We start from the raw sequence: 56,389 nt of genomic DNA on the forward strand, positions 1-56,389 counted from the left end.
TTGAACGGCCCGATGTCACGCGCCGGGATGAAGGCGCCGATCAGCAGCGCGTAGACCGGCAGGCGCGCCGAACACGTCATCAAGGGCGCGACCATGATGGTCGCGAGCCGGTCGCGCCAGTTCGCGATGGTGCGCGTGGCCATGATGCCGGGAATGGCGCACGCGAAGCTCGACAGCAGCGGGATGAAGGCGCGGCCCGACAGTCCCACCTTGCCCATCACCGTGTCCAGCAGGAAGGCGGCGCGCGGCAGGTAGCCCGAATCCTCGAGCAGCAGGATGAAGAAGAACAGGATCAGGATCTGCGGCAGGAACACCAGCACGCCGCCCACGCCGGCGATCACGCCGTCGACCAGCAGGCTGCGCAGCGGCCCCTGGGCCATGCGGGCGGTGGTCTGCTCGGCGAGCCAGGCCATGCCGTCCTTGATGGCATCCATGGGCAGGTTGGCCCACGAGAACACCGCCTGGAAGATCAGGAACAGCAGCGTGGCCAACAGCACCAGGCCCCACACCGGGTGCATCACCACGGCGTCGATGCGGTGGTCGAAGCGCTCGAAATGCAAGGCCCCGGGCGCCGCCACCGCCAGGATGCGGCGCACCTCGCGCTGCAGCTCGGCGGTCCCCGGCGCCGCCGTGGCCACGGTCGGCCGCAGCTCCGCCGGAGATGCGGCCGTGCCGAACTGCAGCGCCTGCCGTTCGATCTCGGCCAGCAGCGCCGCATGCCCGTTGTGCCGCACCGCCACCGTCTCGACCACCGGCAGGCCCAGTTCGGCAGCCAGCCGCACCACGTCGATCTGCAGGCCGCGCGAACGCGCCACGTCGGCCATGTTCAGCGACACGATCATCGGCCGGCCCAGCGCCTTCAGTTCCAGCACCAGCCGCAGGTTCATGCGCAGGTTGGTCGCGTCGACCACGGCGACGATGGCGTCCGGCGCCGACTCGCCGGCGCGCCGGCCGAACACCACGTCGCGCGTCACCTCCTCGTCGGGCGTCAGCGGCGTGAGGCTGTAGGTGCCGGGCAGGTCGAACACCGCCACGCTGCGGCCGTCGGCCAGCGGCACGAGGCCGACCTTGCGTTCGACCGTGACGCCGGCGTAGTTGGCGACCTTCTGGCGCGCCCCGGTCAGCAGGTTGAACAGCGCCGTCTTGCCGCAGTTCGGGTTGCCGACCAGCGCCACCTGCAGCAGCCGGGCCTCGGCCGTCGCCGCCCCGCTCACGACCGCACCTCCCCGATCGGCGTCACCTCGATGCAGGCGGCCTCGGCCAGACGCAGCGCGAACAGCGTGTCGCCGATCTGCACCGCCAGCGGCTCGCGGCCTCCGGGCCCGCGCCGCAACAGCCGCACCGGCTCGCCGGGGAGGAAACCGAGTTCGCCCAGGCGCTGCAGCACGGCCGCGTCGACCGCCGCGCCGGCCAGCCGCAGGGCCGACACCGTGGCGTGCTGGCCGGGTTTCAGGTCATTGAGGATCAGGGAACGCTCCGGTGTCAGGCGACATGCAAATGATAATTGGTCGCATCTTACAAACCGGCCATGCGGGGCTTCGTCGGGCCCGGCACGCGGTCGCCGCACGGATACCGACAATGGACCCATGCTGACCTGGCTCGCCAGTCCCGATGACCCCTTGCCGGACACGCGCCACGCGCTGCCGGCCGGCAGCGAGGCGCCCGGCCTGGTGGCGGCCGGCGAAGACCTGTCGCCGCGGCGGCTGGCCGAGGCCTACGCGCGTGGCATCTTCCCCTGGTACAGCCAAGGCCAGCCGGTGCTGTGGTGGAGCCCCGATCCGCGCATGGTGCTGCCGGTGGCCGAGTTCAAGCTGTCGCACTCGCTGCGCAAGACGTTGCGCCGCTTCATCGCCGCCCCCCAGTGCCAGGTGCGCATCGACCACGACTTCCCCGCCGTGATCCACGCCTGCGCGACGACCCCGCGCGACGGCCAGGACGGCACCTGGATCCAGCCCGAGCTGCAGGCGGCCTACGGCGAGTGGCACCGGCTCGGCGCCGTGCACTCCTTCGAGACCTGGGTCGACGGCCGGCTGGTCGGCGGCCTGTACGGCGTGAACCTGGGGCGCATGTTCTTCGGCGAGTCGATGTTCTCGCACGCCACCGATGCGTCGAAGATCGCGCTGGCCGCGCTGGTGGCGTTCTGCCGCGCGCACGGCATCGCGCTGATCGATTGCCAGCAGCGCACCGCGCACCTCGGCTCGCTGGGCGCACGCGAGATCGATCGCCCCACGTTCGAGGGGCACCTGGCGCGCACGGTCGCTCAGCAGCCGCCGGAAGATTGGACCTATGATGAATCGCACTGGACACAACTCGGGCTCGAGACCGGCCCGGTTCCTGCATCGTCCAGCGTGACCGAGACTTCGCCCCGCCCGGCCGCACCGTGACCCATCCGAAAGAACTTCCGCTCGCGTCGCTGCAGTTCTATGCGACGGCGCCCTACCCCTGCAGCTACCTCGCGGGCCGGTCGGCACGCTCGCAGGTCGCCACGCCCAGCCACCTGATCCACGCCGACACCTACTCGGGCCTGGTGGCCAACGGCTTCCGGCGCAGCGGCATGTTCACCTACCGGCCCTATTGCGACGGTTGCCGCGCCTGCGTGCCCCTGCGCGTGCCGGTGGCCGGCTTCCAGCCCACGCGCAGCCAGCGCCGCGCCTGGAAGGCGCACCAGGGCCTGCAGTCGCGCGTGCTGCGGCTGTGCTTCGTGCCCGAGCACTACCAGCTCTACCTGCGCTACCAGGCCGGGCGCCATGCCGGTGGCGGCATGGACCACGACTCGATCGACCAGTACACCCAGTTCCTGCTGCAGAGCCGCGTCAACTCTCGCCTCGTGGAGTTCCGCGAGCCGGCGCCCGAAGGCCAGCTCGGCGCGCTGAAGATGGTGTCGATCCTCGACATCCTGAACGACGGCCTGAGCGCCGTGTACACCTTCTACGAACCCGAGCCCGACACCAGCTACGGCACCTACAACGTGCTGTGGCAGATCGAGCAGACGCGCCAGCTCAGGCTGCCGCACGTGTACCTGGGCTACTGGATCGGCGAGAGCCCGAAGATGTCCTACAAGGCGCAGTTCAGGCCGAACGAGATGCTGATCGACGGCCAGTGGACCGCCGGTTCCGCCGCCGCGCCGACCACCCCCCGCTGACACGTCGCGCGCGCCGCGCTAGGGGTGGTGCCGCACCGCACCGCGGCCCACACTGCCCGCCGCGTGCCGAACCGGCACGACGGAGGGGACCATGAAGAACCTGTTGATGCGCGGCAGCCAGGGCGCCGACGTCGCGCGGCTGCGCGCCGAACTGGCCCGGCAACTCGGCGGCGACGCGGCCGACTTTCCCGGCCTCGCCAAGGGCGACGTGCTCGATGCCGCCTGCGAGGCCGCGATCCGCCGCTGGCAATCCGGCGTGGGCCTGATCGCCGATGGCGTGATCGGCCCGCTGTGCCAGAGCCTGCTGGGTTTGCGGGCGACGCCGGCGCTGCAGGTGGCGGCAAGTTTCGAGTCCGTGCGCCTGCTGTTCCCGGCCACCAAGCCGGCCAACGTGGCGCGCTACCTGCCCTATGTGGTGGCCGCGCTCGACGCGACCGGGCTGCGCGACCGGCCCATGGTCTGCGCCGCACTCGGCACCATCCGTGCCGAGAGCGAGGGCTTCGTGCCGATCGCCGAGCTGCCGTCGCGCTTCAACACGCCGCCGGGCGGCACGCCCTTCGCGGCCTACGAAACCGGCACCCGCATCGGCAAGATGCTGGGCAACACGGGGGCCGGCGACGGCGCGCTCTTCAAGGGCCGCGGCTTCGTGCAGCTCACCGGGCGCGCCAACTACACGGCCTACGGCAAGCTGCTGGGCATGGACCTCGCGGCCCAGCCCGACCTGGCCAACGCGCCCGAGGTCGCAGCGCTGCTGCTGGCCGCCTTTCTGGCGCACCAGGCCAAGGCCATGCGCCCCGCGCTGGCCCGCGACGACCTCGCCGCCGCGCGCCGGCTCGTCAATGGCGGCAGCCACGGGCTCGACCGCTTCAGCTCGGTGTTCGAGCTGGCGCAGACCGCGCTGCCCGAGCACGTGGCAAGGGCCGCTGCCCGGGCCCAGCCCCCCAAGAGCAAGAAGGCCGCGCCGATGGCCGCCGGGGCCGCGCCCGCCCCCGCGGGCCGCCGCCGCTCGCTGACCGTGCGCAAGGACCCGACCGACCTGCGCGACCGCCCCTACGTGCCGCCGCCGGTGAGCCTGCTCGAGGAGTTTCCGCCCGCAGCCGACATCAAGCGCTACCTGCCGCGCTACAGCCAGGCCGGGCTCATTCTCGACCAGGGCCAGCAGGGTGCCTGCACCGGCTTCGGCCTGGCCTGCGTGGTGAACTACCTGCGCTGGCGCAAGGCCGGCATCCCGCCCAAGCTGGAGAGCGTGAGCGCCGCGATGTTCTACAACTTCGCGCGCCGCTACGACGAATACGCCGGCGAAGACTACGACGGCTCCAGCTGCCGCGGCGCGCTGAAGGGCTGGTTCAACCACGGCGTGTGCCTCGAGGACGACTGGGACTCCGAGCAGGACGGCGCGAAGCCGCGCTACGGCTATGCGCAGCGCGCGGCGCAGACGACGCTGGGCGTCTACCTGCGCATCGACCTGGGCTCCATCACCGACCTGCAGGCCGCTATTCAGGAGGTGGGCGCGGTCTACGTCTCGGCCTTCACGCACGGCGGCTGGGACGACGTGCCGAGCCGGCGCAAGCCGCCCGAGGACCACGCCGCCCTGCCGCTCATTCCCTGGGACGGCCGGCCCTCCAAGCGCGACGGCCATGCCTTCGCGCTGGTGGGCTTCAACAGCCGCGGCTTCATCGTGCAGAACTCCTGGGGCGCCGAGTTCGGGCTCGGCGGCTTTGCGATGCTGAGCTACGGCGACTGGCTCGCGAACGCGATGGACGCGTGGGCCGTGGCCATCGGCGTGCCGGGCGTGGTGGTGGGCCGCGTGGGCAGTGCCATAGGCGGCACCGCCTCGCTCGCCGGCGGCGGCGCCGACACCCGCAACTGGTGGAGCGAGGACCAGGCCTACCGACACAGCGTGGTGTTCGGCAACGACGGCCGCATCGGCCGCTACCTGACCGAGGACGAGCCCAACCGCAGCCTGCTGCACCAGGTGGCCGGCCTGCCCGACCAGTGGTTCCGCACCCAGGCCCAGGGCAGCAAGAAGAAGCGGCTCGTGATCTATGCGCACGGCGGCCTCAACAGCGAGGCCGACGCCATCAAGCGCGCGCGGGCGCTGGGCCGCTACCTGATCGGCAACGACTGCTACCCGCTGTTCCTGGTGTGGAAGACCGGCATGCTGGAGTCGATAGGCAACATCGTCTCCGACGCCTTCCGCAAGCAGCCCACGCTGGCCGGCGCCGGCCTCGGCGAGATGATCTCTGAGCGCACCGACCTGCTGATCGAGAAGACCATCGGCCGCCCGCTGGCGCGCCCGATCTGGAGCGAGATGAAGGAGAACGCCGAGCTGACCTTCGGCTCGGGCCGCGGCGGCGACCTGCTGATCACCGCCCTGCAGAAGCTCGCCGACACCTGGGGCCCGGACCTGGAACTGCACTTCATGGGCCACTCGGCCGGCTCCATCATCCTGGGCCACCTGCTGACCGCGATGGCGGCGCGCCGGCTCGCGAACAGCGTAGCCTCCATCCACCTCTACGCGCCGGCCTGCACGGTGCAGTTCGCCAACCGCCACTACACGCCGCACGTGGAGCTGATGAAGCGGCTGTACCTGCACGTGCTGTCCGACGACGTGGAGCGCGACGACAACGTGGGGGCGATCTACCGCAAGTCTCTGCTGTACTTCGTGTCCAACGCGCTCGAGGTCGACCTGCGCACGCCCATTCTGGGCCTGAGTCACGTGTTCGACGCGAGCTACGCCGGCTGGGACGGCACCTCCAGCGTGGGCGAGACGCTGAAGAACTGGCGCGACGCCGCGGCCGACGCCGGCCTGAAGGAACCCGAGCGCCTGACGCTCGTGAAGGACGACAAGATCCTCACCGCGAAGCCCGACACGCGCATCCGAGCGGGCCACGGCAGCTTCGACAACGACATCACGGTGATCGGCACGACCATCGAGCGCATCCTCGGCGGGCCGCTGCTGCTGCCGGTGGAGGACTTGCGGGGGTTCTAGGTCTGAAGGGGCTGGACGGGGGTTGAAATTTGCTGGGGAGAGCGATTGAAAAGTGCTCTGACTGGGCTGAGGCGCTACTTAGTTAGCCAGTCTCCGTAGGCGTTGACATCGATCATCGGCACAGTACCGCTGAATTGGAGCATCGATATCAACTTAAATAGAAACGCCGTCGCAGGCTTGCCTTCCTTGGTGAATTCGTACTTGGCCTGCGTCGCGTCCCACACAAAGTGTCCGTGAGCGGCCACGCAGCCGAGATTGAGCCTGTCTTCATCCGCTCCACCATCTTCGAGGGCTTTCCAGAGCGGATCGCCGCAGCACGGCGTCCAGTCGCTCTCGAAGGTCAAGATTCCACCGAGGATCGGAATCAACGGCTTTGGCGGATACGTGCCTCCTGCATGCGGAATCGGTAGGCTCGTGCGATGCAGCCTTCGCACCGAGGCAACCTTTTTGCGCGCATACGACACATAGTTGGCGTTGATCGTCTGCTTGGCTTCGAAGATCGCGTAGACGCTTTCGGCCGGCACAATCGTCTCGCCCTGGTAGTGAAAGATGAAGGGTGAATACTGCCGGTCGTAGACCACGACATCGATCTGGTCGCTGAAGGCCCCCTTGCTGTCCACCACGTATGCCTTGTCGGCACGGTATCGCTTAGGCAAGTAGGTCTTCAGCAGTTCCAGCCAGACCGCTTCGCTCGCATCCCCTTTCGCGTCAGGATGCCCGAAGGACTTCCTGGTGGTTTGCAGGCGATGCTGGATGTCGTCATGCAGACTTGCCAGGAGCACCGGCAGGGACCATACGCTCATAGCTTCTTCTCCTCGAACGGCGGCGTCGGCTGCACTTGCACAGCGATCTCGAGCGCGCGAGCAGCCGTTACGCTTCTTGACGGGTACGCATCAAGAACGATTGCGGGCAGTAGGCGCTGCGTCAAATCGGAGAACGTGAAGCCGTAGTGGCGCTTCCCCTTTCCGGTCGCCGCAACGAGTTCATCAATCTGCTTCGTGCTGAGTCCGAGCGCATGAAGTGCACCATTAAGGACCACACGACGCTGTTCGTCATTCGGCCGCTCGAACGCGAGGATCTCGGCAGCTCGTCGCTTGACGGCTGGGTCGAGTGCGTTCAAGCGGTTGGTGCACATGATTACGGCCGCTGGAAGCTGTCCGTTTGCAAGGCGGTCGATGCCGCGAATGAAAGCGTTCACGCCCGCACGGTCTTCGTGATGCATCTGCGCCGATTCGCGTGACTGGGCGAGCGCGTCGGCTTCATCGACGAGGAGGATGACGGCCCCTCGCGCGCGGGCCGTAGTCCCCTTGAGCTTTGTCGCTGCCTCGACCGTGTAGTCAAAAGCCGACGACAAGAGCTGCGTCATTTCCCCGACACGTCCCTGGCCACGACTCGACAAGCTCAGCGGAAACAGCGTGATCTCGATCTTCTCTTGCCGGGCGACGGCATCGCCGATCGTCTCGGCAAGCTCGGTTTTTCCTGAGCCCACGTCACCCGCCAGCACGACGAGCGGCGGACGACGCAGCACGTGCTTCAGGAGACCCTTCGCGTCAGGATGATGCTTCTGCGCCCAGGCTTCGAGGCCGGCGGGATTCACCAGCAGGCCGAGGATCTTGCTCAGCCGCTCTTTGTGATCGTCAAGGCCGACCAATCGTGCAAGTCGCTCCTGCGGCTCGAAATCCGGGAACGTCAGGCGACGCTCGAACAACTCGTCAAGTGCGGGTTTCGTCTGCATCAGTAGGCCCTCACGCTGGCACGGCCGAGGGCACGACCGCCGGCCGAGTAGGTTTTGTCATCGACCAGATAGCCGTTCACGGTCGGCTGCGCCATGCCTGTGCGGTAGTACGGCATCCGGCGCTTGAATGCATCCTTTTCGCCCTCGGACAGCGCGTCCCATGCCGCCGAGTAGGTCAGATAGTTGTGGAAGGTCGCTCCCGAAATATCGCGGGCCGGCAAAACGCGCCCAGGGTCGTCGTCATTGGCGGCCATGCCGGCGAGGTCGCGGGCTGTGTAGCGCAGGGTCGGCTCGATCCACTGGCCGTTGCGCAGGAACCCAATCGTCAGCGTGCCGAGAAATCCGGCCCTCAACAGCTCCGTGACCTCGGTCTCGTAGCTGACGATATCGCTATCGTCGGGACGGCCGTAGAAGCGCTGCATGCGCTTGAGGTCGGCCGTGACCTTCGCCGCCATATGACGAGCATGCGTGACGGTGATAGTCGTCGATTCGGTGATCGTGAAACTAGACATCGTGCTTTCTCTCTTATCCTTGGAAAGACGGGCCGAAGACCTTCTGCCAGTAGTAAACGGTCTCCTGTTTGGTCGGCGCCGAGAGCGCCGCGTCGATGGCATCCCCGGCGTCGATTGCGGCCTCATAAATCGCCGAGGCGTTTGCGTCTGTGTAGAGACTGCTGACGTTGTTCACGGCATTCACCGGATCGATGATCTGCACGCGCTGACTGAAGTTGCTGACCGACGAAGCCGGGTAGTTGTCGGTGAAGAAAATCCTCTCCCGCAGGTCGGTGCGCGCCAGGTAGGTGAAGAAGTGCTGCAGCGACTCCGGGTAGTCCGCGAAAGACTGCCCCTGATCGGCGAGTTTGGCGAGGATCAGTTCGATCATGAACGACTTGAACCTGAAGGCCTCGTCGGCCTTCAGGCGTGCGGCCCAAAACTTCACCAGCCGGACTACCTGAGAAAAATGGTCGGGCTGCGCGCGCTTTCGCTTGCGGATGAACTCCAGGTGCTGCGAGATGTTGGTCTTGAGGAACGAGCCGTCGTCCTGGCTAACGAGGTTCCCGAACCAATTGGGGTCACCGTCGTAGAGGATCGGTACGACATCGACATCTAGGCCGGTGCCCCGGAACGAGACGGTGACGCTATAGGTCTGCGGTTTGACCTGATCTGGCGAAAAATTCGGAAACGCCTTGCGGAGCCTCTCAGCCAGATATTCCAGCAGAGCAGAGACCTCGTGCGGGGCGGCTGCGCCGCTGATGTAGCAGGCTACGTCTATATCGTTGAGGGACCGCAGGGCGGTACCCTTGGCCAGGCTGCCAGCGAGAAGCATCTTCTTCAGGGTGAAATCGGGGTGCTCGCCCAAGTAGGTTTCCAGGCGATCGCGGAGTCGCTTGGCCTGCGCACGGAATTCATCCGCCTTGACCTTGGGCAGGTTGACCCTGTCCTGGGCGAAACGGGCGATCTCGGTGTGATTGACATGTTCTCGACTCATCGAATCCTTCCCGTGTTTGACATCGATGTTGACGCTGGGCTGGCGGCGGCGAAGCCGTGAGAAAGCGCACGCTCTCCGTGAAGACCCTATGATACACAATATTAACTTATAAGTTAAGCTAACTGCCCATGATTCTCGTGGAGGTGCATGAGGGACTGTTCGCGGAGACGTTCCGGATCACCGCCCCAATTGGGGGCGGCGGCTGGCGCCTCCTCACGCTTTGTGATGGTGACTTGCCCGAAGGCGCGGACACCCTCGAGGTGCTGGTGGAGGTATGCCCGCTGTTGCGAGAGGTAGGCGAACTTGCCGGAACGGACCATTTCCAACACTTTCATCTGCTGCTTCAGGATGTGCTGCGCAGAGCACCGATGGGCCTCGCATGGGACCAGGTCTTCGACGACAAGCACCTCCATGAGGTCGGCGATGTCGTCGTAACACGGACGACTGGAAAGGTCGAGCGATGGAAGGTCTTTCAGTTCGAAAAGCAGCGAACCCTGGTCCGGGTACTGTGGTCATATGGGAGCGGAAGAAGGACGCTGTTGCTAACCCACATGTTCGTCAAGCCCGGCGGACGCAAGAAGACTCCGCGAAGTGAAATCGAACGAGCTCGAAAGACTCTGGAAACGTACCTGGCAGCGGTGGACGCTGGACAGGCCAAATTGATTACTGAACAAGGAGGTCGCGATGGATTCGTCAAACTGGCCCACTGAGCGCAAGGTGAAGGCTGGGAAGGGCTACGCCGCTGCGCTCAAAGAGCTTTTTGTGGATCCTGCCTACAGAGCCCGTAGGCGGAAGGCAGCTGTCGCTGCAAATCTTGCGCTAATGATTGCTCAGAGTGATAAGACAAGGACCGCGGTCTCCAGTGCGGCAGGAATGAAGCTCGCTCAACTCAGCCGGCAGCTTTCCGGCGAGGTGAACCTCACCCTCGATACCGTAGGGAGAATTTGCGACGCAGTCGGGTGGGATTTTGATGTGCTGTTCCGACCCGTTGATCAAACGGAAGCGTCTCAACCCTGGCAACGCTCGCCTATCAACCGAGCTACCGTGCTCGAACTGGTTCGTTCGAGGCGGAATTCGGTCGGCGAAGCGGAACGCCACAAGCTAGTTTGTGAACAGGACGAATCGCTGGCTGCGGATCGGAACTCGGACGATCTGCGGCTGGCCGCCGCCTAGCTGACTCTGAAGAGCTCACCATGCAATTGAGCAGGCTACGGCTGGAACACTACAACCTAATGAAGCTGCACTTGGAGCCAGTGGTGGAAGCGGAATCGGTTGCTCTCGGCTCTTATGCCGACTTCGAGAAGGCAGACTTCTCATCTTCCATCGAATTCGGGCCCGTTTCTGTCCCAGATGGAGAAGATCACTATTCGGTCACGCTAACGCTGAACGCGGGGCCGGAAGAGGGTCAGACCAACTTTCCTTATCGGCTCGAGATTCAACTCATCGGGATATTCGACGGCAAGGATCTTCCTGTGGAGCGTCGCAAACCTTTGGTTGCTGTGAACGGAGCTTCGATGCTTTATGGGATCGCGCGCGAGATGCTGCTCGGTCTGACCTTCCGAAGTGTAGGTGGCCCAGTGATGCTTCCAACAGTTGAGTTCAGCGAGTTTGGCCGGGAGATGGAGGAAAAGGCGCAGGCCGAAGGCTCGGTAGAACTTGAACCACGGAAGGCAGCCTCTCATAGCGAACGGGCGCCAAAGAAAGAAAAGCCGCAGTAGCGTCGGGTAACCGCCAGAGATCAGCCTTGCTCCACCTAGACAGAAGACCTTTGGGCTTCGTCAGGACGTCGTTGGTTATCGCGGCGAGACCATTCCCAACAAGCGCATTGGGGAGGAAGTGCCCGATGTGGATTCAGTGCGTCGGTGACCGGTTGGGCGTCACTTGCAGCGCTCAGCAGTCTGAAGCTGCCATTCGTGCCGCTTGGCCCGCGGAAGCCAGAGGCCGCTGCCGAGCCGCCACACCATCGACGAAGCGGCCGAAGGCATCGAGCAGCGGCGCGGCGTCGAAGGACGGGCCCTCCAGCATCGCCAGCGCCTGCACGGTGGCTTCCAGCGTCGAGACCTGGTCGGCCCGCCGCGCCGCGCGGATGGCGCGGTACTGCGTGGGCGCCGGTGCCTCCAGAGACAGCCGCGGCAGCGCAGCCAGGGCCGGATGCTCCAGAAGCATCCGCAGGCTCTTGCGCCACGTCGCGTCGATGACCACCAGCCGCAGCGGCGCGCCCGCCGTCGTTGCCGGGGCCGGCGGCGCGGGCGCGGCAGGCACGTCCGGGTAGAGCAGCCGCGTCTCCCGTCCGGGGCGGTGCAGCAGGGCCTGCAGCGCCGCAGGCGCGAAGCGCTCGCCGACGACCACCTCGCAGTGCGCCAGAGACAGGCGCAGCAGCGCCACGCTGTTCTTCGCCTGGCGCTGTTCCTGCGGGTGCTGCAGCACCAGCACCTCGGTGTGGTGGGCGGTCGGCCGCGCCAGCGCGCACAGGCAGGTGGCCTGCGGGCGCAGGCAGCGCGCGCAAGTCGCGCGGCGGAGAGTGGGTGGTGGAGCAACAACGTTCACGCGGGCATGGTGGCATGCCTGTGCGCGCGATGCGTCCTGGTCGGCACCGCCTCTGTCAGACACGCGGTTGCTCGCTGTCGCTCCCGATGTCGCCGAACATCCATCCCTGCACGCGTTGTTACAGCGCCCCACCCGAGCGTTTGTCGAAATTGAGTAGCTTCCACCGTCGTACCACCATCAACGACAACAACAACTCGGAGAGCCGCATGAAGAAAACCTGCCTGACCGCAACGGCGCTGCTGCTGGCGGCCGTGGCCGCCAGCGCCGCACCCACCGCCTACGCGATCGACCCGACGCACACCTTCCCGAGCTTCGAGGCCGACCACATGGGCATCTCGGTGTGGCGTGGCAAGCTCAACAAGAGCAGCGGCAAGGTGCTGTACGACAAGGCCGCCGGCACCGGCACCGTCGAGATCGTGACCGAGCTGGCCAGCATCGACTTCGGCATGGACGCGCTGGCCACCTGGGCGCGCGGCAAGGACTTCTTCGACGTGAAGAAGCACCCTCGCGCGGTCTTCAAGGGCACGCTGCAGTCGCCGGTCGACGGCGTGCCGACGCAGCTCGTGGGCGAGCTGACGCTGCACGGCGTGACGCGCCCGCTGACGCTGGCGGTCCACTCGCTGAAGTGCACGCAGCACCCGATGCTCAAGCGCGACTACTGCGGCGCCGACGCCGGCGGCAGCTTCAACCGCGAAGACTTCGGCCTGAGCGCGGGCAAGGACTATGGTTTCAAGATGAACGTCGACCTGCGCATCCAGGTCGAAGCCATCGCGCAGCCCTGATGCAGACAACAGCGCTACTTCGTTCCGAACAGGAGACCGCCATGCTCAGCAAGAACACCATCTGCCTCTGGTACGACGGCACCGCCGAGGAGGCTGCACGCTTCTACGCCGCCACCTTCCCGGACAGCGCGGTCGGCCCCATCCTGCGCGCGCCGACCGACTACCCCTCGGGCAAGCAGGGCGACGTGCTGACGGTCCAGTTCACCGTGCTGGGCATCCCCTGCCTGGGCCTCAACGGCGGGCCGACGTTCAAGCACAGCGAGGCCTTCTCGTTCCAGGTGGCCACCGATGATCAGGCCGAGACCGACCGCCTGTGGAACGCGATCATCAGCCACGGTGGCCAGGCCAGCGAGTGCGGCTGGTGCAAGGACAAGTGGGGCCTGTCGTGGCAGATCACGCCGCGCGCGCTCACGGACGCGATCACCGATCCCGATCCGCAGGCCGCTGCGCGGGCCTTCGAGGCGATGATGACGATGGGCAAGATCGACATTGCGGCGATCGAGGCGGCGCGGCGGGGCTGAGCGGGTTCGCGGTATGCGGCCCCTCACCCCTGCCCTCTCCCCGTGGGCGGGGAGAGGGAGTCAGAGGGTCGGCGCGAGGCCGACCCAGTGGTTGTCTAGGCGCAGCGCGGTGGGCTCCAGCCTGCGACGGTCGCGGCCGGGTGCGGCGTTCAGTGGTATCGCCTCGGTCTGGCCGGCGGCCCAGCACACACCGTCCACGACGGCCAGCGCGCAGGCGTTCGGCAGCGGGGCCACACCGCGCGCGCGGCCGTCGGGCGCGTACAGCGCCACGCCGTTCACGCGCGGGCAGCTCACGGCCCAGCCGTCGGCGGTGGCGGCGATGTCGCCGCCATAGCCGGCCAGGCTCGACAGACCCGCGAGGCCCGCCGAATCCGACGCGCCCGCCGGGGCGCCATCGAAGGTCCGCAACCGCTCGCCGTCGAACAGCGCCAGCACCGGCGCGGCCTGCTTCGCGGCCGGGTCGTCGTGCTCGGCCTGCATCGCGATGCCGAGCACGCGCCGGGCGCGCGCGCCGGCCACCGGCGCGTCGCGCCAGGCCATGTGGCGCAGGCTGAGCCGGCGGTCGTCCAGGCGCCATTGGCCGCGCAGCTCGCCGCTACGCGCGTCCAGCCGCACCAGAGAAGAATCCATGCTGTCGAGGTTCAGCTTCTGCCGGCCGGTCTCGGGGCGCGTGGGGACGCCGCCGTTGGCGACCCACAGCGAAGGCCCGGCGCTCGCCGTTGTGCCGTTGTCATCGGCGTCGTCCCACAGCAGCTCGTGCGCGTCGATGCCGTGCGTGGGCCACTCGTCCAGCTTCTCCAGCGAGCGGGCGTCGCGCACGCCGATCCACGCAGCGCCGGTCTCGAGGTCGGTCTCGGTGGTGTAGAGGCGCGTGCCGCCGGCATCGGCGATCACGTGGCCGTTGAAGGCGCGGCCGGGCTCCGCCCACTGCCACTGCGGCGCCCGCCGGCCGTCGGGGTACCAGCGCACGAGCCAGTCGCCGGGGCGGCGGGCCACGGCGAGCACGCTCGTCGCGCCACCACCACCACCCGCCTCGGCCCACAGGCCGTGAGCACGCGTGGGCACGGCCAGCCGGCCCTGCACGCGCAGCGCCGACGCGCCCTGCGCCACCACCACGCCGATCTCGGCGCCGGCCTCGCCGTCCCAGGCCGCAGCCCAGGCCGGCCGTGCGGCAGCACCGGCAGCGAGCGCGGGCCCGCGCGGCAGCGCCCCGGCCAGGCCGGCCAGCGCGGTGACGGCGGCGGCCTGCAGCGCGCGCCGGCGGTCGGGTCGAAGCGGCGGCATGAGGGCCATCGTTCGTTCAGTCGCCGTCGGCGTCCGAGAAGCCCAGGCTCACCTCGAGCGCCGGCGCCACGTCGGCCTCGGCCACGCGCTTCAGCGCGGCCAGCGCCTTGGCGGCCTCCAGCACGGTGGGCGGCCGGCGCACGTCGATGCGCTGCATGCGCGCGTCCACCTGGCGGGCGGCGGCCACCAGGCGGTCGGCCTCAGTGTTGCGGCCCTTGCTCCGCAGCCAGGTCTCCAGCGGCACCAGGCCCTGCCCCGCGAGCGGCGCTTCGCCGCCGGCGAACACGCCCAGGCCGCGCAAGGCCTCCCACTGCGCGCGCCAGCTCGCCACGCTGCTGCCGCTGGGGGCGCGCGGCCAGTCGGGCGCGCGGCCCCCGGCGGCGCGCAGCGGCTTCTCCATCTGCGCCCAGCGCAGGCGCTCGATGCCGCCGACCCACTGGTTCACGAACTCGGCGCTGCCGGCGACCACGCCGGCCTCGTCGACCTCGCCGTCGGCATCGCTGCCGGCGGCCGCCTTCGCCTGCGCGGCGAAGGCCTGCTGCAGCGCCTGTGCCTCTCGGCGGATGTCGCGCGCCACCTCCACCGCGTAGCGGCAGGCCGGCGTGTCCGGCGCCACCGGCCGGGTCCACAGCAGCCACTCCAGCGCCGGCAGGCCCTTGGCCGGCGTGCCGACGCGCTCCATCGCCGCGGCGTCGGCCGGTGCGGCGCGCACCGCCTTTTCAATCAATGCCGGGCGCGTGGGCGCGAAATCGATCTGCCGCAGCGAGCGCCGCTCGACCAGCGGCCCGACGGCCACCGTCGAGAGCCGCTCCCAGGCCAGCGTGCTGCGGCGCCATTGCTCGCGCGCGGCGTTCAGTTCGCGCCCTCCCTTCCCGCCACGGCACAGCGCCTCCACGGCGTCCGGCAGTGCCTGCGCCTCGGCGGCGAAGGCCGCGGCCCGCGGTGCGGTCCAGTGCGCGTTCAGGCCCTGCAGCACGGCCGTGGGGCCGTAGACCGGCACGGCCACGCGCGCCCAGTCGCTCTGCGCTGCGGCGGGCGGGGCCGTCCCCGCTGTCCACAGTGCGGCCAGCAGCACCGCCGCGGCGGTGCGCGACGTGGATCGGATCGACAACGACGGCAGCATCACAACGACTCCACGAACTTGACCAGCGCCTCGCGCTCGGCGCGGCTCATCTTCAGCACCTGCCGGCGGCTGGCCTCGGCCTCGCCGCCGTGCCACAGCACCGCCTCCAGCACGCCGCGCGCGCGGCCGTCGTGCAGCAGGCGCGTGTGGCTGTTGACGTCCTTGAACAGGCCGATGCCCCACAGCGGCGGTGTTTTCCACTGCCGGCCGCTGGCGCCGAAGTCGGGCCGGCCGTCGGCGAGGCCTTCGCCCATGTCGTGCAGCAGCAGGTCGGTGTAGGGCCAGATGCGCTGGCCCTGCAGCACCGGGCTGCTCAACCGCGGGAACGGCGGCGCGCCCGTCACGTAGCTCGGCCGGTGGCATTGCGCGCACTGCGCCTGCGCGAACAGCCGCTGGCCGCGCAGCACCTGCGCATCGCGCGGCGCGCGGCGCGCCGGCGGTGCGAGCACGGCCTGGTAGAACACCACGTCCTCGAGCGTCTTGTCGTCGATCTCGGGCGCCTCGCCCTTCACGCCGCGCGGCGCAGCGGCGCAGTCGGCCTGGGCCGGCGTGCAGGTCTCGCTGCGGAACCAGCGCGAGGTGATGCCGATGTCGCCGTGGAAGGCGCCGGCGGTCTGGTGCGCGATCGTCGCGACGTTGGCCTTCCAGCCGAAGCGGCCCAGCATCGCGCGTTCCGCATAGGCGTCCCACACGCGGTTCGGCACGCCCTTGATCGCGGCGTCGAGCGGGCCTGCGAGGGCCGCCTGCTCGGCCGCGTTGCGCAGGATCTCGGCCTCCGGAATCGCCTCGAGCAGGCCCACGCCGATGAGTTGCGGCGCGATGCGCGGGCCCACCAGGACGTCGGCACGCATCGGCCCGTAGGCGAGGCCGCGGAAGCTGTAGATCGGCTCCTGCAGCACGTAGCGCGTGCCGTCGTCGAAGCGCCCCGGACGCGGCCGATGGCCGATGACGACCTCGCCCTCGGGCTGCACGCCCTGCACGGCGGCGTTGTTGAACTGGTCGCCGTAGACCGGCTCCGGCACCACGCCCTGCCGGGGCTCGGGCGTGCCGGGCACCGACAGGCGCAGCAGCAGCGCGACCGCCGGGTCCGGCACGGCCGACGCCCCCGGCTTGCGTGGCGAAGGCGGCTCGCCGCGCCCGTCGAGCACGTGGCAGCCGCCGCAGGAGCGGGCGATGAAATGCGGCCCGAGGCCGTCGCGCACGCCGGTCGACGCCGGGGCCTCGACCCAGTTGCGCTTGAAGAAGGAGTTGCCGATGACGAAGCGCGTGTGCTCGTCGTCGCCCAGGTTGGCGGCCGGGAACGAGAACGCCTGCCGGCCGTTCGCGTAGACCGTGGTGGCGCCGCCGGTCTTCTCGCCCAACGGGTCGTCGTCGGACGGCGCGGCGGCGCCCACCACGCCCGCGACCACCGCCGCCGCCACGCCGGCCACGCCCAGCAGCGCCGTGGCGGCGCGGCCGGCCGCGCGCCCGCGCAGGCTCACGGCTGCACCAGCGTCAGCTTGGTGATGCCCACGGCATTGGCCGCCGCAACCAGCTCCTTGCTCTGCTGCGTGAGGCTGTCGATGGTCTTCTGGATGCGCTGGCGGCCCGGGGCGTCCTTGCCGCCGACGATCTCGCGGTCGAACGGCGGCTGGATGGCCTCGGCCGCGGCCAAGGAGGCCGAGATGGTCTGCGTGGTGCGGTCCGCCAGCGCGGCGTCCTTGGCGGCCACCAGGTCGCGCAACGACGCGCCCTGCACCGCGCTGCCGTCGGCGCGCTTGTAGCTGCCCTGCCAGACGTTCTGGATGCCCTTGGCATTGGTCACCGCGTCGCGGTGGGTGTTGTCCGAGAAACAGGAGTGCTCGTCCTCCTGGTCCTGGCTGTTGAGCGCCACCTCCAGCCGCTCGCCGGCCAGTTCACCGCGCGACAGCGAGCCCAGGCCCACCAGGATCTTGCGCACCGATTCCTTGCCGCCCTGCTGGAAGCGCGCGCGGTAGTTGTTCTTGCTCCCGGGCACCCAGGCGCGCGTCAGCGTGGCGAGGTCGTCCACCAGCAGGTCCGTCACCACGCTCAGGTACTGCCGGCGGCGGTCGGCGTTGCCCGACTTGCCGTCGACGAAGTCCTCGAAGCTGCGGTTGCCCGGGCCGCTCTCCGACAGGTCCTGGCCCCACAGCAGGAACTCGATCGCATGCCAGCCGGTGGCGATGTTCTCCTCGCCGCCGCGCTCGTTCTGCGCGGCGAGGTTCTTCTTGCTGATGACGAACTTGCGGTTGCCGATCAGGCCGCTCGACGGCTTGCCCTGCACGCCGTCGACGTAGGACTCGTCCATCGGCCAGGCATTGATCCGGCCCTCGGGGCCCTTGTCGTCGTCGATCGGGCCGCCGTAGAAGCGGAACGCCTCGGTCTGGCCGTAGACCTCGCGCGCCGCCAGCCACGCACGGCGCGCGGCGGTCAGCGTGTCGGCGGACGGCACGGCCACGAAGGCCTCGATGGTCTGCTGCATCGTGCGCGCGGACTGCAGCGCGTCGTCGTAGTTCGCATGCACGAGCGTGGCGTACTGGGTGGCCACGTCGGCGTAGCTCACGACGGCCGCGGCGGGCGCCGTCTGCGCCGAAGCGATGCCGTTCGATGCGATCGCGAGCAAGGCGACCAGAAGCAGGCTGGGTTTCATCCGAAGCGTCCTCGGGTATAGAACAAATAAGAATTATTCGTATTCTATGGGTCCACGCGCCGCCCTTGCGGCATAGACCTCGGCCCGCGTCGGTCATCGCGCATCGGGTTTTGGGAACCCCGAAAGGACACACGCCGCACGGCCTCGTCAGGCGGTGCGGCGTGGTGGCGCCGGGGTGACCGGGGACCGTCTCAGAGCAGCGGCACGCCCGTCTTGGCCTGCACTTCCTCGTGCGTCACGCCGGCCGCCAGCTCCACGAGCTTCAGGCCCTGCGGCGTCACGTCCATCACGGCCAGGTCGGTGATGATGCGGTTCACCACGCCCACGCCGGTGAGCGGCAGCGTGCACTTGGGCAGCAGCTTCATGTCGATGCTGCCGTCCTTCTTTTTCGCCACGTGCTCCATCAGCACGATGACGCGGCCCACGCCGGCCACCAGGTCCATCGCGCCGCCCATGCCCTTGACCATCTTGCCGGGGATCATCCAGTTGGCCAGGTCGCCGTGCTCGCTGACCTGCATGGCGCCCAGGATGCTGAGGTTGATCTTGCCGCCGCGGATCATCGCGAAGCTGTCGTGCGAGCCGAAGATCGACGAGCCGGCGATCGTGGTCACGGTCTGCTTGCCGGCGTTGATGATGTCGGCGTCGACCTCGTCCTCGTTCGGGAACGGCCCGATGCCGAGCATGCCGTTCTCGCTCTGCAGCCACACCTCGATCGTCGGATCGACGAAATTGGCCACCAGCGTGGGCAGGCCGATGCCGAGGTTCACGTAGTAACCGTCCTGCAGTTCCTTGGCGGCGCGTGCCGCCATCTGGTCGTGTGTCCAGGCCATGGTCAGACTCCCGCCTTCTCGGTGATGGTGCGCTTCTCGATGCGCTTTTCCGGCGTCGCGTTGAGCACGATGCGGTGCACGTAGATGCCCGGCAGGTGCACGGCGTCGGGGTCGAAGCGGCCGGTCTCGACGATCTCCTCCACCTCCACGATCGTGATCTTGCCGGCCATCGCGACGGCCGGATTGAAGTTGCGCGCGGTGCGGCGGAACAGCAGGTTGCCGCTCTTGTCGGCCTTCCAGGCCTTGACCAGCGACACCTCGGGCAGCAGCGAACGCTCCATCACGTAGACGGCGCCGTCGAACTCGCGCGTTTCCTTGCCTTCGGCCACCATCGTGCCGACGCCGGTCTTGGTATAGAAGGCCGGGATGCCCGCCCCGCCGGCGCGCAGCTTCTCGGCCAGCGTGCCCTGCGGCGTGAACTCCAGCTCCAGCTCGCCGGCCAGGAACTGGCGCTCGAACTCCTTGTTCTCGCCCACGTAGCTGGAGATCATCTTCTTGATCTGCCGCGTGTCGAGCAGCTTGCCGAGGCCGAAGCCGTCGACGCCCGCGTTGTTGGAGATCACCGTCAGGTCCTTCGCGCCGCTGTCGCGCAGCGCGTCGATCAGGGCCTCGGGGATGCCGCACAGGCCGAAGCCCCCGACGGCCAGCAACTGGCCGTCCTTGACGACGCCGTCGAGCGCGGCCTTCGCGCTCGGGTAGACCTTGTTCATGCAGTTCGCTCCATCGGCCGGTGATACCAGCACGCAGCGTACTACGTATCCGCATACGTACAATCGCCTAAGCAATGACTAGCGCTCCGGCCTCGATCGACCACCGCGGCGCCTTCGATCTGGCGCCGGTCGGGCTGGTGATCTCCAGCCACCGCAAGATCGTCGACTGCAACCAGGTGGTGGCCGAGATCTTCCGCACGCCGCGCGAGGCGCTGGTCGGCCAGTCGTTCGAGGTGCTGTACCCCAGCCACGACGAGTTCGAGCGCACCGGCGCGCGCATCCTGCTCAAGCTCGACCGCCACGGCCGCTATGCCGACGACCGCATCATGAAGCGCGAGCCCGGCAACCCGCGCGGCGAGCTGTTCTGGTGCCATGTGATGGGGCGGGCGCTGAACCGCGACACGCCGCACGAGGCCGGCATCTGGAGCTTCGAGGACCTGTCGTCGCAGCGCCCTCTCACGCCGGCCGGCCGCGCCGGGCTCACCGCGCGCGAACGCGAGGTCGCCGCGCTGCTGATCGAGGGCCAGACCAGCAAGCAGATCGGCAAGGTGCTGGGCGTGAGCCACCGCACCGTCGACATCTACCGCGCCCGCCTGCTGCGCAAGTACGGCGCCGGCAGCACGCCGGAGCTGGTGAACAAGCTGGTGCGCGGCTGATCTGAGCCGACCCGGCGCCGACACGCGCCGGTCATGCCAGCGTCACGACACCGCAACCTGCGCGTCATCCAATCGGCGGGCCGGCAGGTGCCGGCGCCCGCGTGCGCTCCGTGCCCTCAGGCTTCCACGTCCTCATCGCCGCGCAGTTCGTCTCGGGCCTCGCCGACAACGCGCTGCTGATCGTCACGATCGCCCGCCTCGACGAGCTCGGCGCGCCGCTGTGGTGGGCCCCGCTGCTCAAGCTCGGCTTCACCCTCGCCTACGTGCTGCTCGCGCCCTTCGTCGGCGCGCTGGCCGACGCCTGGCCGAAGGCGCACGTCATGTTCGTCAGCAACGGGCTCAAGGCGGCCGCGTGCGCGCTGCTCGTGGCGGGCGGCGACCCGCTGCTGGCCTTCACGCTGGCGGGCATCGGCGCTGCCGCCTACTCGCCGGCCAAGTACGGGCTGGTCACCGAGCTGCTGCCGCCGGCCCGGCTGGTGGCGGCCAATGGCTGGATCGAGGTGTGCACCGTCGGGGCCATCCTGCTCGGCACCGCGCTGGGCGGCCTGTTGGTCAGCCCGTCGGCACAGACCGCGTCCGCGTGGATGCCGCCGCTGGCCGATGCCCTGCTGGCCGGCGACGCCGGCGGCACCCGGCTGCTGCCGGCACTGCTGACGGTGCTGGCGCTGTTCGCGCTGGCCGGGGTGCTGAACCTGTGCATCCCCGACAGCGGCGCGCGCTACCCGCGGGTGGCGCCGGGCCGGCTGCTGCACCAGTTCGCCGACGACAACCGCCGGCTGTGGGGCGATCCGGCCGGCCGCGTCTCGCTGGCGGTGACCACGCTGTTCTGGGGCGTCGGCGCGACGCTGCAGTTCGTGGTGCTGCGCTGGGCCGAGCACTCGCTGGGGCTGGACCTGCACGAGGCCGCGGGGCTGCAGATCGCGACCGCGCTCGGCCTGATCGCCGGGGCCGTGGCGGCCGGCCGCTGGCTGAGCCTGCCGAACGCCACGCGGGTGCTGCCGCTCGGCATCGCGATGGGCCTGCTGGTGCCTTGGATGACCGTCATCGAGCACCCGCTCGCGGCCGCGCCGCTGCTGGCCACGGTGGGGGCCTGCGCCGGCTTCTTCGTCGTGCCGATGAACGCGCTGCTGCAGCACCGTGGCCACACGCTGCTGAGCGCCGGCCGTTCGATCGCGGTGCAGAACTTCAACGAGAACCTGGGCGTGCTGGCCTTGCTGGCGCTCTATGCCGCGCTCACCGCGGCCGGCCTGCCGCTGCCGCTGCTGATCTGGGGCCTGGGCGGCGTGGTCGTGCTGACGATGGCCTCGATCGCCGCGCTGCACCGCCGCCAGACGCGCCAGGGGGCCCACGGCCCACCGCTTGCCAACGCAACCCCGGAGAACGCATGAAGCTGATGATCGTCACCGATGCCTGGGAGCCGCAGGTCAACGGCGTGGTGCGCACGCTGAAGATGACGCGCCGCGAACTGCAGAAGCTCGGGCACGAGGTAGAGCTGCTGTCGCCGCAGGGCTTTCGCAGCGTGCCCTGCCCCAGCTACCCGGAGATCGAGCTGGCGCTGGCCACGCGGGCCGGGGTGGCGCGACGCATCGACGCCTTCGCGCCCGATTGCCTGCACATCGCCACCGAGGGCCCGCTGGGCTGGCTGGCCCGGTCGGTGGCCCGCTCGCGCGGATGGCCCTTCACCACGGCGTACCACAGCCGTTTTCCCGAATACGTCCACGCGCGCACTCGGTTGCCCACGGCCTGGAGCTATGCGCTGCTGCGGCGCTTTCACAACGCCGGGCTGGGCACGCTGACGCCCACGCCGGCCATCGTGGACGATCTGCGCGCCCGCGGCTTCCTGCACGCACGCTGGTGGTCGCGCGGCGTCGACCTGGGCCTGTTCAGCGCCGAGGGCGCGCGGCTGCCCCGCCCCGAGCACCCGGTGTTCCTCTACGTCGGCCGCATCGCGGTCGAGAAGCAGGTCGACGCCTTCCTGAAGCTCGACCTGCCTGGCGAGAAATGGATCGCCGGCGAAGGCCCGTCGCGCGCCCGCCTGGAGGCGCGCTATCCGGGCGTGCGCTGGTTCGGCGTGCTCGACGGCCCGGCGCTGGCCACGCTCTACCGCAGCGCCGACGTGATGGTCTTCCCGAGCGTCACCGACACCTTCGGGCTGGTGATGGCCGAGTCGATGGCCTGCGGCACACCGGTGGCCGCCTTCCCGGTGCCCGGCCCGATCGACGTGGTAGGCCGCTCCGGCGGCGGCGTGCTGCACACCGACCTGCGCGAGGCCTGCCTGCGCGCGCTGCAGCTGCCGCGCGACGCGGTGCGCCGCCACGGCGAGCAGTATTCGTGGGAGCGCGCGACGCAGCAGTTCCTGGCCGCGCTGCGGCCGATCGACGGCCACCGTGCATCGGAAGAGACGCTCAGCGCGGCGGCGCGTTCGTCGAACGCTGGCGTCCGAGATCCTGCATGAAGCCCTCGAGGGCCATCTCGTCGCGCGATCCGACCGGCGCCATCTCCAGCCGCATCGCGCTGGCGCCGAGCGGCTGGTCGCGCGTGCAGACCATCTGCTGCAGCAGCCCGCCGTAACGCTCGGGCCGCCCCTGCTCGCGCAGGTAGGCGTTCTGGACGCGGTAGGCGGTGCGTTCGGAGGCGAGCGTCTCCTCGCAGTCGGCCTGGTACTGCGAGGCCTTGCGCCGGTACTCCAGCACGTGCACGAACTCGTGCACGATGAAGGAGCTGTCGTGGCCGTTGCGCGGATCGAGCTCGTCGCTGATCAGGATGCGGCTGCGCGTGTTGTCGAAGATGGCGATCATGTCGGCACAGGTCTGCGGCTGCACCGGGCAGACCTGCGAGCGGATCACCGAGGCCGGCAGTTGCTGGATGGACGGCAGGTCCTCGAGCGGCACCGGGTCATAGCCCGAAAGGCGCGCGGCGGCGGCCAGCAGATAGCTCAAGAGCGCCGCATCGAGCATTGCCGTCCTCCAAGCCAAGGGCGCGACCGTCCGCGCACGGAAGCATCTTTGCCGAAGTCGGGTGGCCCTGTTGGCGGTGGGGGTCGGTGTGGCGTTCTGCCGCTTGCCTCTAGTGAGAGTTGCTGAACAGGGCGTCGGGTGAACGACTCCGCTCGTGTCCCCCGGCGTCGGCCTCGCGGCCGACCCCTCCTCCTTTACCTCGCTGCGCCATTCACCCGACGCCCTGTTCGCACGAACCACCGGGACGCGCGAAGGTCTTCCGCTCCTGGCACACCGCGGTGTATCGAAGCGCCGTGACGGGCCGCTGTGTGGAGCGAAGTAAAGGAGGAGCGGTCGGCCCGCAGGGCTGGCCGCGGGGGACATGAGCGCAACACAGCGGACTGGCGCGGCGCCCGCTCCCACGGCCTGACTCACACCCGACGCGGTCGTTTGCCTCAGACAAACAGCGGAAAGCTCTCGAAGCGCCCCCGCAGCACGGCCTGCGTGTCTGTGCGGCCGAACCAGCCGTCCATCACGGTGGCGTAGGTGCGTCGGAAGTCGGTGGTGTGGCGCAGGTTGTCGTCGGGCGTGCGCTCGGTCAGGCTGACTGGGCGGCCGTACTGCCCACCCTTCACCGGCTTGCCGACGATGAACATCGGGCCGGCGGTGCCGTGGTCGGTGCCGAGGCTGGTGTTCTCGGGCACGCGGCGGCCGAACTCCGAGAACGCCATCAGCACCACGTCGTCGGCGCGGCCGATGCGCTCCATGTCGCGCATGAAGGCCAGCACGCCGTCGGACACGTAGGTCAGCAGGCGCTGGTGCAGGTCGGCCTGGTGCACGTGGGTGTCGAAGGCGTTGTTGCGGTAGGCCACGTAGTAGAGCTGCGTCGGCAGGCCGGCGGCGATCAGCGAGGCCACCTTGGGCAGATCGACCGGCAGCACGCCGTAGTCGACCGGCGTCGAGTACCTGGACCACGCCTGGCGCACCAGCTCGGAGGCATCGCGGGCGCTGCGGGCGATGTCGCGCAGGTAGCGGCGGTTGCCGCTGTCGGCGGCGTCGGCCTCGTCGACGCGGTCGAGCAGACCGCGCTCCTCGAAGAAGCCCTCGCGGACGAACTTCTCCGGGTCGTCGAACACCACCGGCACGTGGCGCCGGCTGCGCACCGCGAGCGATTGCGTGGCGTCGATGTTGACGATGAAGTTGCTGGCGCCGTCGGGTCGCATCGCGTCGGCCAGGCGGCCGACCCAGCCGTACTCCTCGCCGCTGTTGGGCGCCGCGGTGTGCCAGTAGGCCATCGACGAGAAATGCGAGAAGTTCGGGTTGTCGTAGCCGCAGCCGTGCACGATGGCGAGCCGGCCGTCCTTGTAGAGCCGCTCGAAACCCGCCAGGCCGGGGTTGAAGCCGTGGTGGTCGTCGATGCGGCGCAGGCGCTGGGCCGGGATGCCGAGCTTGGGCCGTAGCCGGTAGTAGGTGTCGTCGGCGTACGGCACCACGGTGTTCAGGCCGTCGTTGCCGCCCGACATCTCCAGCACCACCAGGATGCGGCGCCGGTCGGACGCCGGCACCGCGGCCGGCTGCGCCCTCGCGGCGAAGGCGGAAGGCAGCACGAGTCCGCCGAGGCCGGCCTGCAGCAGCGCGCGCCGCGTCAATGCGGCGCGTGCGGGCGTGTGGGACGAAGCGCTCATCGCAGGTCCTTCCTCTTCATCCGAGCTGGTAGTCGGGGCTGGCGAGCATCAGGTGCAGCAGCATGCGCAGGCCGTCCTCCATGTAGGTGGATGCGCGCTCGATGCGGTCGGTGCCCAGCTCGCGGGTCAGGAACTCGACCCAGGCCGCGCGCTGCGCGGCGCTGATCGGCGCGCTCAGGAAACGGCGCGACAGCGCATCGACCGCGTCGGCGGTGGTCCGGCTGCCGCTGGCGACGACGAGGCCGCTCAGGTCGACGCGTGCCATGGTGCGCGGGATCGGCTTCACGACCTCGACCGCCTTCTGCCAGCCGCGGTAGCTGCCGTAGCGGGTGTTGAACTCCTCGTCGCGGTCGCTCATGCGGTTGGACATCGCCATCGCCTCACCGCCCGCCATGTCCTTGCCTTCGGGCAGCGTCGCCGCGGTGATGTCGAGGCCGCGGGAGATGCGCTCGTGCACCGCCTGGATCTCCAGGCCGGTGGCGTTGGTCGGGAAACGGTCGTGGGGCAGCGCGGTGAAGTCGGGGAACAGCACGTCGCGCGCGAAATTGCCGCGCTCCATCAGCAGGCCCGGCGTGATCCAGCTGCGGCCGTAGGCCCAGCCGGCCACGGTGGGCGGGTACAGCAGATGCTGACCCAGCGCGCCGGTCACGTCATTGAAATCGGGCACGCCCGGCACGTCCTTCAGGCCGAGCTTGCGGTAGGTCGAGACCACCAGCTCCACCGGGCTCTTGATGCGCGTGCCCACCACGTCGGGGCTGTAGAAGTCGCGCGACAGGAAGATCGTCTCGAGCAGCGGCGCGATCTCGTAGCGCTGCTCGCGCAGCACGGTGCCGAGCTGCCTGCGCAGGGCCGGCGTGATCTCGTCGCGGGCCAGGTAGCGGTAGATGCGCCCGGCCAGGTACTCGGCCGTGACCGGCTGCTCGAGGATCAGGTCGATGACCTGCACGCCGTCGAACGGGCCGCGGCGTCCGAACACGAGCTTGTCGCTGTCGTCGTGCTGGGCGCGGTTGACGACGAAGCGCAGGTCGTCGTAGTTCCAGCCGGTGAAGGCGCGCGCCGCCTCGCGGATGTCGCGCTCGCTGTAGTTGCCCACCCCCATGGTGAACATCTCCATGATCTCGCGCGCGAAGTTCTCGTTGGGGGCGCCCTTCACGTTCACGCCGGCATCCAGGAAGGCCAGCATCGCCGGGTCCTGGGCCACGCCGACCATCAGCTCGCGGAAGTTGCCCAGGCCCTTGGCCTGGAACAGCTGCAGTTGCAGCAGCATCTTGCGCGCGTCGCGCACCTTGTCCTCGTGGGTGGCGAAGTGGCCGTGCCAGAACAGCGCCATCTTCTCTTCCAGCGGCCGCTGCGTCAGCAGCATGCGGTTGGCCCACCAGTAGGCGACGCGGTGCGTCTCCAGGCGGCTGGCGCGCAGCCAGTAGAAGAACTTGTTGACCACCGGTTGCAGGCGCCGGTTGCCCTCGGGCTTGGCGGCCACGCCGAGCGCCTGGCCGCGCGCCTTGGCCGCCTCGGTGGTGGCCGGCCGGCTGGCGGGAAACGGTTCGAGGCCGGGCTCGTGGATGTCGGAGGCATCGAACGGCGGCAGGTGGCTGTTGTCGATGCCCTGCGGCCGCACCAGCGTGGCCACCGCCTGCTGCGGCGTCATCGCGGCGAAGCGCGCGATCTCCTCGGGCGTGGGACCGAAGCCGGCCCGTTCGAGCAGATGGGCCGCACGCTCGGCGTTCCACTGGTCGGCGGTGATCGGCCGCAGATCGCCGCTCCACGCGGCCGGGCCGGCGCCCGGCGCAGCGACGGCGACCGCAGCGCCGGCGGCCAGCGCAAGGCCGATCAGGGCGGACCCGACAAGACGGTCGACGCGGCGGCACAGGGACATATCGACATCCGGGCTGGTGGATCAGGTCACCCCGTTCGGCGGGGCGTGGCGATTCTGATCCCGGGTGAATGCATTTGCACGCCGCGGCCACAGCGCGGGCAAATTACCCGACGCCGCTGCAGCGGCGTCCTAGGCCAGGTCGACCCCGAGCTCGGCCGCCAGCCGCTGCAGCTGCGCCCGCAGCAACACCACCTCGGCCTGCAGGCGGTGCTGGTTCGCCCGCAGCGCCTGGATCTCGCCGGCCGTCACCAGATCCTCGGGTGCGCTGCCGGCCGGCGCTGCGGCGGCCACGTCGGGCGGGCCGCCCAGCAGCTGCGCCCAGCGAGCCTCGCGCGAGCCCGGCGCGCGCGGTAGCTTCACCACCAGCGGCGGCTCGCGCAGTGCCAGCTCGTCGAGAAAGCCCTCGACCGACGAGATGTCGGCAAAGCGGTGCAGCCGCTCGGTGTTCGCCCGCAGCTCAGCCGCGGTCTGCGGCCCGCGCAGCATCAGCAGCGTGAGGATCGCCGCGGCCTGGCTGGGCACGCCCAGCACGCGCTGCAGGTTGTGCTCGTAGCGGGCCACGCGGCTGCCGCTGACCTCGATCACCAGGCTCAGGCGCTTGAGCTCGTCGACCGCCGCGAGCACCTCGCTCTCGGTCGCGCTGATCACCGGTTCGCGCGCGGTCTTCTGGTTGCAGCCCAGCACCAGCGTGTTCAGGCTCAGCGGGTAGCTGTCGGACACGGTGTGCTGCTTCTCGACCAGCACCGCCACCACGCGCTGCTCGATCAGCGACAGCACGCGCAGCGCCGCCCGCGCGGGCCGGCGGTCGGTGGCATCAGAGACCGAATCCATCGTCCGCCTGCAGCACCGCGCCGTTGATGAAATGGCTCTCGTTGGCGCACAGCATCAGCAGCGCGGTGTCCAGGTCCTTCGGCTGGCCGACGCGCTTGCGCGGCATCATGTCCACCAGCTTCTTGCCCTGCTCGGTGCCCCAGTGGTGGTGGTTGATCTCGGTGTCGATGTAGCCGGGGCAGAGCGCGTTCACGTTGATGCCGAAGCGGCCCCACTCGAGCGCCATCGCGCGCGTCATGTGCACCACCGCCGCCTTGCTCATGCAGTAGACGCCGATCTGGCCCAGCACCTTGAGCCCGCCCACCGACGCGATGTTGACGATGCGCCCGCCGGTGAAGGTGCCCGGCGCCGCGCCCTTGGCGCGCGCGATCATGCGCTTGCCGACCTCCTGCGCCACGAAGAAGGCACCGCGCGTGTTGGTGTCCATCATGAAGTCGTAGTCCTCGGGCGTCACGTCGATGAGCCGCTGCGTGGTGCTGACGCCGGAGTTGTTGACGAGGATGTCGATCGCGCCGCACTCGGTCTCGGCGTGCGCGACCGCGGAGCGGATGCTGTCGGGGTCGGTCACGTCGACGCCGACCACGTGGGCGTCGCCGCCCAGGCCTTCGATCTCGGCTCTCAGGGTCTTCAGCCGCTCGATGCGGCGCCCGCCCAGCACCACGGCCGCGCCGGCGCTGGCCAGCGTCAGCGCGAACTGCGCACCCAGGCCGCTGGAGGCGCCCGTCACCAGGGCCACGCGGCCGGACAAGTCGATGGTATGGCTCATGGGGTCTCCGTTCGTCGCTGCGTCATGTTCTGTGCCGGCCAAGATATCACGCACACGCGTCAGCGCTGTCGCCTGCATGACGCTGTTGCATCCAATCGCGCAGCGACTGCGTATGCGTCTCCAGCAGGGCCTCGGCACCGTCGCTTCCGGGTGAGGGTCGGACCTTGCGGTCCCACCGCAACCCCGAGGAGACAGCATGCTCAACCCGACCCCCCCGCGCACCCGCGGCACCCTGAGGCTGGTGGCCGCCGCGTGCGCGCTGACCGCCGCCGGCAGTGCCGCGCTGGCCTCCAGCCACCGCGAAGCGCCGTTCATCACCACCGCCCCGAAGGTCGATGCCACGGACTTCTACATGTTCCGCAGCTACGAGAGCGGGCGCGCGAACTACGTGACGCTGATCGCCAACTACCTGCCGCTGCAGGACGCCTACGGCGGCCCGAACTACTTCAAGCTGGACCCGAACGCGCTGTACGAGATCCACATCGACAACAACGGCGACGCCAAGGAAGACCTGACCTTCCAGTTCCGCTTCCAGAACGCGCTGAAGGACGTCAAGCTGCCGGTGGGCAACAAGATGGTGTCGATCCCGCTGACGCAGGCCGGTGCCGTGTCCAACGTCAAGGACGCGAACCTCAACGTCGCCGAGACCTTCACCGTCGGCATCGTGCGCGGCGACCGCCGCTCCGGCAGCCGCGCCTCGATCACCAACGCCACCGGCGGCGGCACGACCTTCGACAAGCCGGTCGACAACATCGGCGTCAAGACCATCGCCGACTACCCCGCCTATGCCACCAAGCACGTCTACAGCGTCAACATCCCGGGTTGCAGCGCGCCCGGCAAGGTGTTCGTCGGCCAGCGCAAGGACCCGTTCGCCGTCAACCTGGGCACGATCTTCGACCTGGTCAATGCGCCGGCCAGCGTGATCACCAACCCGGCGAACCTCAATGCCGCGCCGAACACCATCGACGACAAGAACGTCACCACGCTGGCGCTCGAGATCCACAAAGACTGCCTGACCGCCGGCACTGACCCGGTGATCGGCGGCTGGACCACCGCCAGCCTGCGCCAGGGCCAGCTGCTGTCGGGCGCACCGAAGGCCGGCTACCAGACCGCCTCGCTGAACGCCGGACCCTGGGTGCAGGTGTCGCGCCTGGGCATGCCGCTGGTGAACGAGGTGGTGATCGGGCTGAAGGACAAGGACCGGTTCAACGCCTCCAAGCCGCAGAACGACACGCAGTTCCTCGACTACGTGACCAACCCGACGCTGCCGGTGCTGCTGGGGCTGGTGCTGGCGAACGGCAATGCCGCCGCGCTGGCGCCGACCAACCTGCCGCGCACCGACCTGGCCACGGTGTTCCTGACCGGCATCACCGGCGTGAACAAGCCCGCCACCGTCACGCCGGCCGAGATGCTGCGCCTGAACACGGCGATCGCACCGGTGCCGCGCGCGCAGCAGAACCGGCTCGGTGTCGCCGGCGAGGTGCTGCGCGTCGGCGGACCGCAGAACCTGGCGCAGGCGGTCGACCTGGCCGGCTACCCCAATGGCCGGCGACCGAACGACGACGTGGTCGACATCTCGCTCGTCGCGGTGCTGGGCGGCTTGTGCGTGATCAACGGCGACGGCAACGCGCTGGGCCTGAACGGCGTGCCGGGCGTCACCAGCCTGAGTTCGCAGTGCAAGCCCTCGAGCGTGCCGCTGGGCGCCACCTCCGCGGCGGTGCACGATGCCGTCGACCAGGCCACCGTGCCGCTGCTGAGCGCCTTCCCCTACCTGGCGACGCCGATCGGCGGCACCAGCAACTGACCCTCGAGGAGCACCCCATGAGCAACACACGTTTGCGGGCCGCGCTCCTCGCCGTGGCCGCCAGCCTCGCGCTGGCGGCCTGCGGTGGAGGCGGCGGCTCGGCCGAGGACAACAGCGTGGCGCCCGACAGCGCCAGCGCCAGCAACCAGGGCTTCTTCGACTACATCGCCAGCCTGGCCAGCCGCATGCTGGACGACAGCGAACCGGTCGACGTGAGTGCCGTCACGATGCCACCGGACAACGTGGACGACCGCGCGCCCCACCCCACGTCGATCGACGAATGAGCGCCCGCCGCCCCTGCCAGCGCGTGCTGGGCTGGCTCGGGCTGCTGGCGATGGTCTGCGCTGCGCAGGCCGCCGCGCTGCGGCCCGCCAGCGACGACGAGATCGTCGAGACCTTGCCGACGCTCGGTGCCTACGTGAGCGAGCAGCGCGCGCTGCGGCGCCAGTTGTCGGCGCAACCGCGTGACGCGAAGACCGCATTGGCGCTGTCGCGCAGCCTGCTGGAGCGCGCCCGCCACGACGGCGATGCACGGCTCGCGGGCCAGGCCCTCGGCGCGCTGCGCGCCTGGGAGGCCGATCCGGCGCCGCCGGCGGATATCCGCCTGCAGCGCGCCACGCTGCACCAGTACCTGCACGATTTCGATGGCGCCGCCGCCGAGCTGGAAGCCCTGCTCGCCGCGACGCCGCGCCAGCCCCAGGCGCTGCTGACGCTGGCGACCGTCTACCGCGTGCAGGGCCGCTACGCCGATTCGGATGGCGCCTGCGCCCGCCTCGCCGACGCCGGCCAGCCGCTCTACGCGCAGGCCTGCCAGGCCGAGAACCAGGCCCTGCGCGGCGAGAACGAGGCCGCGCGGCGCCGGCTCGACGCCCTGCTGGCCGCACAACCCGGCAACCCCGGCTGGCGTGCGTGGATCCACACCACGCTCGGCGAACTGGAGACCCGCGCCGGACGGCCGGACGCGGCGCTCGCGCAGTTCCGCGCCGCGCTGCAGGCGCAGCCCGATGACGCCTACGCGCACATCGCGCTGATCGACGCGTTGATCGACACACGGGCCTGGGCGGAGGCCGAGCGCCTGCTCGGCAGCGACGACAGCGAGGCCGGGCTGCTGCGCCGGGCCGTGGTCGCCCGCGCCCGCGGCAGCGCCGACGCGGCCCGCTTGCAGGGCACGGTCGCCGCCCGCTATGCGCAGGCCGGCCTGCGACCGGAGGCGGTGGCGGTCCACGCCCGCGAGCGGGCGCGCTTCGCGCTCGACGTCGAGGCGGCACCGGCGCGCGCGCTGGCGCTGGCGCGCCTGAACCTGCAATCGCAACGCGAGGCGATCGACTTCGTGGTGATGCAGCGCGCCGCCACGGCGGCCGGCGACGCGGCGGCGCAGGCCGAGGTGGTGGCGCTGGCGCGGCAGATCGGCCTGCGCGATGCGCGGCTGGGGCCGGGACCCGCCGAGGCGGCCCGATGAACTCAGCGCCGATGCGCGGGCTGCGCGCGCTGCTGGTGGGGCTGTCGGTCCTGGGTGCGCCGCTGCTCGCCGCGGCCCACCAGGCCAGCGACGCCTACCTGCGCGCCGGCGTCGATGCCGATGGCCAGCTGGCGCTGCAGGTCGACGTGGCGCTGCGCGACCTCGACACCGTGCTCGAGCTCGACGCCAACGCCGATGGCAAGCTGAGCTGGGGCGAGGTGCGAACGCGCGAGGCCGACATCGCCGGCCACGTGGCCGACCGGCTGCGCCTGGACGATGGACGCTGCCGCTTGCGCGCGCTGCCCGGCCTGGCGCTGGACCGCAAGTCCGACGGCGTGTACGCGCTGCTGCACTACGCCAGCGACTGCGCGGCGGCCGGCGCGCCCGCGCTGGACTACGGCCTGTTCCGCGACACCGACCCGACGCATCGTGGGCTGCTGGTCGTGCTCGATGCGCAAGGCCAGCCCACCGGGCCGCTGCGCAGCTTGACGCCGGGCGGCGCGCCGCTGCGGCTGGTTCCGAGCGCCGACGCGTCCGGGTCCGCGGGCGGCGTCGACCCGCCCGCCGAGTCGGCTCCCGCGCTGGGCTTCTTCGGCGAGGGGCTGCACCACATCCTGATCGGCGCGGACCACGTGCTGTTCCTGATCTGCCTGCTGCTGCCGTTGGTGCTCGGCCCCGAAGCGCGGCCCGGCGCCTGGCGTCGGCGCCTGTGGCCGCTGGTGGGTCTGGTCACGGCCTTCACCGTCGGCCACTCGGTCACGCTGGGGCTGGCTTCGCTGCGCGTGCTGAGCGTGCCGCCGAGCGTGATCGAGCCACTGATCGCGCTGACCATCGCGCTGACCGCGCTCGACAACATCCGGCCCTTCCTCGGCCGGCGCCGGGCCTTCGCGGCGTTCGCCTTCGGGCTGATCCACGGCTTCGGCTTCGCCGGGCCGCTGATCGAGCTGCAGCTCGCGCCCTGGGCGATGGCGGGCGCATTGCTGCAATTCAACCTGGGTGTCGAGGCGGGACAGCTGATCGTGGTCGCGGCCGCGACGCTGCTGCTGTGGCCGCTGCGCGAACGCGGCCCTGCCGGCGCCTGGCTGCGCAGCGGCTCGGCCTTCGCCGGCATCGTTGCGCTGGTGTGGCTGGGCGAACGGCTGTTCGACTTCAAGCTGCTGCCGCTGTAAGGTGCGTCGGACCGCGCCGGAACAGAATAGAACGATCGTTCTTTTTCGTCGTGCTGCGGCTTAGAATCCGCGCGCCTTTCGGAGGCCCTCCGAAGCGAAGCACAGGAACGAGACATGACGTCGCAAGCCCTCCTCGACCAATACGGCCCGCGCGAGGCCATGGACTACGACGTGGTGGTGGTGGGTGCGGGCCCCGGGGGACTGGCCACCGCGATCCGGCTGAAGCAGCTCGCCGCCGAGCGCGGCCAGGAGGTCTCGGTCGTCGTGCTCGAGAAGGGCTCCGAGCCCGGCGCCCACATCCTTTCGGGCGCCGTGATGGACCCGCGCGCGATCACCGAACTCTTCCCCGACTGGAAGGAGCGCGGCGCCCCGCTCGAGCAGCCCGTCAGCGGCGACGACGTGCTCTTCCTCTCCGCCACCGGCGCCACCCGCACCCCCGACTGGCTGGTGCCCGATTGCTTCCACAACCAGGGCAACTTCGTCATCAGCCTGGGTGCCGTCACCCAGTGGCTGGCCCAGCAGGCCGAGGCCCTGGGCGTGGAGATCTTCCCCGGCTTCGCCGCCGCCGAGGTGCTGTACGACGAGCAGGGAGCGGTGCGCGGCGTCGCCACCGGCCACCTCGGCCTGGGCAAGGACGGCGAGCCCACCGCGAACTTCCAGCTCGGCATGGAGCTGCGCGGCAGGTACACCGTGTTCGCCGAAGGCGCCCGCGGCCACCTGGGCCGCCAGCTCATCGCGAAGTACCGGCTCGACGCGGGCCGTGACCCGCAGAGCTACGCGCTGGGCGTCAAGGAGCTGTGGGAGATCGCCCCCGAGCAGCACCGCCCCGGCCACGTGGTGCACACCGCCGGCTGGCCGATGGACGAGCACACCTACGGCGGCGGCTTCCTCTACCACCTGGCGGACAACAAGGTCACGCTCGGCTTCGTGACGGGGCTGGACTACCAGAACCCATGGCTCAGCCCCTTCGAGGAGATGCAGCGCTGGAAGACCCACCCGGCCATCCGCGCCGTGCTGGCCGGCGGCAAGCGGCTGGGCTACGGCGCGCGCGCCATCACCGCCGGCGGGCTGCTGAGCCTGCCCAAGCTGGTGTTCCCGGGCGGTGCGCTGGTGGGCTGCGAGGCCGGCACGCTGAACGCTGCGCGCATCAAGGGCAGCCATGCGGCGATCAAGACCGGCATGCTAGCGGCCGAGGCGCTGGCCGAGGCGCTGGCCGCCGGCCGCCAGCACGACGAGCTCGCCGCCTACCCGGCGGCCTTCGAGGCGAGCTGGCTGCACGCCGAGTTGCAGCGCTCGAAGAACTTCAAGCAGTGGTTCAAGAAGGGCAACACCGTGGGCGCGCTGATGACCGGCATCGAGCAGTGGCTGCTGCCCCGGCTGGGCGTGCAGAGCCCGCCGTGGACGATCCATCGCACCGAGGCCGACCATGCGCGGCTCAAGCCGGCCGACCAGTGCACGCCGATCGCCTACCCCAAGCCCGACGGCCAGCTCACCTTCGACCGGCTCAGCTCGGTGTTCATCAGCAACACCAACCACGAGGAGAACCAGCCGGCGCACCTGACGCTCAAGGACGCGGGCGTGCCGGTGGCTGTCAACCTGGCGACATACGCGGGTCCGGAGAGTCGCTACTGTCCGGCCGGCGTCTACGAGTTCGTGAAGACCGAGGCCGGCGCCGACCGGCTGCAGATCAACGCGCAGAACTGCGTGCACTGCAAGACCTGCGACATCAAGGACCCGACGCAGAACATCGTCTGGGTCACCCCGGAGGGCGGCGGCGGACCGAACTACGCGGGGATGTGAGCTGGCTGCCGGGCCGACCCGGCGATCGCGATCGACGACGACAAGCCATCAACCGAGACAACAGGAAACCACCATGCCCCAGACTTCGTCGACCAACCGGCGTTTTGTGCTCGCGGAACGTCCCGCCGGGATGCCCACCGCCGGCACCTTCCGGCTGGAGACCGTCGCCATCCCCGAGCCCGGCCCGGGGCAGATGCTGCTGCGCACGCTGTGGCTGTCGCTCGACCCGTACATGCGCATCCGGCTCAACGAGGGCTATTCCTACCGCCCGGGCGTGAACCTCGGCGAGGCGATGGTCGGCGGCACGATCTCGCGCGTGGAGTCGAGCCGCCACCCCGACTACAAGGCGGGTGATCTCGTCATCGCGGCCAGCGGCTGGCAGGACTACGCGCTGTCGGACGGCTCGAACGTCGACATCAAGCTCGATCCGGGCATGGCGAATCCGTCGTGGGGCCTGGGCGTGCTGGGCATGCCCGGCTTCACCGCCTGGCACGGCCTGATCAACATCGGCGAACCGAAGGCCGGCGAGACCTTCGTGATCGCCGCTGCCACCGGCGCGGTGGGTCAGATCGCCGGCCAGCTGGCCAAGGCGCGCGGGCTGCGGGCCGTCGGCATCGCCGGCGGCGCCGACAAGTGCCGCTACGCGGTCGAGGAGCTGGGCTTCGACGCCTGCGTGGACCACCGCTCGGCCGACCTGCCGGGCGACCTGAAGAAGGCCTGCCCCGACGGCATCGACATCTACTTCGAGAACGTCGGGGGCGCCGTGTTCGACGCGGTGCTGCCGCTGTTCAACCTGCACTCGCGCATGGCGATCTGCGGCCTGATCGCGCACTACAACGGCGGCGGCGAATCGGGTGACCGCATGCCGCTGCTGCTGACCTCGCTGCTCAAGCGCCTGAAGACCCAGGGCTTCATCATCTACGACCACTACGCCGAGCACTACGAGGCCTTCTTCCGCGAGATGAGCGGCCTGCTGGCGCAGGGCCGCATCAAGGTGCGCGAGGACGTGATCGCCACGCTGGAAGAAGCGCCCCAGGGGCTGGTCTCGCTGCTCGAGGGCAAGAACTTCGGCAAGGTGGTGGTGAAGGTCGCCTGAGCCACCGGGAGGCCGGGGCGTCCCGCGGGATTGCCCTGCTCGCGCCTTCTGCCGCGCTGACTACAGTCGTGCATCCAGGCCGACGATAGACGGGAATCCCGCATGACGCAGCACACCCTCCAGCAGGCCGCCGACGCGGTCCTCGACACCACCGTCGGCCGCGCCGGCGGCGCGCCCGGCGTCGTCGCGATGGCGACCGACGCGCGCGGCAATCTCTACGAGGGTGCCGCTGGCAGCCGCGAGCTGGGCTCGGACCGGCCGATGACGGTCGACACCGTGATGTGCCTGTTCTCCTGCACCAAGGCCCTGACCGGCACGGTGCTGATGCAACTGGTGGAGGAAGGCCGGGTCCGCCTGGAGGATGCCGCGGCGAAGTACGTGCCCGACATCTCTGCCATCGAGGTGTACGACGGCCTCGACGCCGACGGCCAGCCGAAGACGCGCCCGCCGCGCCGCGCCATCACGCTGAACGATCTGATGCTGCACACCGCTGGCTTCGGCTACGAGTTCTTCAGCGCCGAGGATCTGGCCTACCGTCATGCGAAGGGCATCCCGACCCTGATCGCCAACACCTACGACGCCATCAAGTCGGTGCTGCTGTTCGATCCCGGCGAGCGCTGGAACTACGGCTGCAACATCGACTGGGTGGGCAAGGTGGTCGAGGCCGTGCGCGGCCAGCGGCTCGGCGAGGTGATGGCCGAGCACCTGTTCGCGCCACTGGGCATGAACGACACGGCCTTCGTCATCACGCCGTCGATGATGGCGCTACGCGCCTCGCTGCACATGCGCGCCGCCGACGGCAAGCTCACGCCGGTGCCCGACCTGGTGCTGCCGCAGCCGCCCGAGATGGACATGGGCGGCCACGGCCTGTACGGCACCGTCGGCGACTACATGAAGTTCATCCGCATGCTGCTCAACGACGGCGACGGCGCGAACGGCCGGGTGCTGCGCGCCGAGACGGTGCAGCGCATGTCGCAGAACGGGCTGGGCGCGCTGAAGAGCGGCGGCTGGGTCACGACCAATCCCTCGCTGTCGAACAGCGGCGAGTTCTTCCCCGGTCTGTCCAAGTCCTGGGCCTACACCTTCATGGTCAACGACGAGGTCACGCCCACGGGCCGTCCGGCCGGCTCGCTGATGTGGGCCGGGCTGGGCAACCTGTACTACTGGATCGACCGCAAGAACCGCATCGGCGGCTTCTGGGGCACGCAGATCCTGCCGTTCCAGGACGTGGCGTCCTATCCGGGCTTCGTCGATTTCGAGAGCGCGGTCTATCGCACACTGAAGCGCTGACCGCGCACTCAGTCGAAGCGCGCGCTGATCCCGGTGGTCAGCAGGGTGTCGGTCTTCTCCAGGCCGACGCCGGGCTCGCTGTCGTAGCGCGAGGAGACGCCCACCGTGAGGCTCAGTGCCTTCGTCATCGCCACCGACAGGTCGGCGTCGAAGCGGGCGCGGAACTCGCCGTCGTTCTTCAGGCTCGGGTAGAGCTCGAAGCGCTGCTTGGCCGAGACGGTCTCGGTGAGCTTGTGCGTGGACTCCTCGCCGAGCAGCGCGCTCAGCGCGCTGTAGCGCAGGCGGTCGGCGCCGTCCACCGGGCGCGGCTCGCTGTAGCGGTCGTGCGCGTACTGCAGACCGCCGAACACGTTGAAGGTGTGCTCGGGCGTGTTGACGAACTTGTAGCCCAGGCCGCCGCTCAATGAGGCCCGAAGGTCGAGGTCGGCGATGCCATCGCGCTCGGCGTCGAGGCCGCCGAAGGCGAACACCTCGCGCGTAAGGTTGAAGTCGTAGCGCGTGCCCAGGCGGATCTGGTTGCCCGAGGTCTCGCCCTCGTTCTCGGCGTAGAGCCCGTCGCCGTAGATCGCCCACTTGTCCTCGGGCGTCAGGCGCACGGCCTCGCCCTTGATCGTGAGACTGGTGGCTCGGGTGTTGCCGCTGCTGGCGCTGAGGCCCGCGCCGAGCAGCGCGCGCCATTGGCCGTCGTCCTTGAGCGTGACCTGGGCGGAGGCTGCGGCGCTGCCGCAGGCCAGCAGCAGTGCGAGGGTTCGGGAGGTCTTGGGCATCGGAGCCAGTCCTTTCTGTGGGAGTCGACAGGGGTAGAAGGCCCCGCGCTGGGGTTGTTCCGCAAAATCTTGTGCAACCATCCGCAACGACATGCTGCCATTGCACCACCTCTCCCTCTCGTGGCCCGCCGTGCCGCTCCTGCCGACGACCCGGACCGCATGAACGCCGACGACGCCCGCCACGTGCTGCTCGTCCGCAGCTTCGAGACGCCGATGACCCCGCCCTGGACCGCGGCCGATGCGGCCTGGGCCAGCGAGCAGGCCGCACGCGCCGCCGGTGAGCGGGCGGAACCGGGCGAGCTGATCGCGCAGCGGTCCGGTCTGGCCGTCGCGCGGCTGGCCGAGCGCGAACCGGCGGTGCGTGCGGTGCTGACAGCGACGGCATGGCCAGGCTGGCTGGGCAGCGCGGTGGTGGCTCTGGCGCTGCTGGCGGGTGCTGCGAGCGATGCCATCGGGCCATCGCAGCGCATCAACATCCTCGCGCCGCCGCTGCTCGCGCTGCTGGCGTGGAACCTGGCCGTGTACGCCGCACTCGCGCTGCATCGCCTGCGCCCGGCCGCCGCGACACGGGTCGATGGCGGCGGGCCGATCCGCCGCACGCTGACGCGGTGGCTGGAACGCGCCGGCACGCGAGCGACGCAGAGCGCAGCCGCCGCGCCGACGCTGCGTCGCTTCGTGTCCGCGTGGGCCGAGGCCTCCGCGGCGCTGCACGGCGCCCGCATCGCCGCAGTGCTGCACACGGCCGCTGCCGCGTTCGCGATCGGCGCGCTGGCGGCGCTCTACCTGCGCGGCATCGCCTTCGAGTACCGCGCCGGCTGGGACAGCACCTTCCTGACTGCGCAGCACGTACAGCAGTGGCTGGGCCTCGTGCTCGGGCCGGCCTCGGCGCTGTCGGGCCTGGCGCTGCCTGATGCGGCGCAGCTCGCGAGCCTGCGCTTCTCCGTCGGGCCGGGCGAGAACGCCGCGCGCTGGATCCACCTGCACGCGCTGACGATCGCGCTGGCCGTGCTGCTGCCGCGCGCCGCGCTCGCGCTGTCGGCCGCATGGCGGGCGCACCGACTGGGGCAGCGCGTGCCGCTGCCGCTGGACGAGCCTTATTACCTGCGCCTTCTGCCGGCCCGTGACGGCGAACACCGCCCGGTGCAGGTCCTGCCCTACAGCTACGCGCTGCCGCCGGCACTGCAGCCCGCGCTGCTTGCCGCGCTGGAAAGCGGCCTGGGACCGCGGCTGGACCTGCGCGTGAGCGACAGCCTCCCGCTCGGCGGCGAGGACGAGCTCGCGGCACTGTCGCTGCCACCCTCGCCCCGCGCGGTCGTCGTGGCGTTGTTCGCGCTGACCGCCACGCCCGAGCGCGAGAACCACGGCGCCTTCGTGCAGGCCCTCGCCGCGCGGGCGCCTGCCGGTCAGCGGCTGGTGGTACTGATCGACGAATCGGGATTCCGGGCCCGCTTCGGTGGCACCGACGGCGCGGCGCGGCGCGAGCAGCGGTGCACGGCCTGGCGGCAGATGCTGGGGGAGCTGGGCCGGACGCCGGTGTTCGTCGATCTGTCCGTACCGGACCTGCAGGCGCTCGAGGCGGACATGGGGCTGCAGGGATGAGCCCGGACGTGAGCGCCGCGACCGTTGCGCTGAGCCTCGTCTCGCACACCAACGTCGGCAAGACCACGCTGGCGCGCAGCCTGCTCCGGCGCGACATCGGCGAAGTGCGCGACGAGGCGCACGTGACGCAGAGCGCCGAGCAGCACACGCTGGTCGAGTCGCCCGCCGGCGACCGCCTGCTGCTGTGGGACACGCCCGGCTTCGGCGACAGCGTGCGGCTCGCGAAACGGCTCGCGCAGGCCGGCAATCCGATCGGCTGGTTCCTGAGCGAGGTCTGGGACCGCTTCCGCGACCGCGCCTTCTGGTCCAGCCAGCGCGCGGTGCGCAACGTGCTCGAACAGGCCGATGCCGTGCTCTACCTCGTCAACGCCTCCGAATCGCCGCAGGACGCCGGCTACCTGGACGCCGAGCTGCGGGTGCTCGATCTGATCGGCAAGCCGGTGCTGGTGCTGCTCAACCAACTGGGCCGCCCGCAACCGCCGCAGGCCGAGGCCGCCGAACTGCAGCGCTGGCGAGAGCGCCTGCGCCCGTTCGCCTGCGTGCGCGAGGTGCTCGCGCTCGACGCCTTCGCACGCTGCTGGGTCCAGGAGGGCCGGTTGTTGCAGGCCGTGGGCGCGGCGTTGCCGGCGGCCCGGCGGCCTGCGTTCGAACGCCTGCGCACCGCCTGGGACGAACGCGGACGAGCCACCTGGTCGGCGGCGATGGACGTGCTGGCCGAACGGCTGACGCGCGCCGCGCTGGACCGCGAACCGGTGGTCGAGGCCGGCTGGAGCGGGCGGCTGCGCCAGGTGGGCGCGGCGCTGGGCCTGCGCCGCGAAGGGACGGCCACGCCGCGCGAGCAGGCGATGCAGGCGCTCGCCGAACGGCTCGATGCCGACATCCGCGCGTCGACCGACCGGCTGATCCACCTGCACGGGCTGGACGGCCGGGCGACCGAGGCCGTGCTGACGCGCCTGGCCGAGCACTACGCGGTGCAACAGCCGGCCAGCGAGGGCAAGGCCGCGGTGCTGGGCGGGTTGCTGACCGGGGCGCTGGCCGGGCTGAAGGCCGACATCGCGAGCGGCGGCCTCACGCTCGGCGGCGGCCTGCTGGCCGGCGGCGTGCTCGGCGCGCTGGGCGCCGCCGGGCTGGCGCGCGGCTACAACCTGGTGCGCGGCGTCGAGGCACCATCGCTGGCATGGACCGACGAGGTGCTGACCGGGCTCGTGCACTCGGCGCTGCTGGGCTACCTGGCCGTGGCCCACTACGGCCGCGGCCGTGGCGACTGGACCGAGGCCGAGCATCCCGACTTCTGGTACGACGCGGTCACCCAGGTGCTGCAGCCGCGTACCGAGCTGATGGAGGCGCTCTGGTCGACCCGCGAAGGCGACGACGACCCCGAGGACGCGCAGCACCTCACGGCGCAGTTGCGGGCCCTGCTGAGGGACAGCAGCCGCGAGCTGCTGCTGCGGCTCTACCCCGGCGCGGGCGATGCGATCGGCGCCCCGGACAGCCCTTGAATCCATCGTCCCGGCGGCTCTTCGGCACGACCTGTGGCCTAATCCCGGGTTTACCTGTTTCCTACCGGAGCCGACATGGGCAACCAGATCAAGACCGAAGCCGACCGCCGCGCCACCCCCCGCCCCGCCACGCCGACCGGCGTGGTGTTCACCCCGGGCCGTGGCCAGAAGGTCAGCCTGGAGCGCGGCTCGCACACCCGCAGCAAGAAGAACCCGGGCAAGCGCTCCAAGAAGGGCGGCTGATCCCGCGGGCACCGCGCGGTCGCGCCGACACCGGCCGGCGACCGCGGTGCCCGAGTTGAGCGCAGCCCGGCCCGGGCCTCGCACCGATGCTGCGAATCACCGAATTGCGCTTGCCGCTGAACCATGCCGAGGACGCGCTGCGTCCTGCAGTCGTGGCTCGCCTGGGCATCGCCGACGCCCAGCTGCGCGACTTCACCGTCTTCAAGCGCAGCTACGACGCGCGCAAGAAGTCGGCCGTGGTGCTGATCTACACCATCGACTGCGAGCTGGTCGACGAGGCGTCGGTCCGCGCGCGGCTCGGCGGCGACCCGCACGTGCGACCGGCGCCGGACACCCGCTACCGCTTCGTCGGTCCAGCCCCGGTCGGCTTCTACGATGCTGCCGCGGACGCCGTCGCGCCACTGCGACCGCTGGTCATCGGCTTCGGGCCCTGCGGCATCTTCGCCGCGCTGATCCTGGCGCAAATGGGCTTGCGCCCGATCGTGCTGGAACGCGGCAAGGCGGTGCGCGAGCGCACCCAGGACACCTGGGGGCTGTGGCGCCGCGGCGTGCTGGATCCCGAATCGAATGTGCAGTTCGGCGAGGGCGGCGCCGGCACCTTCTCGGACGGCAAGCTGTGGAGCCAGATCAGCGACCCGCGCCACCTGACGCGCAAGGTGCTGACCGAGTTCGTGAAGGCCGGCGCGCCGGAGGAAATCCTCTACGTCGCCAAACCGCACATCGGCACCTTCCGGCTGGTCGGCATGGTCGAGAAGATGCGCGCGGACATCGAGGCGCTGGGCGGCGAGATCCGCTTCCAGCAGCGCGTGACCGACGTGCTGATCGAGGACGGCCATGTCCGCGGCGTCACCCTCGCTTCCGGTGAACAGCTGCGCGCCGACCATGTGGTGCTGGCCCTGGGCCACAGCGCGCGCGACAGCTTCGAGATGCTGCAGCGGCGAGGCGTCTACCTGGAGGCCAAGCCGTTCTCGATCGGCTACCGCGTCGAGCACCCGCAGGGCCTGATCGACAAGGCGCGCTTCGGCCCGAATGCCGGCCACCCGCTCCTCGGCGCGGCCGACTACAAGCTGGTCCACCACGCGCGCAACGGCCGCTCGGTCTACAGCTTCTGCATGTGCCCGGGTGGCACGGTCGTCGCCGCCACATCCGAGCCGGGACGCGTGGTCACCAACGGCATGAGCCAGTACTCGCGCAACGAGCGCAACGCCAATGCCGGCATCGTGGTCGGCATCACGCCACAGGACTACCGGCAGGACGGCCTCAGCGATGGCCCGGTGAACCCGCTCGACGGCATCGCCTTCCAGCGGTATTGGGAGTCGCGTGCCTACGCGCTGGGCGGCAGCAACTACGAGGCGCCGGGCCAGCGGCTCGGCGACTTCCTGGCCGGCCGGCCCAGCACCGCCTGGGGCAGCGTGTTGCCCTCCTACAAGCCCGGCGTGCACCTGACCGACCTGGCCGAGCCCGGCAACGCCAGCCTGCCGGACTACGCGGTCGAAGCGATCCGAGAGGCTTTGCCGGCCTTCGACAGGCAGATCCCCGGCTTCTCGCTGCCCGATGCGGTGCTGACCGGCGTGGAGACGCGCACCTCGTCACCGCTGCGCATCACCCGCGGCAAGGACTGTCAGAGCCTCAACGTCGCCGGGCTCTACCCGGCCGGCGAAGGCGCCGGCTACGCGGGCGGCATCATGTCGGCCGGCGTCGACGGCATCGAGGTGGCCGAGGCGCTGGGCGCACGCATGCTGGGGCTCGCCGGCTGACGAGCCGGGGGCAGCGACGCTAGGGACCCGGCTCGGCGACCGCCCATGTCGGGCTGCGCTTGTCGATGAAGGCCTGCACGCCTTCCAGCGCCGCCTCGTCCATCATGTTGCAGGCCATCGCCTGCCCGGCGATCTCGTAGGCCGACGCGATGCCGGTCTCGATCTGCCGGTAGAACTGGGCTTTGCCGACCGCGATCGCGACGCGCGGCTTGGCGACGATGCGCTGCACCAGTTGCTCCACCTCGGCATCGATCCGCTCGGCCTCGGCGACGCGGTTGACGAGACCGCGCTCGCGCGCCTCCTCGGCGCTGATGAAGTCGCCGGTGAGGAGCATCTCCATCGCCTGCTTGCGCGGCACGTTGCGGGCCAGCGCGACGCTCGGCGTGGAACAGAACAACCCGAGGTTCACACCGCTGACCGCGAAGCGCGCGCCGCTCGCCGCGACCGCCAGGTCGCACATCGCGACGAGCTGGCAACCAGCCGCAGTGGCGAGGCCCTGCACACGCGCGATCACCGGCACCGGCAGGCGGTGCAGGCTCAGCATGACGCGGGTGCACTGCGCGAACAGCGTCTCGTAGTAGCCGAGCGAAGGCGCAGCGCGCATCTGCTTGAGATCGTGGCCGGCACAGAAGGCCTTGCCGCTGGCGGCGAGCACGACCACGCGCGACGAGGGGTCCGCCGCCACCGCGTCGAGCTCGGCCTGCAGCGCGGCCAGCATGCCTTCGGACAGCGCATTGAAGGCCTGCGGGCGGTTCAGCGTCAGCGTGACGACGCCACGGGCATCCCGCGTCTTCAGCACGAACGGGTTGTCGCTTTCGGTGAGGGACATCTCGGCTCCTGCGCGCTGCTATTCGATCGCCTGCGTCGAGCGGGCCCGCTCACGCAGCTGGAATTTCTGGATCTTCCCGGTCGAGGTCTTGGGGATGGGCTCGAAGCGCACCGCCTTCGGCGCCTTGTAGCCGGCCAGCAGCGACTTGCAGTGCGCGATCAGCTCGGCACTGCTCACCTCCGCGCCGGGCTTGAGCTCCACGTAGGCGATCGGCGTCTCGCCCCACTTCGGATCGGGCTGGGCGACCACCGCGCAGGCCATCACCGCCGGGTGGCGGTAGAGCGCGTCCTCGACCTCGATGGAACTGATGTTCTCGCCGCCGGAAATGATGATGTCCTTGCTGCGGTCCTTGATCTTCGCGTAGCGGTCCGGCTCCATCACCGCCAGATCGCCGGTGTGGAACCAGCCGCCGGCGAAGGCAGCCGTGCTGGCCTTGGCGTTCTTCAGGTAGCCCTTCATCACGATGTTGCCGCGGAACATGATCTCGCCCATGGTCTGGCCGTCGGCCGGCGTCTCGGCCATCGTCTCGGGGTCCAGCACCGTCATGCCCTCCTGCAGCGCGTAGCGCACGCCCTGGCGGCCGTTGAGCCGAGTCTGCTCGGACAGGCTCTCGCCCGCCCAGCTGGCACGCTTGACGGCCACCGCGGCCGGGCCGTAGACCTCGGTGAGGCCGTAGACATGGGTGATGTCGAAGCCGAGCTTCGCCATGCCCTCGATCATCGCCGCCGGCGGCGCGGCACCGGCCACCATGCCGCGCACCTTCTGCGTGATGCCGGCGCGCAGCGCCTCCGGCGCCGCGATCAGCAGGTTGTGCACGATCGGGGCGGCGCAGTAGTGATCGACGCGGTGCTCGCGCATCGCGCCCAGGATGCTGGGCGCATCGACCCGGCGCAGGCACACATGCGTGCCCCCCAGCATCGCGATCGTCCACGGGAAGCACCAGCCGTTGCAGTGGAACATCGGCAGCGTCCACAGATAGGTCGGGAAGTGCGGCATGGTCCAGGTGGCCGCGTTGCTCACCGCGTTCAGGTAGGCGCCGCGGTGGTGGGTCACCACGCCCTTGGGGTCGCCGGTGGTACCCGAGGTGTAGCTGACGGCGATCGCGTCCCATTCGTCGGCCGGGCCATCGAGCCGCGCTAGCGGCGCGTGGGTGGCCAGCAGCGCCTCGTACTCGTGCGTGCCGAGCCTGTCGCCCGGACCGGTGTACTCGCTGTCGCAGACGTCGATGACGATCGGAGAACGGCCGTGCTCGCTGCGCAGCAGCCGCAGCGCCTCGGCGATGGTCGGCGCGAACTCGCGATCGGTGATCAGCACCTGGGCCTCGCAGTGGTTCATCTGCCAGGCCAGCAGCGCGGCGTCGAGCCGGGTGTTCAGCGTGTTCAGCACCGCGTTCAGCGCCGGCACCGCGTAGTGCGCCTCCACCATCTCCGGCGTGTTGGGCAGCATCACGCTGACGGTGCTGCCGCGCGCGACGCCGAGCGAACGCAGCGCGGCCGCCAGGCGCGCCGAGCGCTCGCGCGTCTGCGCCCAGGTGGTGCGGCGCGCGCCGTGCACGACCGCCGGCAGATCGCCGAACACCTCGGCGCTGCGTTCGACAAAACTGACGGGCGAGAGCGCGACGAAGTTCGCCGCGGTCTTGTCCAGCCCCTGTTCGTAGATGCTGATGCTGCTGCTCATCGGATGTCTCCTCGTGCCGTCGCCGGGGCGACAGGTCCGCTCGTGCGGCGGATCGGAAAGACTATCCCACAGCCGGCGTGCCGCCGGCAGCGCGGTCAACCCGGAATCGTGTCGGCCAGCGTCGAGTCGGAAAACGGCACCGCGTGCTGCTCGCCGCGGTGGCGCGCCCAGTACGAGATGTCGTCGGCCGCCATCGGCTTGGCGTACAGGAAGCCCTGCAGCTGGTCGCAGCCCATCTCGGCCAGCAGGTCGCGCTGGTCGGCGTCCTCCACCCCCTCGGCCACCACCTGCATGCCCAGCGCATGGGCCAGGCGGATCACCGCATCGACCACCGCGCGGGCGTCGCTGCTGCCGGCCAGGTCGCGGATGAAGCTGCGGTCGATCTTGAGCTGACGCGCGCGCAGCTGGCGCAGATAGCTGAGGCTGGAGTAGCCGGTACCGAAGTCGTCGATCGACAGCTGCACGCCGATGCCCAGCAGGCCGTCGATCGCGCGCTGGGTGACGCGGGTGTCCTCCATCGCGACCGACTCGGTGATCTCGCAGATCAGCTGCGAGGCCTCGACCCGGTGCAGCGCCAGCGCGTCGGCCACCCGCTCCGTCAGATCGGCCTGCATGAGCTGGTGCGCCGACAGGTTGATCGCCACGCGCATGTGCAGGCCCTCGTCGGCCCAGGCGTGCAGCTGGCGGCAGGCTTCGTCGATGACCCAGGCACCCAGCGTGTTGATCAACCCGAAGCGCTCGGCCACCGGAATGAAGCTCATCGGGCTCACCATGCCGCGCAGCGGGTGACGCCAGCGCATCAGCGCCTCGACGCCGCGGATCGTGTCGGTGCGCAGGTCGACCTTGGGCTGGTAGTGCAGTTGCAGCTCGCCGCGCTCCATCGCGCCGACGAGGTCGTTGTAGAGCGCCACCTGCTGGTCGGCGCCCTGGTTCATCGCCGATTCGTAGACGGCGTAGGTACTGCCGCCGCCGCGCTTGGCCTCGTACATCGCGGCATCGGCATGCGCGATGAGGCGCCTGGCGTCGCCGGCCTCGGGGTACATCGCCACGCCGATCGAGCACGACAGGTGGACCTGCTGACCGACCACGACGAGCGGCTCGCCCATGCTGGCCAGGGCCCGCTTCGCGACGTGGATGCAATCGCCCGCGCCGCTCACGTCCTCGACCAGCACGATGAACTCGTCGCCGCCCAGGCGGGCCAGCGTGTCGGCCGCACGCACCGCCTCGCGCAGGCGCACGGCCACCGCCTGCAGCACCAGGTCGCCGTGGGCATGACCATAGGAGTCGTTGATCGGCTTGAAGCCATCGAGGTCGATGAACAGCACCGCCAGGCCCACCGAAGCCGGTGGAGTCGGCAGGTCGCGCAGCCGTTCGATGCGTGCGACCGCCTGGTTCAGGCGCGACTCGAAGTAGCTGCGGTTGGGCAGGCCCGTCAGCGCGTCCTGGTAGGCCAGCCGGCTCAGTTCGTCGTTGGCCGACTGCAGGCGCTCGTTGGCTTGCTGCAACGACTGCGACAGACCGTCCGCGGTGGCGTGCATGCGCCGGTCGAACACCGAGGTCACCAGCGTGATCGTCAGCATCAGCACGGTGGCCACGCTGACGATCAGCACCAGCGAGTCGCCGTTGAGGCCATCCAGGCTCAGGCAGGCGCTGCCCTCGGGGAAGCCTGCGGCGGCCATGCCGCTGTAGTGCATGCCGCTGATCGCCAGGCCCATGACCATCGCCGCGGCGCCCTGGTAGGCCAGCGCCGACCACCCGGCATGACGGCGCATCCAGAAGAAGATCTGCAGGGCTGCGGCGGACGCGACCACCGCGATCAACCCGGACGCCGCCACCCAGCGTGCATCCCATTGGATGCCCGGCGCCATCTCCAGTGCGGCCATGCCCACGTAGTGCATCGCCATGATGCCGACGCCCATCGCCAGCGCCCCGCACACGTGCAGGCTGCGCGACAGCTGCTCCCGCCCCGCGATGCCCAGTGCCACCAGAGAGACCAGCAGCGCCACGCCCCAGGAGAGCAGCGTGGTCGAGACCCGGTAGCCGAGCGGGATCGTCAGGCTGAAGGCCTGCATGCCGACGAAGTGCATCGACCAGATGCCGCTGCCCATGACCAGGGCGCCGCCGACGCACCAGCACATCGACAGCACGCGGTCGGCGCTGCGCACGCGCTTGGCCAGTTCGAGCGTGACGAACGAAGCCAGGATCGCGACAGCGATGGACAGCACGACCACGCGGGGGTCGTACAGGGGCTGGAGCAAGGACACGCGGGCAGTTCCTGTCGGGCCGTTCGCCGGCCCCTGGCGGAGCACGCCGGGCGTGCATCGGTGGAGGTATCGGCGCGCCTGGTACGGACTTGAGCCTTCGGCCGCGGCGACGCGGGCGTCGGGGCCGTGCGCAGGTCACGCCGGTGGTGCCTTCGTGCGTCAATAGGAGATCGTGTGCATATAATTGCCGCCGTCAGGAGAGCGTTGCCGTCAGGTCATCGACGGCAGCCGCCGAAGGCGCAGAGGACAACCCTCGAACGCTCAGGCAAAAGGACTGACGAACGCCTCCCAGTGGAGGCGTCCTCACTGGAGAGAGGCTGCACCCGGTGCAGTCCACCGAAGGGGCAAGCGGGTCGAGGTGGGACACACCGGGACCGGCCAATCTCTCAGGTAAAGCGGACAGCGAGGGCAGGCCATCACCGGAGCCGGTGGTTTCCTTCATGCCCTTGGAGTCGAGATGTCCGCACTTGCCGGCAGCCCTGCTGCCCCCCTGCTCACCACGCCCCTGCACGCGCTCCACCGCGAACTCGGCGCCAAGATGGTGCCCTTCGCCGGTTACGACATGCCGGTCAACTATCCGCGCGGCATCCTGGCCGAACACCGCCAGTGCCGCGATGCCGCCGCGCTTTTCGACGTGTCGCACATGGGCCAGATCCGGCTGGTCGCCGACGACCTGCAACAGGCCGCGCTCGCGCTAGAGACCCTGGTGCCGATGGACGTTCTCGGCCTCGGCGTCGGCAAGCAGCGCTACGCCTACTTCACGAACGCCGGCGGCGGCCTGCTCGACGACCTGATGGTCACCCGGCGCGAGAACGACCTGCTGCTGATCGTCAACGCCGCCTGCAAGGACGCCGACCTGCGCCACCTGCAGACGCACATCGGCCACCGCTGCACGGTGCAGCCCCTGCCCGAGCGCGCGCTGCTGGCCCTGCAGGGGCCGAAGGCGGCCACGGCGCTGGCGCGCCTGAACCCCGGCGTGAGTGCCCTCACCTTCATGACGGGCGGCGCCTTCACGCTGGTCGGCGCCGGCTGCTACCTCACCCGCTCCGGCTACACCGGCGAGGACGGCTTCGAGATCTCGGTGCCGGCCACCCATGCCGAGGCCTTGGCGCGCGAGCTGCTCGCGCAGCCCGAGGTCGCGCCGGCCGGCCTGGGCGCGCGCGACACGCTGCGTCTCGAAGCCGGGCTGTGCCTCTACGGTCATGACATCCACGCCACCATCACGCCGATCGAGGCCGGTCTGTCCTGGGCGATCCAGAAAGTGCGGCGTGCCGGTGGCGCGCGGGCCGGCGGCTACCCCGGCTCGGACGTCATCGACGCGCAGCTCGCCGGCGGCGTGAGCAACAAGCGCGTCGGGCTCCTGGGCCTGGAGCGGGTGCCGGTGCGCGAGGGCACGGAACTCGTCGACGGCCACGGTCACCGGCTCGGCCACGTGACCAGCGGCACCCTCGGCCCGACCGTCAACCAGCCGATCGCGATGGCCTGCATCGCCAGCAACCACGCCGGCGTCTCGCATGAGGTGTTCGCGGTGGTGCGCGGCAAGAAGCTGCCGATGCGCGTGGTTGCCCTGCCCTTCACGCCGCACCGCTACGTGCGTGCCTGACACTCCAGTTTCGTCCTTCTTCCTCAACCTTCCGGCCGACCCTCGAGGCGAGCCAACCATCCTTCAGGAGCTCTCATGACCACCAAGTTCACGACCGATCACGAGTGGATCAACATCGAGGATCACGACGCCGCCGTCGTGGGCATCACGCTGCATGCGCAGGATGCGCTGGGCGACGTGGTGTTCGTCGACCTGCCGGCCGTCGGCACGACCTACAAGAAGGGCGAGGTCGCCGGCGTCGTGGAGTCCGTCAAGGCAGCGGCCGACCTGTACATGCCGGTCAGCGGCGAGGTGGTCGAGGTCAACGAGGCGCTGCGCGGCGACCCGGCACTGGCCAACAGCGACCCGCTGGGCGAAGGCTGGTTCTTCAAGGTCAAGATCGCCGACATGACCGAGTTCGACCAGCTGATGGACGCGCCCGGCTACGACGCGCTGCTGAAGACGCTCTGAACCCGTTCCCGCCTTCCCCGCACCCCCGCACCCCCGCACCCCCGGTCCACCGATCCACCGATCCCTTTCGACGGAGCACCCCATGCTGAGGCCCACCGCCCTGCCCCTCGCCGAGCTCGAGAACGCCACCGAGTTCACCGCCCGCCACCTCGGCATCGAGGCCGACGACGAACGCCGCATGCTGACGGTGATCGGCGCGGCCTCGCGCCAGGCGATGATCGAAGCCATCGTGCCGCGCAGCATCGCCCGCTCGCGCGCGATGGCGCTGCCGCCGGCGGCGAGCGAGGCGAACGCGCTGGCGGAGCTGAAGGCGATCGCGGCGAAGAACCGGGTCTGCAAGAGCTACCTCGGCCAGGGCTACCACGGCACGCACACGCCGGGCGTCATCCTGCGCAACATCCTCGAGAACCCGGCCTGGTACACCGCCTACACGCCCTACCAGGCCGAGATCTCGCAGGGCCGCCTGGAAGCGCTGGTGAACTTCCAGACCATGGTCTGCGACCTGACCGGCATGAGCATCGCCAACGCGTCGATGCTCGACGAGGCCACCGCCGCAGCAGAAGCCATGACGCTGGCCAGGCGCAGCGTGAAGAGCAAGAGCGCCAACGTCATCGTCGCCGCGGACTGCCATCCGCAGACCATCGAGGTGATCCGCACGCGCGCGCGGCCGCTGGGCATCGAGGTGCTCGTCGGCCCGGTACCGGAACTGATGGCGCAGCACGACTGTTTCGCGGTGGTCGCGCAGTACCCGGCGACCGGCGGCATCGTGCACGACATGCAGCCGTATGTGGAAGCGGCGCATGCCCGTGGCGCGGCCTTCGTCGTCGCCGCCGACCTGCTGGCGCTGACGCTGCTGTCGCCCCCGGGCGAATGGGGCGCCGACATCGCCGTCGGCAGCACCCAGCGCTTCGGCATGCCGATGGGCGCCGGTGGCCCGCACGCGGCCTTCCTGGCCTGCCGCGACGAGTTCAAGCGCTCGATGCCGGGCCGCCTGGTCGGCGTCAGCGTCGACGCGCATGGCCGGCCGGCCTACCGGCTGGCGCTGCAGACGCGCGAGCAACACATCCGCCGCGAGAAGGCCACGTCGAACATCTGCACGGCCCAGGTGTTGCCGGCGGTGGTGGCGAGCATGTATGCGGTCTACCACGGGCCGCAGGGGCTCAGGCGCATCGCGCAGCGCATCGCCTCCTACACCGCCATCCTGGCGCACGGCCTGCGCGCCATGGGCTTCGAACTCGCCGGCGAGAGTGCCTTCGACACGCTGTGCGTCGAGACCGGCGTCGAGACCGATGCGATCGCCCGCCGCGCCCGCGAGGCCGGTGCCAACCTGCGCCGCCTGTCGGCCACGCAGTTGGGCATCACGCTGGACGAGACCACTGAGCGCGCGGATATCACTGCGCTGTGGTCGTGGTTCGCGCGCTCCGAGGCCATGGTGCCGAACGTCGACGGCTTCGCGCACGGCGCCGACCCGCTGATCCCCAGCGAGCTGCGCCGCACCAGTGCCTACCTGACGCACCCGGTCTTCAACAGCCACCACAGCGAGACCGAGATGTTGCGCTACCTGCGCGGCCTGGCCGACAAGGACCTGGCACTCGACCGCACGATGATCCCGCTGGGCTCATGCACGATGAAGCTCAACGCGACCAGCGAGATGATCCCGATCACCTGGCCCGAGTTCGCCCACATCCACCCGTTCGCACCCGCCGAGCAACTGGCCGGCTACGCCGAACTCGACGCCCAGCTGCGCCGTTGGCTGTGCGAGGCCACCGGCTACGCCGGCATCAGCCTGCAGCCCAATGCCGGTTCGCAGGGCGAGTACGCCGGCCTGCTGGCGATCCAGGCGTGGCATGCCTCGCGTGGCGAGGGCCGGCGCCACATCTGCCTGATCCCCGAATCGGCGCACGGCACCAACCCGGCCAGCGCGCAGATGGCCGGCATGAGCGTGGTGGTGACGAAGTGCGATGCCGAGGGCAACGTCGACCTCGACGACCTGCGCGCCAGGTGCGAGCAGCACAGCGCGGAGCTGGCCGCGGTGATGGTCACCTACCCGTCGACCTACGGCGTGTTCGATCCGCACATCAAGGAACTGTGCGCGCTGGTGCACCAGCACGGCGGGCGCGTCTACGTGGACGGCGCGAACATGAACGCGCTGGTCGGCGTGGCCGCGCCGGGCGAGTTCGGCGGCGACGTGAGCCACCTCAACCTGCACAAGACCTTCTGCATCCCGCATGGAGGTGGCGGCCCGGGTGTCGGGCCGGTGTGCGTGGTGGAAGACCTGGTGCCCTTCCTGCCGGCCCACCGCACGGGCGCGTCGGCGAGCGGCGCTGAAGCGGATGAGTCCGTGGTCGGCGCCGTCTCGGCGGCCCCGCTGGGCAATGCCGCGGTGTTGCCGATCAGCTGGATGTACGTGCGCATGATGGGCGCCGACGGCCTGACCGCCGCGACCGAGACCGCGATCCTCAGCGCCAACTACATCGCCGCGCGGCTGGCCGACCACTACGACATCCACTTCAGTGGCGAGATCGACGGCCTCAAGGGCGGCGGCGTGGCCCACGAGTGCATCCTCGACCTGCGACCGCTGAAGGACAGCTCCGGCGTCAGCGCCGAGGACGTGGCCAAGCGCCTGATCGACTACGGCTTCCACGCCCCGACCCTGAGCTTCCCGGTGCCCGGCACGCTGATGGTCGAGCCGACCGAGAGCGAGTCACTGCAGGAGCTCGATCGCTTCTGCGACGCGCTGATCGCGATCCGCGCCGAGATCGCCCGGGTCGAGCAAGGCCTCTGGCCGCAGGACGACAACCCGCTCAAGCACGCGCCCCACACCGCCGAGGCGCTGCTGAAGGCCGACTGGCCGCACCCCTACACGCGCGAGGAGGCCGCCTACCCCGTGAGCAGCCTGCGGCGCCAGAAGTACTGGGCGCCGGTCGGCCGCGTCGACAACGTGCACGGCGACCGCAACCTGTTCTGCAGCTGCGTGCCGCTGAGCGCCTACGCCGAAGGCGACACATGAAGGACCAGTTCGCCAGCGACAACTGGGCCGGCCTGGCGCCGCAGGCGCTGGCCGCCCTGCTGGAAGCGAACGGCAGCGGCCATGCACCGGCCTACGGCGACGATGCCTGGACGCAGCGCGCCTGCGATGCGGTGCGCCGGGTGTTCGATGCCGACTGCGAGGTCTTCTTCGTCTTCAACGGCACCGCCGCCAATGCGCTGTCGCTGGCGGCGCTGTGCCGGCCCTACGAGGCGGTGGTGTGCACGCCGCTGGCGCACATCGCGGCCGACGAGTGCAACGCGGTGGGCTTCATGGGCCAGGGCGTCTCGCTGCTGCCCGGCGACGATGGCTCCGACGCCGCCCGGCGCGCCAAGCTCACGCCCGCGGCGCTGGACGCCGCCGCCCGCAAACGCCGCGACCTGCATGCGCCGCGTGCCCGCGCGGTGAGCCTGACGCAGGCCACCGAACTGGGCACCCTCTACACGGTCGACGAGTTGCGCGCGCTGACGGCCGCCGCGCGCGAGCTGAAGCTCAAGGTCCACATGGACGGTGCCCGCTTCGCGAACGCCGTCGCCTCGCTCGGCTGCGCCCCGGCCGATGCGAGCTGGCGCGCCGGCGTCGATGTGCTGTCCTTCGGCGCCACGAAGAACGGCGCGCCGGTCGGCGAGGCGGTGGTGTTCTTCGACCGCGCGCTGGCCGACGGCTTCGAGTGGCGCGCCAAGCAGGCCGGCCAGCTGGCCTCGAAGATGCGCGTGCTGACCGCGCCCTGGGTCGGCCTGCTCGAGGGCGGCGCCTGGCTCGCGCACGCAGGCCACGCCAACGCGATGGCGCAGCGGCTGGCGGCGGCCATCGAAGCGCTGCCCGGCGTTCGTCTGCTGTACACCCCGCAGGCCAACGGCGTGTTCGCCGAGCTGCCGCGCCCCGCGATCGAGGCCCTGCGCGCGCAAGGCTGGCGCTTCCATGAGATGCTGCCGAACGGCGGTTGCCGGCTGATGTGTGCCTGGGACACCCAGCCTGAGACCGTCGACGCCTTCGCGGCCGATCTGGCCGCGGCTTGCCCGATCGCCTAGCCTCACTCCGACACCCGATGGCCGTCTCCGTCTTCGACCTGTTCAAGATCGGCATCGGTCCGTCGAGCTCGCACACGGTCGGGCCGATGCGGGCGGCCAAGCTGTTCGTGCAGCGCCTGGCCCACGAGGGCCTGTTGGAGCGCACCGCGCGCGTGGTGTCCGAGCTCTATGGTTCGCTGGGCGCCACCGGCAAGGGCCACGGCTCGGACAAGGCCGTGCTGCTGGGCCTGACCGGCGAGGACCCCGACAGCGTCGATGTCGACGCCATCCCGGCCCGGCTGGCGGCCTTGCGCGAGCGCCGACGCCTGGCGCTGCTGGGCCAGCACGAAATCGCCTTCGACGAAGCCCGCGACCTGCTGTTCCGACGCCGCCAGAGCCTGCCCTTCCACCCCAACGGCCTGCGCTTCACCGCCCACGACGCCGACGGCACCGAGCTGGCGAACCGCTGCTATTACTCGGTCGGCGGCGGCTTCGTGCTCAGCGACGAGGCGGCCGCCGACGGCAGCCGCCAGCAGAAGATCGCGCCCGACACCACCGTACTGCCGCACCCCTACCGCAGCGGCGACGAACTGCTGCGCCTGACGCGCGAACTCGACTGTTCGATCGCCGAGGTGATGCGCCGCAACGAGCGTCACTGGCGCAGCGACGCCGAGATCGACGCCGGTCTGCTGCGCATCTGGCGCGTGATGCAGGCCTGCGTCGAGCGCGGCCTGCGCACCGAGGGCGTGCTGCCCGGCGGCTACCAGGTCAAGCGGCGCGCCGCCAAGCTCTACCGCGACCTGACGGCCGACCCCGGCGCTGCGCAGAGCGACCCGCTGCAGGTGCTGGACTGGGTCAACCTCTATGCGCTGGCGGTCAACGAGGAGAACGCGGCAGGCGGGCGCGTGGTCACCGCACCGACCAATGGCGCCGCCGGCATCGTGCCGGCCGTGTTGCACTACTACGCCCGCTTTGTCCGGGACGCGAGCGACGCCGGCATCGTCGATTTCCTGCTCACCGCCGCCGCGATCGGCATCCTCTACAAGGAGAACGCCTCGATCTCCGGCGCCGAGGTCGGCTGCCAGGGCGAAGTGGGCGTGGCCTGCTCGATGGCCGCCGGCGCGCTGTGCGCGGTGCTGGGCGGCACGCCGGCGCAGGTGGAGAACGCCGCCGAGATCGGCATGGAGCACCACCTGGGCCTGACCTGCGACCCGGTGGGCGGCCTGGTGCAGATCCCGTGCATCGAGCGCAACGCCATCGCCTCGGTCAAGGCCATCAACGCGGCGCGCATGGCGCTGCGCGGCGACGGCACCCACCACGTGAGCCTCGACCAGGTCATCAAGACCATGCGCGAGACCGGCGCGGACATGCAGACCAAGTACAAGGAAACCGCGCGCGGCGGGCTCGCGGTCAACATCGTCGAGTGCTGAACTGGGGGCGCGCCGGCGCGCCGGCCTTTGTAGACTGATCCGCGCCCCCTTGCCCCCGCCCCAGATGCTCGACACGCTCGCCGCCACCCTTCGCCGCGCCACCGCCGCCCTGCCGGATTCGGTCGCTCAGTGGACCGCGCGCGGCGTCGGCGAGCGTTCCGAACAGCTCGGCGTGCGCCAGGGCGTTGCCGAAACACCGAAGCGAGTGCGCGACGAGGGCGTGATGCTCACCGTCGTCGACGGCGGGGTGGGCCATGCGGCCACGGCCGACACCTCCGAAGCCGGCCTGCGCGCCGCCCTGCTGCGTGCTCACGCGCTGGCGTGCGCCGGTGCCGGCAAGACGGTGTTCACACCGGCCGACCTGCCGCGCCCGCGCGACAGCGGCCGCTACGCCAGCCACGTCGAGCGACCGCACGATGCGCTGTCGCTGGCCGACAAGCTCGAGCTGCTGATGCGCGTGAACGCGGCCAGCCGGATCGACGAGCGCATCGTCGACACACAGACCAGCCTGTGGAGCGTCGCGACCGAGCAGCTCTTCGTGAGCAGCGAGGGCGCCCACATCGAGCAGCGCTTCGCCTTCCTCACGCCGGCCATCCAGGTCACCGCAGTCGACGGCGGCGTGACGCAGGTGCGTTCCAGTGCCGGGCAGTACAACGGCTACTGCCAGCAGGGCGGGCTGGAGGTGCTGGACCGCGCCCGCTTCGAGCAGGACGGCCCGCGCGTCGCGCGCGAGGCGCTGGAACTGGTGCGCGCGCCCCACTGCCCGAGCGGCCGCATGGACCTGCTGCTGATGCCCGACCAGATGATGCTGCAGATCCACGAGAGCATCGGCCATCCGCTGGAGCTCGACCGCATCCTCGGCGACGAGCGCAATTTCGCCGGTACCAGCTTCGTCACGCTCGACCTGTTCGGCCACTACCGCTATGGCAGCGAGCTGCTGAACGTGAGCTTCGATCCGGCGCGCGAACACGAGTTCGCCGGCTTCGCCTTCGACGACGAAGGCACGCCGGCCGAGCGCCGCATGCTGATCGAGCGCGGCGTGCTGCTGCATCCTTTGGGCG

The 56,389-nt window shown here is 70.2% G+C and carries 50 protein-coding genes and 2 riboswitches (2 of these 52 running past the window's edge); of the genes, 28 read left to right on the top strand and 22 right to left on the bottom strand.

Translation table 11 applies throughout. The features are described from left to right. On the bottom strand, positions 1-1,214 hold the 5' portion of the coding sequence (gene feoB, locus ASC67_RS13535; RefSeq protein ID WP_082536017.1) for a ferrous iron transport protein B. It extends 679 nt beyond the left edge of the window; the window shows 1,214 of its 1,893 coding nt (coding positions 1-1,214); the start codon lies at positions 1,212-1,214; its stop codon lies beyond the left edge, outside the window. Further along, positions 1,211-1,588 carry a FeoA family protein gene (locus ASC67_RS21130; protein WP_255353682.1) on the bottom strand — a complete coding sequence of 126 codons (378 nt, stop codon included), beginning with the start codon at positions 1,586-1,588 and terminating at the stop codon, positions 1,211-1,213. Before ASC67_RS21130 ends, feoB begins: the two co-directional genes overlap by 4 nt. On the opposite strand from ASC67_RS21130, the gene aat reads away from it, so the two are divergent. From aat to ASC67_RS13555, 3 genes are all read left to right on the top strand, one after another. Beyond that, entirely contained in the window at positions 1,587-2,384 is a 798-nt protein-coding gene (gene aat / locus ASC67_RS13545) for a leucyl/phenylalanyl-tRNA--protein transferase (RefSeq protein ID WP_056321630.1), read from the top strand. The two genes, ASC67_RS21130 and aat, sit on opposite strands and share 2 nt — an antisense overlap. Beyond that, a complete protein-coding gene (locus ASC67_RS13550; RefSeq protein ID WP_056321634.1) occupies positions 2,381-3,142 on the top strand; it encodes an arginyltransferase in 762 nt (253 codons plus the stop codon). The genes aat and ASC67_RS13550 overlap by 4 nt, the downstream gene beginning before the upstream one ends. A gap of 91 nt (positions 3,143-3,233) precedes the next feature. Beyond that, a complete protein-coding gene (locus ASC67_RS13555; RefSeq protein ID WP_056321639.1) occupies positions 3,234-6,134 on the top strand; it encodes a hypothetical protein in 2,901 nt (966 codons plus the stop codon). 74 nt (positions 6,135-6,208) lie between these two features. On the opposite strand, the gene ASC67_RS13560 is transcribed toward ASC67_RS13555, so the two are convergent. The 4 genes from ASC67_RS13560 to ASC67_RS13575 are packed head-to-tail and all read right to left on the bottom strand — an operon-like array spanning position 6,209 to position 9,357. After that, a complete protein-coding gene (locus tag ASC67_RS13560; RefSeq protein ID WP_056321645.1) occupies positions 6,209-6,937 on the bottom strand; it encodes a DUF6602 domain-containing protein in 729 nt (242 codons plus the stop codon). After that, complete coding sequence (locus ASC67_RS13565; RefSeq protein WP_056321649.1) at positions 6,934-7,869, bottom strand: ATP-binding protein; 936 nt, start codon at positions 7,867-7,869, stop codon at positions 6,934-6,936. Before ASC67_RS13565 ends, ASC67_RS13560 begins: the two co-directional genes overlap by 4 nt. Continuing rightward, entirely contained in the window at positions 7,869-8,381 is a 513-nt protein-coding gene (locus ASC67_RS13570; protein WP_056321653.1) for a hypothetical protein, read from the bottom strand. The genes ASC67_RS13565 and ASC67_RS13570 overlap by 1 nt, the downstream gene beginning before the upstream one ends. Positions 8,382-8,394: 13 nt before the next feature. Next, positions 8,395-9,357, bottom strand: coding sequence for a CBASS oligonucleotide cyclase (locus ASC67_RS13575; protein ID WP_056321656.1), 963 nt, complete (start codon positions 9,355-9,357; stop codon positions 8,395-8,397). A gap of 128 nt (positions 9,358-9,485) precedes the next feature. Between ASC67_RS13575 and ASC67_RS20645 the strand changes: the two genes are divergently transcribed. The 3 genes from ASC67_RS20645 to ASC67_RS20320 are packed head-to-tail and all read left to right on the top strand — an operon-like array spanning position 9,486 to position 11,075. Beyond that, positions 9,486-10,067 carry a type II toxin-antitoxin system RelE/ParE family toxin gene (locus ASC67_RS20645; protein ID WP_156466770.1) on the top strand — a complete coding sequence of 194 codons (582 nt, stop codon included), beginning with the start codon at positions 9,486-9,488 and terminating at the stop codon, positions 10,065-10,067. Beyond that, on the top strand, positions 10,042-10,530 hold the full coding sequence (locus ASC67_RS20650) for a helix-turn-helix transcriptional regulator (RefSeq protein WP_156466771.1): 489 nt from the start codon (positions 10,042-10,044) through the stop codon (positions 10,528-10,530). The genes ASC67_RS20645 and ASC67_RS20650 overlap by 26 nt, the downstream gene beginning before the upstream one ends. 59 nt (positions 10,531-10,589) lie before the next feature. Then, on the top strand, positions 10,590-11,075 hold the full coding sequence (locus ASC67_RS20320) for a protein-export chaperone SecB (RefSeq protein ID WP_235566327.1): 486 nt from the start codon (positions 10,590-10,592) through the stop codon (positions 11,073-11,075). Positions 11,076-11,247: 172 nt separating this feature from the next. Here ASC67_RS20320 and ASC67_RS13585 read toward each other — a convergent pair whose 3' ends face one another. Continuing rightward, positions 11,248-11,904: a tRNA-uridine aminocarboxypropyltransferase gene (locus ASC67_RS13585; protein WP_056321663.1), complete on the bottom strand. Its 657-nt coding sequence runs from the start codon at positions 11,902-11,904 to the stop codon at positions 11,248-11,250. 206 nt (positions 11,905-12,110) lie between these two features. Between ASC67_RS13585 and ASC67_RS13590 the strand changes: the two genes are divergently transcribed. Beyond that, positions 12,111-12,686 (top strand): YceI family protein, encoded by a 576-nt coding sequence (locus tag ASC67_RS13590; protein ID WP_056321668.1) that lies wholly within the window; start codon positions 12,111-12,113, stop codon positions 12,684-12,686. 41 nt (positions 12,687-12,727) lie between these two features. Then, positions 12,728-13,207, top strand: a complete 480-nt coding sequence (locus tag ASC67_RS13595; protein WP_056321674.1) for a VOC family protein — start codon at positions 12,728-12,730, stop codon at positions 13,205-13,207. Positions 13,208-13,267: 60 nt separating this feature from the next. On the opposite strand, the gene ASC67_RS13600 is transcribed toward ASC67_RS13595, so the two are convergent. The 6 genes from ASC67_RS13600 to ASC67_RS13625 form a co-directional block, all read right to left on the bottom strand. After that, on the bottom strand, positions 13,268-14,491 hold the full coding sequence (locus tag ASC67_RS13600) for a DUF1513 domain-containing protein (RefSeq protein WP_164481721.1): 1,224 nt from the start codon (positions 14,489-14,491) through the stop codon (positions 13,268-13,270). 16 nt (positions 14,492-14,507) lie between these two features. Continuing rightward, positions 14,508-15,614 carry an imelysin family protein gene (locus ASC67_RS13605; RefSeq protein WP_056321683.1) on the bottom strand — a complete coding sequence of 369 codons (1,107 nt, stop codon included), beginning with the start codon at positions 15,612-15,614 and terminating at the stop codon, positions 14,508-14,510. After that, the gene (locus ASC67_RS13610) at positions 15,614-17,095 is read right to left on the bottom strand and encodes a di-heme oxidoredictase family protein (protein WP_056321687.1); all 1,482 of its coding nucleotides are present in this window, start codon (positions 17,093-17,095) and stop codon (positions 15,614-15,616) included. Before ASC67_RS13610 ends, ASC67_RS13605 begins: the two co-directional genes overlap by 1 nt. Continuing rightward, positions 17,092-18,264 (bottom strand): imelysin family protein, encoded by a 1,173-nt coding sequence (locus tag ASC67_RS13615; RefSeq protein WP_056321690.1) that lies wholly within the window; start codon positions 18,262-18,264, stop codon positions 17,092-17,094. The genes ASC67_RS13610 and ASC67_RS13615 overlap by 4 nt, the downstream gene beginning before the upstream one ends. A 191-nt stretch (positions 18,265-18,455) precedes the next feature. Beyond that, positions 18,456-19,094: a 3-oxoacid CoA-transferase subunit B gene (locus ASC67_RS13620; RefSeq protein ID WP_056321694.1), complete on the bottom strand. Its 639-nt coding sequence runs from the start codon at positions 19,092-19,094 to the stop codon at positions 18,456-18,458. Positions 19,095-19,096: 2 nt separating this feature from the next. Then, positions 19,097-19,804 (bottom strand): CoA transferase subunit A, encoded by a 708-nt coding sequence (locus tag ASC67_RS13625; protein WP_056321697.1) that lies wholly within the window; start codon positions 19,802-19,804, stop codon positions 19,097-19,099. A gap of 74 nt (positions 19,805-19,878) precedes the next feature. Here ASC67_RS13625 and ASC67_RS13630 point away from each other — a divergent pair, with 74 nt between their 5' ends. The 3 genes from ASC67_RS13630 (at position 19,879) to ASC67_RS13640 (ending at position 22,915) form a co-directional block, all read left to right on the top strand. Next, a complete protein-coding gene (locus ASC67_RS13630; protein ID WP_056321701.1) occupies positions 19,879-20,460 on the top strand; it encodes a PAS and helix-turn-helix domain-containing protein in 582 nt (193 codons plus the stop codon). Positions 20,461-20,570: 110 nt separating this feature from the next. Next, the gene (gene lplT, locus ASC67_RS13635; RefSeq protein ID WP_082536032.1) at positions 20,571-21,848 is read left to right on the top strand and encodes a lysophospholipid transporter LplT; all 1,278 of its coding nucleotides are present in this window, start codon (positions 20,571-20,573) and stop codon (positions 21,846-21,848) included. Next, entirely contained in the window at positions 21,845-22,915 is a 1,071-nt protein-coding gene (locus ASC67_RS13640) for a glycosyltransferase family 1 protein (protein WP_056321710.1), read from the top strand. Before lplT ends, ASC67_RS13640 begins: the two co-directional genes overlap by 4 nt. Here ASC67_RS13640 and ASC67_RS13645 read toward each other — a convergent pair. The 5 genes from ASC67_RS13645 to ASC67_RS13665 all read right to left on the bottom strand — a co-directional run bounded on the left by ASC67_RS13645 (position 22,866) and on the right by ASC67_RS13665 (position 28,554). After that, on the bottom strand, positions 22,866-23,417 hold the full coding sequence (locus tag ASC67_RS13645; protein ID WP_056321713.1) for a hypothetical protein: 552 nt from the start codon (positions 23,415-23,417) through the stop codon (positions 22,866-22,868). The two genes, ASC67_RS13640 and ASC67_RS13645, sit on opposite strands and share 50 nt — an antisense overlap. 434 nt (positions 23,418-23,851) lie before the next feature. Beyond that, the gene (locus ASC67_RS13650) at positions 23,852-25,081 is read right to left on the bottom strand and encodes a DUF1501 domain-containing protein (protein ID WP_056321717.1); all 1,230 of its coding nucleotides are present in this window, start codon (positions 25,079-25,081) and stop codon (positions 23,852-23,854) included. Positions 25,082-25,097: 16 nt separating this feature from the next. Further along, the gene (locus ASC67_RS13655; RefSeq protein WP_056321719.1) at positions 25,098-26,957 is read right to left on the bottom strand and encodes a DUF1800 family protein; all 1,860 of its coding nucleotides are present in this window, start codon (positions 26,955-26,957) and stop codon (positions 25,098-25,100) included. Between the two features lie 129 nt (positions 26,958-27,086). Further along, positions 27,087-27,788, bottom strand: a complete 702-nt coding sequence (locus ASC67_RS13660) for a YceH family protein (RefSeq protein ID WP_056321723.1) — start codon at positions 27,786-27,788, stop codon at positions 27,087-27,089. After that, entirely contained in the window at positions 27,772-28,554 is a 783-nt protein-coding gene (locus ASC67_RS13665; RefSeq protein ID WP_056321727.1) for an SDR family oxidoreductase, read from the bottom strand. Before ASC67_RS13665 ends, ASC67_RS13660 begins: the two co-directional genes overlap by 17 nt. 196 nt (positions 28,555-28,750) lie before the next feature. On the opposite strand from ASC67_RS13665, the gene ASC67_RS13670 reads away from it, so the two are divergent. The 7 genes from ASC67_RS13670 to ASC67_RS13700 all read left to right on the top strand — a co-directional run bounded on the left by ASC67_RS13670 (position 28,751) and on the right by ASC67_RS13700 (position 37,172). Continuing rightward, on the top strand, positions 28,751-30,358 hold the full coding sequence (locus ASC67_RS13670; protein ID WP_056321731.1) for a DUF4331 domain-containing protein: 1,608 nt from the start codon (positions 28,751-28,753) through the stop codon (positions 30,356-30,358). Positions 30,359-30,375: 17 nt separating this feature from the next. Beyond that, the gene (locus tag ASC67_RS13675; RefSeq protein WP_056321734.1) at positions 30,376-30,642 is read left to right on the top strand and encodes a hypothetical protein; all 267 of its coding nucleotides are present in this window, start codon (positions 30,376-30,378) and stop codon (positions 30,640-30,642) included. Continuing rightward, a complete protein-coding gene (locus tag ASC67_RS13680; RefSeq protein ID WP_056321738.1) occupies positions 30,639-31,817 on the top strand; it encodes a tetratricopeptide repeat protein in 1,179 nt (392 codons plus the stop codon). Before ASC67_RS13675 ends, ASC67_RS13680 begins: the two co-directional genes overlap by 4 nt. Next, positions 31,814-32,986, top strand: coding sequence for a HupE/UreJ family protein (locus ASC67_RS13685; RefSeq protein WP_056321741.1), 1,173 nt, complete (start codon positions 31,814-31,816; stop codon positions 32,984-32,986). The genes ASC67_RS13680 and ASC67_RS13685 overlap by 4 nt, the downstream gene beginning before the upstream one ends. A gap of 114 nt (positions 32,987-33,100) precedes the next feature. Beyond that, positions 33,101-34,786: an electron transfer flavoprotein-ubiquinone oxidoreductase gene (locus tag ASC67_RS13690; RefSeq protein WP_056321745.1), complete on the top strand. Its 1,686-nt coding sequence runs from the start codon at positions 33,101-33,103 to the stop codon at positions 34,784-34,786. A gap of 73 nt (positions 34,787-34,859) precedes the next feature. Continuing rightward, positions 34,860-35,882, top strand: a complete 1,023-nt coding sequence (locus tag ASC67_RS13695; protein ID WP_056321750.1) for an NADP-dependent oxidoreductase — start codon at positions 34,860-34,862, stop codon at positions 35,880-35,882. Between the two features lie 102 nt (positions 35,883-35,984). Beyond that, complete coding sequence (locus ASC67_RS13700; RefSeq protein ID WP_056321754.1) at positions 35,985-37,172, top strand: serine hydrolase; 1,188 nt, start codon at positions 35,985-35,987, stop codon at positions 37,170-37,172. A gap of 8 nt (positions 37,173-37,180) precedes the next feature. Here ASC67_RS13700 and ASC67_RS20810 read toward each other — a convergent pair whose 3' ends face one another. Next, positions 37,181-37,939, bottom strand: coding sequence for a YdiY family protein (locus tag ASC67_RS20810; protein WP_056321758.1), 759 nt, complete (start codon positions 37,937-37,939; stop codon positions 37,181-37,183). Between the two features lie 159 nt (positions 37,940-38,098). Here ASC67_RS20810 and ASC67_RS13710 point away from each other — a divergent pair, with 159 nt between their 5' ends. From ASC67_RS13710 to ASC67_RS13720, 4 genes are all read left to right on the top strand, one after another. Beyond that, positions 38,099-39,538, top strand: coding sequence for a DUF2868 domain-containing protein (locus ASC67_RS13710; RefSeq protein ID WP_056321761.1), 1,440 nt, complete (start codon positions 38,099-38,101; stop codon positions 39,536-39,538). Between the two features lie 8 nt (positions 39,539-39,546). After that, positions 39,547-41,037: a GTPase domain-containing protein gene (locus ASC67_RS13715; protein WP_235566328.1), complete on the top strand. Its 1,491-nt coding sequence runs from the start codon at positions 39,547-39,549 to the stop codon at positions 41,035-41,037. Between the two features lie 75 nt (positions 41,038-41,112). Next, the gene (locus tag ASC67_RS20880; RefSeq protein ID WP_164481722.1) at positions 41,113-41,280 is read left to right on the top strand and encodes a hypothetical protein; all 168 of its coding nucleotides are present in this window, start codon (positions 41,113-41,115) and stop codon (positions 41,278-41,280) included. A gap of 86 nt (positions 41,281-41,366) precedes the next feature. Continuing rightward, the gene (locus ASC67_RS13720) at positions 41,367-43,037 is read left to right on the top strand and encodes an NAD(P)/FAD-dependent oxidoreductase (RefSeq protein ID WP_056321769.1); all 1,671 of its coding nucleotides are present in this window, start codon (positions 41,367-41,369) and stop codon (positions 43,035-43,037) included. A gap of 19 nt (positions 43,038-43,056) precedes the next feature. On the opposite strand, the gene ASC67_RS13725 is transcribed toward ASC67_RS13720, so the two are convergent. From ASC67_RS13725 to ASC67_RS13735, 3 genes are all read right to left on the bottom strand, one after another. Continuing rightward, on the bottom strand, positions 43,057-43,866 hold the full coding sequence (locus ASC67_RS13725; RefSeq protein ID WP_056321773.1) for an enoyl-CoA hydratase: 810 nt from the start codon (positions 43,864-43,866) through the stop codon (positions 43,057-43,059). Positions 43,867-43,884: 18 nt separating this feature from the next. Beyond that, positions 43,885-45,543, bottom strand: a complete 1,659-nt coding sequence (locus tag ASC67_RS13730) for an acyl-CoA synthetase (RefSeq protein ID WP_056321776.1) — start codon at positions 45,541-45,543, stop codon at positions 43,885-43,887. A gap of 95 nt (positions 45,544-45,638) precedes the next feature. After that, on the bottom strand, positions 45,639-47,807 hold the full coding sequence (locus ASC67_RS13735; RefSeq protein WP_235566330.1) for a bifunctional diguanylate cyclase/phosphodiesterase: 2,169 nt from the start codon (positions 47,805-47,807) through the stop codon (positions 45,639-45,641). Positions 47,808-47,991: 184 nt separating this feature from the next. Next, a riboswitch (glycine riboswitch) is annotated at positions 47,992-48,094 on the top strand. Positions 48,095-48,103: 9 nt separating this feature from the next. Then, positions 48,104-48,220: riboswitch (glycine riboswitch) on the top strand. Positions 48,221-48,264: 44 nt separating this feature from the next. On the opposite strand from ASC67_RS13735, the gene gcvT reads away from it, so the two are divergent. From gcvT to ASC67_RS13765, 6 genes are all read left to right on the top strand, one after another. After that, a complete protein-coding gene (gcvT, locus tag ASC67_RS13740; protein WP_056321780.1) occupies positions 48,265-49,410 on the top strand; it encodes a glycine cleavage system aminomethyltransferase GcvT in 1,146 nt (381 codons plus the stop codon). A 75-nt stretch (positions 49,411-49,485) separates the two neighbouring features. Further along, the gene (gene gcvH / locus ASC67_RS13745) at positions 49,486-49,860 is read left to right on the top strand and encodes a glycine cleavage system protein GcvH (RefSeq protein WP_056321784.1); all 375 of its coding nucleotides are present in this window, start codon (positions 49,486-49,488) and stop codon (positions 49,858-49,860) included. Between the two features lie 82 nt (positions 49,861-49,942). Continuing rightward, positions 49,943-52,870, top strand: coding sequence for an aminomethyl-transferring glycine dehydrogenase (gene gcvP / locus ASC67_RS13750; protein ID WP_056321787.1), 2,928 nt, complete (start codon positions 49,943-49,945; stop codon positions 52,868-52,870). After that, entirely contained in the window at positions 52,867-53,919 is a 1,053-nt protein-coding gene (locus ASC67_RS13755; RefSeq protein ID WP_056321790.1) for a low specificity L-threonine aldolase, read from the top strand. Before gcvP ends, ASC67_RS13755 begins: the two co-directional genes overlap by 4 nt. A 17-nt stretch (positions 53,920-53,936) precedes the next feature. Then, positions 53,937-55,328: an L-serine ammonia-lyase gene (locus ASC67_RS13760; protein ID WP_056321791.1), complete on the top strand. Its 1,392-nt coding sequence runs from the start codon at positions 53,937-53,939 to the stop codon at positions 55,326-55,328. 64 nt (positions 55,329-55,392) lie between these two features. Continuing rightward, on the top strand, positions 55,393-56,389 hold the 5' portion of the coding sequence (locus ASC67_RS13765; protein ID WP_056321793.1) for a TldD/PmbA family protein. Its footprint extends 473 nt past the window's final position; the window shows 997 of its 1,470 coding nt (coding positions 1-997); the start codon lies at positions 55,393-55,395; its stop codon lies off the right edge, out of view.

The organism is Methylibium sp. Root1272 (assembly GCF_001425905.1).
Lineage (GTDB): Bacteria > Pseudomonadota > Gammaproteobacteria > Burkholderiales > Burkholderiaceae_C > Methylibium.

Bases quoted from the DNA above. Each gene is read 5' to 3' on its own strand.
- ASC67_RS13760 (WP_056321791.1), top strand. From the start codon at position 53,937: ATGGCCGTCTCCGTCTTCGACCTGTTCAAGATCGGCATCGGTCCGTCG.
- ASC67_RS20645 (WP_156466770.1), top strand. From the start codon at position 9,486: ATGATTCTCGTGGAGGTGCATGAGGGACTGTTCGCGGAGACGTTCCGG.
- ASC67_RS13720 (WP_056321769.1), top strand. From the start codon at position 41,367: ATGCTGCGAATCACCGAATTGCGCTTGCCGCTGAACCATGCCGAGGAC.
- ASC67_RS13565 (WP_056321649.1), bottom strand. From the start codon at position 7,869: ATGCAGACGAAACCCGCACTTGACGAGTTGTTCGAGCGTCGCCTGACG.
- ASC67_RS13625 (WP_056321697.1), bottom strand. From the start codon at position 19,804: ATGAACAAGGTCTACCCGAGCGCGAAGGCCGCGCTCGACGGCGTCGTC.
- ASC67_RS13600 (WP_164481721.1), bottom strand. From the start codon at position 14,491: ATGCCGCCGCTTCGACCCGACCGCCGGCGCGCGCTGCAGGCCGCCGCC.
- ASC67_RS13710 (WP_056321761.1), top strand. From the start codon at position 38,099: ATGAACGCCGACGACGCCCGCCACGTGCTGCTCGTCCGCAGCTTCGAG.
- ASC67_RS13665 (WP_056321727.1), bottom strand. From the start codon at position 28,554: ATGAGCCATACCATCGACTTGTCCGGCCGCGTGGCCCTGGTGACGGGC.
- ASC67_RS13670 (WP_056321731.1), top strand. From the start codon at position 28,751: ATGCTCAACCCGACCCCCCCGCGCACCCGCGGCACCCTGAGGCTGGTG.
- ASC67_RS20650 (WP_156466771.1), top strand. From the start codon at position 10,042: ATGGATTCGTCAAACTGGCCCACTGAGCGCAAGGTGAAGGCTGGGAAG.
- ASC67_RS21130 (WP_255353682.1), bottom strand. From the start codon at position 1,588: ATGGGTCCATTGTCGGTATCCGTGCGGCGACCGCGTGCCGGGCCCGAC.
- ASC67_RS13560 (WP_056321645.1), bottom strand. From the start codon at position 6,937: ATGAGCGTATGGTCCCTGCCGGTGCTCCTGGCAAGTCTGCATGACGAC.
- ASC67_RS20810 (WP_056321758.1), bottom strand. From the start codon at position 37,939: ATGCCCAAGACCTCCCGAACCCTCGCACTGCTGCTGGCCTGCGGCAGC.
- ASC67_RS13620 (WP_056321694.1), bottom strand. From the start codon at position 19,094: ATGGCCTGGACACACGACCAGATGGCGGCACGCGCCGCCAAGGAACTG.
- ASC67_RS13555 (WP_056321639.1), top strand. From the start codon at position 3,234: ATGAAGAACCTGTTGATGCGCGGCAGCCAGGGCGCCGACGTCGCGCGG.
- ASC67_RS13725 (WP_056321773.1), bottom strand. From the start codon at position 43,866: ATGTCCCTCACCGAAAGCGACAACCCGTTCGTGCTGAAGACGCGGGAT.
- aat (WP_056321630.1), top strand. From the start codon at position 1,587: ATGCTGACCTGGCTCGCCAGTCCCGATGACCCCTTGCCGGACACGCGC.
- gcvP (WP_056321787.1), top strand. From the start codon at position 49,943: ATGCTGAGGCCCACCGCCCTGCCCCTCGCCGAGCTCGAGAACGCCACC.
- ASC67_RS13690 (WP_056321745.1), top strand. From the start codon at position 33,101: ATGACGTCGCAAGCCCTCCTCGACCAATACGGCCCGCGCGAGGCCATG.
- ASC67_RS13640 (WP_056321710.1), top strand. From the start codon at position 21,845: ATGAAGCTGATGATCGTCACCGATGCCTGGGAGCCGCAGGTCAACGGC.
- ASC67_RS13595 (WP_056321674.1), top strand. From the start codon at position 12,728: ATGCTCAGCAAGAACACCATCTGCCTCTGGTACGACGGCACCGCCGAG.
- ASC67_RS13650 (WP_056321717.1), bottom strand. From the start codon at position 25,081: ATGAGCGCTTCGTCCCACACGCCCGCACGCGCCGCATTGACGCGGCGC.
- ASC67_RS13655 (WP_056321719.1), bottom strand. From the start codon at position 26,957: ATGTCCCTGTGCCGCCGCGTCGACCGTCTTGTCGGGTCCGCCCTGATC.
- ASC67_RS13645 (WP_056321713.1), bottom strand. From the start codon at position 23,417: ATGCTCGATGCGGCGCTCTTGAGCTATCTGCTGGCCGCCGCCGCGCGC.
- ASC67_RS20880 (WP_164481722.1), top strand. From the start codon at position 41,113: ATGGGCAACCAGATCAAGACCGAAGCCGACCGCCGCGCCACCCCCCGC.
- ASC67_RS13570 (WP_056321653.1), bottom strand. From the start codon at position 8,381: ATGTCTAGTTTCACGATCACCGAATCGACGACTATCACCGTCACGCAT.
- ASC67_RS20320 (WP_235566327.1), top strand. From the start codon at position 10,590: ATGAAGCTGCACTTGGAGCCAGTGGTGGAAGCGGAATCGGTTGCTCTC.
- ASC67_RS13675 (WP_056321734.1), top strand. From the start codon at position 30,376: ATGAGCAACACACGTTTGCGGGCCGCGCTCCTCGCCGTGGCCGCCAGC.
- ASC67_RS13590 (WP_056321668.1), top strand. From the start codon at position 12,111: ATGAAGAAAACCTGCCTGACCGCAACGGCGCTGCTGCTGGCGGCCGTG.
- gcvH (WP_056321784.1), top strand. From the start codon at position 49,486: ATGACCACCAAGTTCACGACCGATCACGAGTGGATCAACATCGAGGAT.
- ASC67_RS13660 (WP_056321723.1), bottom strand. From the start codon at position 27,788: ATGGATTCGGTCTCTGATGCCACCGACCGCCGGCCCGCGCGGGCGGCG.
- ASC67_RS13605 (WP_056321683.1), bottom strand. From the start codon at position 15,614: ATGCTGCCGTCGTTGTCGATCCGATCCACGTCGCGCACCGCCGCGGCG.
- ASC67_RS13695 (WP_056321750.1), top strand. From the start codon at position 34,860: ATGCCCCAGACTTCGTCGACCAACCGGCGTTTTGTGCTCGCGGAACGT.
- ASC67_RS13685 (WP_056321741.1), top strand. From the start codon at position 31,814: ATGAACTCAGCGCCGATGCGCGGGCTGCGCGCGCTGCTGGTGGGGCTG.
- gcvT (WP_056321780.1), top strand. From the start codon at position 48,265: ATGTCCGCACTTGCCGGCAGCCCTGCTGCCCCCCTGCTCACCACGCCC.
- ASC67_RS13680 (WP_056321738.1), top strand. From the start codon at position 30,639: ATGAGCGCCCGCCGCCCCTGCCAGCGCGTGCTGGGCTGGCTCGGGCTG.
- ASC67_RS13730 (WP_056321776.1), bottom strand. From the start codon at position 45,543: ATGAGCAGCAGCATCAGCATCTACGAACAGGGGCTGGACAAGACCGCG.
- ASC67_RS13575 (WP_056321656.1), bottom strand. From the start codon at position 9,357: ATGAGTCGAGAACATGTCAATCACACCGAGATCGCCCGTTTCGCCCAG.
- ASC67_RS13700 (WP_056321754.1), top strand. From the start codon at position 35,985: ATGACGCAGCACACCCTCCAGCAGGCCGCCGACGCGGTCCTCGACACC.
- ASC67_RS13615 (WP_056321690.1), bottom strand. From the start codon at position 18,264: ATGAAACCCAGCCTGCTTCTGGTCGCCTTGCTCGCGATCGCATCGAAC.
- ASC67_RS13755 (WP_056321790.1), top strand. From the start codon at position 52,867: ATGAAGGACCAGTTCGCCAGCGACAACTGGGCCGGCCTGGCGCCGCAG.
- ASC67_RS13630 (WP_056321701.1), top strand. From the start codon at position 19,879: ATGACTAGCGCTCCGGCCTCGATCGACCACCGCGGCGCCTTCGATCTG.